This window comes from Flavobacterium psychrophilum DSM 3660 = ATCC 49418 (assembly GCF_002217405.1).
Taxonomy (GTDB): Bacteria; Bacteroidota; Bacteroidia; order Flavobacteriales; family Flavobacteriaceae; genus Flavobacterium; species Flavobacterium psychrophilum.
In genome coordinates this window covers 1-57,671 of the sequence record NZ_MUHE01000039.1, presented here as the reverse complement: position 1 = coordinate 57,671, position 57,671 = coordinate 1, and the positions used below count along the sequence as shown (strand labels likewise).

Here is a 57,671-nt window from a genome sequence, read left to right as displayed (position 1 = left end):
ATCTTTTTTTGGAGTCTTTGTTGTCTATTAAGGGGTCGTTGAAGGCGTCTACGTGACCTGAAGCTTTCCAAGTGGTTGGATGCATTAGTATTGCGGCATCTATGCCTACAATATTTTCGTGCATTTGCACCATCGATTTCCACCAATATTCTCTTATGTTTTTCTTTAGTTCTGCACCATTTTGAGCATAGTCATATACTGCGCTCAAACCATCGTAAATTTCGCTCGACGGAAAAATAAATCCGTATTCTTTAGCATGTGAAATTACGTTCTTAAATAAATCTTCTTGTTTTGCCATAGTGCAAAAATAGGAAAAGGGAATGATAATTTTAGAAAAAAATCATCAAAAAAATAATAGATTATAGGATAAGAATTAGTTTTCTTTATTCTTTTCTGCTTTCAATTATTAGGGTTTTATTATTTTAGAGAAAAAACAGTGTTTCCTATTAGATTAATACCAGAAAAAATATTTATCTTGTAATCTCCTTTTTGCATATCGTCTTTGTTAGGGTCTACAAAAAGGCAAACATCTAGTTTGTCATTGTCGTAAAAAACATTGGTTTTTGCACTAAAGTTTAATAATTTATCTTCTGTTTTTGCAATTTCTCCGTTTTTGTTTACAATTTTGTTGTTAGGATTTAAAATTTGAATATATAAATCTTTATTTCCTTTTAGCGCCGCTTTGTTTTCTAATAAAGTGAAACAAACTTTTATTTGTTCAGTTTTACTTAAACGATTGGTTTCTATAATACTATTAGATGCAATTTGTATTGCTTTTGCACTAATATCTATTGCTTTTAGATTTTTAGAAATTGCTGCTGTATTTTCGTTGTTAGCGTGGTGTTTTTGTAATTCTTTATTTTTATTAATTAAGGCTATAAGCTGGTTTTCTAGGTGTTTTTTTTCTTCGGTTTGTGCTTTTAAATTGCTATTAAGTGAATCTATTTTGTTTATAAAATTGTTTTTCAGGGCTAATACTTGATTATCTAAATTTTTATTGTTTTTTAAATCACGTTTATTACTAACCGTTTCATTTTCTTTTTTAAGATTCTTGTATTGAATTAATTTTTTATTTTTTAATAATTCTGAATCATAAAGATTAAAGATTTCTCTCAAATCATTGCTGTATGTTTTTTTGTCTATTTGTATTGCTTCTTTTAGCTTTTTGTATTTGTTTTGGCTATCGTGATATTTTACAGCAAAAACCATAGCGATTGATATAAAAATAATAGAAGATAGTTTTATCATCGTAAGTGCTGTTCTTGATGTCATAATTTTGTTTATAATTTTAAAATTTTTTATAAAAATATATGTATTTTTATAGCACAGCAAATATAATCGACAAAATGCTTAAAAATCTGATAAAATTATTCTTTCCAGCTATTTGTTCTGGCTGTTCTGAAATTCTTTTGCAAAACGAACATACCATTTGCATTTTGTGCAGACATAAAATGCCATTTACTACAGATTTGTTAGTTGATGATAATCAGTCTTTTAAAAAATTTTATGGGCGTATTCCTATCGAACACGCATCTTCAATGTTGTATTATCACAAAAAAGGAATCGTTCAGCAGCTCATTCATAATCTGAAATACAAAAATCATCAAGAAGTAGGATTAATATTAGGGGAATGGTATGCGCATGATTTGAATAAAAGTGAAAAACTAAAAAATATAGACTATATTATACCCGTTCCTTTGCATAAAAAAAAGTTGAAAGAGCGCGGATATAATCAAGTAGCTACTTTTGGAAAGGCTATTGCAAAAGGGTTAGAGAAAGAATACGATGATACTGTTTTAGTTCGTTGTCAATATGCTGTGACACAGTCTAAAAAAAACTTAATTAATAGAAACGCTGTGTCTGAAAATAGTTTTGAGGCGCACTTTTCAGAGGGTCATCATAATAAGCATTTTTTGCTTATAGACGATGTGCTTACTACCGGAGCAACACTCGAGGCTTGTGGAAAAGCTATTTTTAAAATCCCTGGCGCAAAATTAAGTATTGTTACCATTGCAATGTCTCAGTCTTAGTTTTATTTCGAAAAGGTTAAACAAATTTAAAATTATTTCGTTTACACTAAATATAGTCGTTATTTTGTACGGATTAAATTAAGTTTCATGAGAAAATTTCGCACATTAATAATTGTTTTTTGCACTTTACTTTTTGCAGTAAGTTGTGCAAAAAGAGGTACAATAACTGGGGGAGACAAGGATATTACACCTCCCAAAATTATTTCTAGTTTTCCCGAGAATTTTGCTACAAATTTTAGCAAGAATACGATTAAAATTACTTTCGATGAATATATAAAAGTAAAAGATTTGCAAAAAAATCTCATCGTTTCTCCGCCAATGAAAACCCCAATAATTGTACTTCCACAAGGTAGTGCGAGTAAATATATTACTATAAAAATTGCCGATACATTGAAGCAGAATACTACATATAGCTTCAATTTTGGAAAAAGTATTGTCGATTATAATGAAGGAAATCCTTATCAGCAATTAAAATATGTTTTTTCTACAGGCCCTTTTCTCGATTCGCTTTCGATAGAAGGAATCGTCAAAGATTCTTACGAAAAAAATACCGATAAATCTGTAAATGTGATGCTTTATGAAGTTGACCAAAAATATAATGATTCGATTGTTTACAAAGAAACACCTCGTTATATTACCAATACAGGCGATAGTTTAAAATCCTTTAAATTAGAAAATATTAAAGCTGGAAAATACAAATTAATTGCCCTTAAAGAAACAGGCGAAAATTACAAATTCGACCCAAATAAAGATAAAATAGGGTTTTATAACCAAATAATTTCTGTTCCAGATAAATCAGTTTTCGAATTAGAACTTTTTAAAGAAGAATTAATATTTAAAGCTAAAAAACCATCGCAAGCATCAGGAAATAGAGTAATTGTGGGTTATCAAGGAAAGGTAAGAAATCTAAAAATTGAAGCAAAAAGAAACCAAAATGTTATAAAAACTAGGGTAACTAAATTTGAAGGTAAAGATTCTATTCAGGTTTGGTTTTTACCAATAAAAAATGATTCGATTCAATTAAATATCGAAAACGAAAAGTACAAAAAAGATTATATGGTTAAATTAAAAAACCAGCATCAGGATAGTTTAAAACTATCTCCAAAACAAACTGGGACAATTTCTTTTAGAGAAAACTTTGCTATTGCAACAAAAACACCTTTAGATAAGTTCGATTTAACAAAAATGATTTTAACAAAAAAGGATTCTTCAAAAGTAGTTTTCAAAACAAAATATGATGAATTTAATCAGAATTTTGAAGTTCTTTTTACCAAAGAGCCTGAAGAGAAATACACTTTTTCTTTATTACCAAATGCTATTGAAGACTATTTAGGTCAGAAAAATGACAGCTTAACTTTCAGGTTTTCTACCAGCGCTCTTGCGGATTACGGAAACCTAAAAGTAAATTTAAAAAACCCAAAATCTTTTCCTCTTATTATAGAATTGACTGATAAAAACGGAAAAATTATCGCTTCAGAATATTCAGAAAAAAATCCAATAGTCGAATTTTTTCTCTTAGATCCTCAAAAATATTTGGTTCGTGTTGTATATGATCAAAACAAAAACAAACAACGGGATACCGGAAGCTATTCTGCCGGTAGCCAGCCAGAGGAGGTTGTTCATTACCCATCAGAGATAGATATTCGTGCCAATTGGGATGTGAATCAGGATTTCGATTTGAGTAAGTAAATTATAAAACTTCAAAACGTTATTGGCCGTTTGCGGGCGGACTAAATTTTAGCAACTTATAAGTATAAAAAAGACAGCCACGAATTATTATGAATTAAGGGAGTTCATAATAATTCGTTGTTTTAAAATGTAACGTATTAATACTAGGTAACATAATACGATACAATCATTTTTTTTCCGTTTTAATTATAGTTTTGTAATAAATTACATGTTTTAGCCTATAATTTAGCCTATTTTGTGTATTAAAGTTAAATTAATTATAAATCGAAATAATTATATATAATTTTATTAAAAGATAAAAACGGCGTGAATAATTCATGCAATTAAGACTTAATTACAATAAAAAAGCAATTTAAAGAAAATTATTTAAATTAACCATTTGTTAAAAAATATTGAAATCATGATTTTTATCCTTAAATTTGCATTTCTACCTTTTTTAAAAAGCGCATATAACGTTAATAATAAAACTTTTTACAATGAAAAAATTAATACTACCAGCTATTGCATTAGCCCTTTCTATATTGGGATGTAGTAGTGACGAGCAGAATGTTTATTCGAAACCTTTGCCAGATCAAAATTTAGCTACTCAAGCACCAGTTACTCAAACACCAGTTGATACCACAGTTTTGCCACAGCTTTCTGATGCTGAAATGGGAAGGCGTAGTTTGGCAAGTTTAAAACCAAACCCAGAAATTTTTTATAAGTCTGTAGATATTGAAGAGCTAACAACTAATAAAGCTAAATTTACAATCGATTTTCTTAAACAATTTATTACTATTCAATCTATGTCACCTAGTAGTTTGATAAATCATGTATTTAATGAGGAGGACTTACGATACGTAGTTATACATGATTTTAATTATGATAGAAGAAACAATAAAATTACTTTTAAAACAAGTTATAAAGGTATTATTAGTACTTTAGAATCTGTCATAACTTTCGATTCAAATGTATATTACAGACATCAAATAACTATTAATACAGATTACGTTTCTAAACATTATATGCGAGGTATTTATGAGGACATAGGTGGTGCTACAGATGAGTTGCTAATGTACGACCACAATAAGTATTCGATTGACTATGAAAGAGATTCTAGATTTAAGGATGATTATTCAGATTACTTGCGTTTTAGCTTTGAAGTAACTGATAATATACGTAATCAAGTAGTGGCAAGGTTGTCATCTGATGATATTCGAGGCTTCAAGAAATTAGACTTGATAGGTACAGAGATGAAAGTTTTTTGGACTCCATCATTGGTAGAGGTTGTTAGGGAAAAAATATTAACCCTAAGAAATCTTAATCCCAACGATTTAGATTTAACCGACAGGTTATCTGGTATATTTGAAAGTCAAAAATGGATGATGCGTACTCGTATTGAAGTTGATGATAGTCAATTAACTTGGCGAGACGATTATTTATCAGGAAGAGGTTTAAGACGTGATATTTATTTAAAATCGCCTAGGTTTGTTTTAGAATCTGCTATACGAAATGGGAATGATTTAAAGTTTAGAATAAGATTTATGCAGGCAAACGAGGTGATAATTACAGATGCTTATTTTGAATTTGTTCTTCAAAATGTCATGTAATTATTTTAAGGGAAGAGAAAACAGTTAAAGGTTAAAAAAAAAAAAATGAAAAAATATATTCTTATTGTAACATCTGTCTTTTTACTATTATCTTGTAAGAAAGACAACCAAAAGATTACGACAACAGAAGAGAAGACACCAAAAGAACAAGTTGGTGGTAAGAGCGAATTGCTTGAAGGCGAATTATCTATTGGTTTTGAAGTTTCCTCTTTTCGGCCATGTAATGAAAAGTTAGATTATTGGATAGATGACAGTACAAGCCGTATGGATTCTCTTTACACAAATATTGTTAGAGAAAATAATTTAGGAAAATATAAAGCTGTGTATTGCAAATTGAAGGTTTATAAATTGCCAAAGGCTACAGATGGATTTGCTTCTGATTATGATGGACTCATGAATGTTGATGAGATTATAGAAATGTCTGCGATTACTCCAAAAAATAAATGCAAATAATTAAACTAGCTTATGCTATCCTAAAAAGTGTGTAAGTTAAAAAATATAGGGGTTTAACTTTTTAATTAAAGTTAAACCCCTTTTTTATTTTGTAAATTTGCTGGTAAGAATTATTTAATTTTAGACCACATGGTGAGGTTTATAAGCAAAAGAGTATGAAAGATAAATCTTCATACTCTTTTATTTTGCGTGCTAATGGTAAGATTTAATCTGTTATTTTGTTGGCTTCTTTTTCAGCTTTTTCAATTTTTTTTTGTTGGTTTGTTGCTTTTTCTTTCATTTTTGCCAATTTTTCATTCCACTTTGTGATGTCTTGTGGCGATAATTTACCTTTTTTATTTTGCTTGTCTAATTTTTCAGTACTTTTTGCAATGTCATTATTTATAGCTGTAAGTTTGTCTTTTTCACTTGCAAGTTTGTCTTGAGCTTTGGCAATTTTTTTTCCTTCTTTTTCTACCTTTTCTCTTTCTTTTTCCATTTTTTTCTGGGCAGCTTCTAATTTTTGGGTGGCTTTATCAGCTTCTTTTCTTCTTTTTTCTTCTTTTTTTATTCTGTCTTCTGATTCTTTTTCGGCACGTTTTTTTTCTTTTTCTCTCTCTTTTTCTGCTTGTATTTCTTCTTTTTTAGCCTGAATGTTTATTAGAGAATCTTTTTGGTGAACTAATTTTATCTGTTCTTTAGTTAGCACTGTTGTTTCTTGAGCATTTGTTGTAACACCTAACAGAAGTGTTATTGCTGCAATGATAATTTTTGTTTTCATAATTTGTTTTTTTTGCTTTTTTGTCTAAATAGAAGTAATATCTTGTTATATTTACCTCATAAAAATACGATAATTTGATAATTTATGAGATTTTATTATAATTTTTTACTTTTTTTTACTACTGTTTTTATGTTTTGTGGTTGTAATAAGCAAAAATCAGACCAAGATAAAGATGTTGTAATTAAAAATAATCTTGCTAGTGCTGTTGTTCCTATAGATAGAAATTATTATTTACCTACTTCGACTACGCATGTAGTTGTGGAGCATTCGTTTTATACTTTGTCGTATAGTGAGAGGTACGAGCAAGCAGAATGGGTTGCTTATGAGCTGAAAAAAAATGAACTGAGCCATTCTAACCTAGAAAGACCTTATTTTATTGATGATCCTGAGGTGAAAACGGGATCTGCAAGTTGGAGAAATTACAAACGTTCTGGTTATGATAAGGGGCATTTGTGTCCTGCTGCCGATAGGAGGTTTTCTCGTAAGGCTTTTGATGAAACTTTTTATACGTCGAATATTTCGCCCCAACGTAATGATTTTAATGCTGGAATTTGGAATACTTTAGAGCAAAAAACCAGGTATTGGGCTGCAAAATATGATGGTGTTTATGTGGTAACGGGTGGTGTTTTGACTAATAATCTGGAGAGGATAGGAAAGGAAGGTGTTGCTGTTCCTAATTATTTTTATAAAATATTATTAGACAATTCTAGAGGGGAATATAAGGTAATTGCTTTTTTAGTGCCTCATGAAGCTTCGCAGAAATCTTTGGATTCGTTTGTTGTTTCGATTGATAAAATTGAAAAAATGACGGGTATAGATTTTTTTCCTAATCTTCCTGATGGGATTGAAAAAAGACTGGAAACGAGCCGTGATTTTAAGGGTTGGAGTTTTTAGCCCAGATAGTAACGGAAAGCCTTTTGAGAAGAAAGGCTTATTTTTCTTGATAAAAAACAACGACCAACGGAAGTTCGTTTTTTGTTTAGAAAAATTGCTTTTCTGATTAAAAGCTTGTAGTGTATAGCTGGAAATGGCTCTTTATGCTTACCACTCGTTTACTTTATTGGCATCCATTTTTATAAAAATGAATAGTAAAATGGTAAATCCCCAAAGGCTAGATCCTCCGTATGACATGAAGGGGAGGGGTACGCCAATGGTTGGAAAAATGCCTATTACCATGGATATGTTTACAAAAAAGTGAGTAAATAGTACCGATGCCACGCCGTAGCCATATACTCTGCTAAATTTTGTTTTTTGGTTTTCGGCCAGATAAAGTATGCGCAAGATGAGTCCTACGAATAGTAAAATTAATACAAAGGAGCCTGCAAATCCCCATTCTTCGCCTACGGTTGTAAAGATATAATCTGTGTGTTGTTCTGGCACAAAATTTCCTTTGGTTTGGGTTCCTTCTAAGAATCCTTTTCCGATCCAGCCGCCTGATCCTATGGCGATTTCTGACTGGTTGGTGTTGTAACCTATACCATTCATATCGACATCTTTGCCTAGTAAGATATTGAAACGGTCACGGTGGTGTTGTTTGAATACGTTTTCGAATACGTAATCGACAGAAAACACAAAGCCAGATATGAGTAAGAGTATTATTGCACTAGCTAGTATATTTCTGTTTATTCTTCTGGATCTTAGGTATTGTATTGCGATGCCTATGAACGCTATTAGGATTACATACTGGGGTTTTATTACAAGTGTCATGACAAATAATACAACGGCTATAAAGCCTGTCCATAGGTACCAGGAGGGTAGTCCTTCTCTGTTTAGTACAAATATAAACATGATAAATATTAGTGCGCTTCCTGGATCGGGTTGTGGTAATATTAATAATATGGGCAATCCCATAATTAGTAGGGCAATGATTTGGTGTTTGATGTTTTTTAGGTTTACTTGGCTGTCGCTTAGGTATTTTGCTAGTGCTAATGCTGTGGCTGCTTTTGCAAATTCTGAGGGTTGCAGGGTTAGTCCTCCTATGGCATACCAGCAGCGTTGGCCTGCAATGGTTTTCCCGAAGATGAATAATCCTGCCAGTAATACTAAGGAGGCTCCGAATATTACACTCGAAAATTTTTCGTAAAACTTAGAATCGACTGTTAGGATTACAATTACTAGGATAGCGGTAAATGCAATAAAGATTAATTGTTTTCCGTAATTTTGATTAAAATCGAAGTAGTATTCTGAATTGGTTGTCATATCGGCCGAATAAATATTCATCCAACCAATGCCAACAAGGGCTATGTATATAAGCACTGTTATCCAGTCGATATTACTTGAAACGCTCTGATTTTTCATTTACGTTGTAGGTTTGCTTTTCTTAATAGAATCTAGTTTTTTTGTATTTATTGTTCGTAAGATAGAGTCTTTTCTAATCTTAATTTTGTACATAGAGTCTAGGTATTTTCGTGTAAATCTGTTATATTCTCCTTGAAGACTGGTTTCTAAAACGCGCTTTTCTCTGTCTTTCATGGTGATTTCTTTTTTAATGTATTTTTCTAACATTAAAGTAGTAATGGGGCCAGCCACAGTCGAACCAAAACCCCCGTTTTCGACTAAAACTGCAATGGCTATTGTAGGGTTTACTTTGGGTGCAAATGCTACGAATACTGAGTGTGGTTTTAGCATTACTTTCTTTCCGTTTACTCGGGCAAAATTGTCGGCGGTTCCTGTTTTTCCGCAAATTTCTATTCCGTCTACTTTTAGAAAATAGGCAGTTCCTGTTTTAAATACTTCTGCCAAACCATTAATAACTGGTTTGAAATATTTTTTGTCGATACTCGTTACGTGTTTTGTTCTAAACTTTGGATCTATTTGTTGTCCTTTAATTTTTTTGATGATATGAGGTGTGTAATAATAACCTTGGTTTGCAACTGTTGCCATCATATTTGCCAATTGTATTGGCGTCATTAGGACTTCTCCTTGTCCTATCGAATTTGATATTACTGCAGTTCCTCTCCAACCACCATTGGGGTACATTTTTTTATAGGTTTCAGATGTTGGAATTTTTCCTTTTCGGCCTGTGGGTAAATCATAGCCCATAAACTGCCCCAAGCCAAAACTCTTTATGTTATGGCTCCAAAAATCTACGCCTGCTGTTGGTGTTGGAAATTTTGCGATGGTTCTCAAATAAGTATTTGCAAAATAGGTATTACAAGATTTTGCTATTCCCATGTGTAGTTTGCGAACACCACCACCACAGTGGCAACCCATAAATCTTCCTCGGCCATAGCTAAAGCCACGGTTGCATATAAAGCTACTCGATGTGTCTATTACCTTTGCTTGTAAGCCTGCTAATGCTGTTAATATTTTGAAGGGGGAACCAGGAGGGTATTCTGCTAGTAGGCTTCTATCGTATAGTGGTTTTGCTAATGAATCATTATAAAGTTTCGTGTAGTTTCGTGAGCGTTGTCTGCCTACTAAAATGGCAGGGTCATAGGACGGAGCAGTAACTAAACAAAGGATTTCTCCCGTACTAGGTTCGATGGCGATAATACCGCCTCGTTTGTTTTTCATTAGTGCTTCTCCGTATTTTTGAAGTTCCGCATCAATAGTTAGCGTGATGTCTTTTCCTTGTTTTGCAATGGTGTCGTATTTTCCTTCTTTGTAAGGGCCTATTTCTCTATTGAAACGGTCTCTTTGTATGTGTTTTACGCCTTTTGTACCTCGAAGCTCTGCTTCATAGGTTTCTTCTACCCCTTGTTTTCCTAGCAAATCGCCACTTTTGTAATAGGGATTTTGTTTTACCATCGCTTCATTTGCTTGGGTAATAAACCCAAAAACATTGGCTCCTGCGGTTAGTTGATATTCTCTGAGGGAACGTTTCTGTATATAAAACCCTTCAAATTTTCTTTCTTTTTCTTGGAAAGCAGCATATTCTAATTTGTTTAGCTGTCCTAAAAATACTGAGGGTAGCATGGGGCTGTAAACGACTGCTTTTTGTATTTTTTTTATAAAATCGGTCTTGGTAATATTTAGAAGATTGCAAAACTCAATCGTGTCCATGCTTTTGGTTTCACGAGGTATTACCATGATGTCATACGATGGTTGGTTGGCAACCATGAGTGCTCCGTTTCTATCATAAATATAACCTCTTTCGGGATAGTCATATTTAATCTTAATCGAAATATTTTCGGATTTTAGTTTAAATGTGTCATCAATAATTTGCAAATAAAAGAGTCTTGCTGTGATAAGAATGCCAGCAATTATAACTATCCCTGGAAGTAATAGCTTTCTCATCGTTTGTTTGGCTTAAATAAATAGATAATTAGAATACTTATTATTAATGTAAAAACGGTTGTAACAATTGTTCTTAGTAACGCATCTAAAATAAAAGTAAATTTAAAATATTCTAGCACAAACAATATGAGGTGATGTGTAAGTATCGAAACTAATATAAATGTAAATCTTTCTGGGGAAAGTCTATCGTTAATCTTAATAGTTTGATACTCATAACTTAAACCGAATGAAAATTTAAAAAAGGTGGGTCTTACGTATGCTAAAATTAGGCATGATGCTGCGTGAATTCCTCCTGAATTGGCAAACATATCGACCGTTAAACCTAATAAAAAACTTGTTATTAATAATCCTGCTCTGTTAGAATTTACGGGATATAATAAGATAAATAATATATAAGGATACGGATTTATATAACCAAACAAATCGATATTATTGAAAATGACGATTTGCGCTGCAAGCAGGGAAATAAAACGAACGATATTTAGTATCAATGCATTATTCATTTGCTTTGATTGTTTCTTTTTCTAATTTATTTATTTCTGCACTTTCTTTATTTGAGATGATGTAAACATGATTTAAATTGGTCATATCATTAAACAATCTTACGTTTATTGTGTAGTAATTTGTTTCGGTATCTGTATAAATTTTGTCGATAATTCCTACTGGGATATTTTCAGGAAAAATGGTAGATCGTCCGCCTGTTACTACGGTATCTCCTTTTTTTACTGTGGCAAGTCTAGGAACATCTATTAGTTGTACATACCCTGCGTTTTTTGCATTCCAAACTAGCGAGCCAAAATGGTTCGACTTTTTTACTTTTGCATTTATCTGAGATTTTATATTCAAAACGCTTAATATTGTGGCATATTTTGGTGAAACTTTTTCGACTATTCCTACAATTCCTTGGCTGTTTACTACCCCCATATCTTCTTTAATTCCTTGAAGTGAACCACTATTTATGGTTAGATAATTTTCAGGGACATTATAAGAGTTGTTAATTATACGAGACTGAATTACATCGATCTTGTCGTATCCTTTTAAACTGTCTTTTTTTAGGATTGTTGTACTGTCTTTCTGGTTGAAAAGAATTTTGCGCAAAGTAGCATTTTCTTGTGCTAATTTGTTGTTTTGTTCTCTTAAGTTAAAGTAGGTATTTACTTCGCTTACTTTTTCAAATACAGTTCCTGTTAGGATGTTTGTCGAATTTACGATTGTACTTCTGTGGTAGGAATGAGATTGTATGGTAAGTGTTAATGAAGTTATCAAAAGCAGCAAAAACAGCATACGAGTGCTGTTTTTAAATACAAAATTAATTATTTGCTGCATTTATATTTTTATTTTAAAAGGATACTTCTGTATTTTGTAAGGTTTTTTAGTGCCATTCCTGTGCCACGAACTACTGCTCTTAGAGGGTCTTCGGCGATAAAAACGGGTAAATCTGTTTTTTGCGAGATGCGTTTGTCTAATCCGCGAAGCATCGAGCCTCCACCTGCAAGATAAATTCCTGTATTGTAAATATCGGCTGCTAATTCGGGTGGTGTTTGCGATAATGTTTCCATTACAGCATCTTCAATACGTTGTATAGATTTGTCTAATGCTTTGGCAATTTCTCGCGATGATACCTCGACTTGTTTAGGTTTTCCAGTTAATAAATCACGTCCTTGAACTGACATGTCTTCTGGTGGAGAATCTAAATCTTCGATGGCTGCTCCTATTTCAATTTTTATTTTTTCAGCAGTTGTTTCTCCTACAAATAAATTGTGTTGGGTACGCATATAATAAATAATATCGTTTGTAAAAACGTCTCCCGCAATTTTAACGGATTTATCACATACAATTCCGCCAAGAGCTATAACTGCAATTTCGGTAGTACCACCACCAATATCTACAATCATATTTCCTTTGGGTTGCATGATATCTACACCAATACCTATCGCTGCTGCCATTGGTTCATGTATTAAATAGACTTCTTTACCGTTTACACGTTCTGCAGATTCTTTTACCGCACGCATTTCTACTTCGGTAATTCCTGATGGGATACAAATAACCATGCGCAGAGCTGGTGTAAACAACTTTTTTTGCAAAGCTGGAATACTTCTAATAAGCATTTTTATCATTTGCTCCGAAGCATCAAAATCTGCAATAACTCCGTCCTTTAATGGTCGAATGGTTTTTATGTTTTCATGGGTTTTTCCTTGCATTAAGCTAGCTTCTTTTCCAACGGCAATTATCTTACCAGAAATCCGATCACGAGCCACTATCGATGGACTATCTATCACAACTTTATCGTTATGAATTATTAGCGTGTTTGCGGTGCCAAGATCTATCGCAATATCCTCGGTCATGAAATCAAAAAATCCCATATTTAGTCAGGGTTAAATTTATTTATATTAAATGCTCAACAAAAGTAATAAAATTAATGTTTAAAATGGCGAATTCCTGTAAATACCATTGCAACATTATTTTTGTCGCAATAATTTATGCTTAATTCGTCTTTTATAGATCCGCCTGGCTGTATCACTGCCGCTATTCCTGCGTTTTTTGCAATCTCTACGCAGTCTGGGAAAGGGAAGAAAGCGTCGCTTGCCATTACTGCGCCTTTCAAATCAAAATTAAAAGATACTGCTTTGTGAATGGCTTGGGTTAGTGCATCGACTCTCGAGGTTTGTCCTGTTCCTGAAGCGCACAATTGTTTGTTTTTTGCTAAAACAATTGTGTTCGATTTTGTGTGTTTACAAATTTTAGAGGCAAACAATAAATCTTCAATTTCTTCTTTAGAAGGTGCTGTTTTTGTTGCAGTTGTTAAATGTGCTTCAGCATCGGTAATTAAATCTTTATCTTGAACTAAGATTCCGTTTAAACAGCTTCTAACAGAAGTTGTTGGTAGGTTTAATTCTTTTTGAACTAATATTATTCTATTCTTTTTTTCTTGTAATAATTCGATGGCGTTTTGGTCATAACTTGGTGCTATTACTACTTCGCAGAATAATTTATTTATTTCTTCGGCTGTAGCCAAGTCTATATTTCCATTGGCAATTAGAACGCCTCCAAAGGCTGATGTTGGGTCTCCAGCTAGTGCATCAAGATAAGCTGTTTTCATTGTTTTTCTTGATGCAATTCCGCAAGCATTATTGTGTTTTAAAATAGCGAATGTTGGTTCGTCATTTTTAAATTCTCCCATCAAATTTACAGCAGCATCTACATCTAATAAATTGTTGTAAGATAATTCTTTACCGTGTAATTTTGTAAATATCTTATCGAAATCTCCAAAGAAGAATCCTTTTTGATGTGGGTTTTCTCCGTAACGCAAAACGTCAGCTTTGGTTTGGCTAATTTTTAGAACAACTTCTTCTTTATTTGTATTAAAATAATTAAAAATTGCTGAATCGTAATGTGAGGAAACATTAAAAGCTTTGGTGGCAAATTGCTTTCTTTGTTCTAATGTGGTTTGTGCGTTATGAGTTGAAATAATGTCTAAAAATAACGCATATTCATTTACCGAAGGGATAATTACGGTGTCTTTGAAGTTTTTTGCAGCAGCACGAATAAGTGAAATACCACCGATGTCTATTTTTTCGATAATATCTGCCTCAGAAGCGCTTGATGCAACTGTTTTTTCGAAGGGATACAAATCAACAATTACTACATCTATTTGAGGTATATTGTATTCTTGCATTTGTTGCACATCAGACTCGTTGTCCTGACGGTTTAAAATGCCGCCAAAAACTTTTGGGTGTAAAGTTTTTACTCTTCCGCCAAGGATTGATGGGTAAGAGGTTACATCTTCAACTGGAACTACAGGGATTCCTAGGTTTTTTATAAAATCTTCGGTTCCGCCAGTAGAATAAAAAATTACATTTTGTTCGTGTAATTTTCTTACAATTGGCTCTAGACCTTCTTTATCGAAAACAGAAATAAGTGCTGATTGTATTGTTTTTGTAGTATTCATTGTGTTGTTGTAGTTTATTTTGCAAAAGTAGTTTTTTTGTAATTAATTTTTAGCTAAGATTGTAACAAAAATTTAAAATTATACACATATTGTTAAATTGTTTCTGTGTTAGGTTTTTAGCTAAGAATTACTCAAATTTACATTACAAATATTCCTATGATTATATATATACGATTGCTTAAAGAGAGTTTCAGTTTTGCTGTAAACGCATTGCGGAATAATAAATTGCGTACTTTATTATCGTTGTTAGGGGTTACCGTTGGAATTTTTTCGATTATTGCTGTGCTTGCCGCGGTCGATTCGTTAGACAGAAAAATTAAAAAAGATATTGGAAGCCTAGACAATAGTACGGTTTTTTTATTTAAATATTGTTTTGGACCATCGGAAATCCCTGATTGGAAAATAGATCAGTTTCCTAATGTAACTTATGAGGAATATAAGTTATTGAAAAATAATTTGACTGATGTAGAAGCGGTTTGTTATCAGTTTTATGCGGGAAGGGAAAATATAAAATATGAGTCGAAAACAGTTAGTTCGATAGCCGTAATTCCTTGTACTTATGAGTTTTCTGATATTGAAAATTTAGATTTTTCTGAGGGGCGTTTTTTTAGTGAGCAAGAATCTAATTCTGGCGAAAATACTGTGGTAATAGGGGCAGATATTAGAAACTCTTTGTTTGATGGGGTTTCGCCAATAGGTAAAGAAATTCGATTGTATGGTCAGAAATTTAGAATCGTTGGTGTGCTAAAAAAAGTAGGCGATCGCATGGTGAGTTTTGGTTCAAATCCTGATACTACTATTTATCCTACGGTAAATAGAATTCGAAGTTTGTTTGGCGACAACAACAAATCGTTCACACCAATTGTTATTATAAAACCCGCTAAGAATATTGATACCGAAAGTTTGAAAGGTCAAATTGCGCAAAAAATTAGAAATTTTAGAGGAATTAAATCGGGTGAGATGAATAATTTTTTCATTAATTTTATTAAAGGCGCAACAGATATGATTGATGAAGTTATTGGTGTGATGAACCTTGCTGGTTGGATAATTGCAGGTTTCTCTTTGTTGGTTGGCGGTTTTGGTATTGCTAATATTATGTTTGTGTCTGTAAAAGAACGTACTAATTTAATAGGAATTCAGAAATCATTAGGGGCAAAAAATAAATTTATCTTGCTTCAGTTTTTGTTTGAGGCGATTATCTTATCTGTTTTTGGCGGTATAATTGGTCTGCTTTTTGTTTGGCTCATTTCGTTAATACTAACTTATGCGTTCGATTTCGAATTTATTCTCGGATTAGGAAATATACTTTTAGGAACTGGTTTGGCAGCGTTTATAGGATTAATCTCTGGGATATTGCCGGCAATATCAGCTTCAAAATTAGATCCTGTTGAAGCAATTAGAAGCGGAATGTAGGATAAAAAACCGCAGATTTACAGTTAAAATAATATGTAAATCTGCGGTAAAACGTTTGTTGTAAAAAGACTAATCTTGGTCTTGTTCTTCTTCTTTATCTATAGCGTCTTCATAATCTGGATACAAAAACTTGTTATAGGGAAATCTAGTAATGTGTATTTCTCGAACGGTTTCGTACACTTTTTTACGAAATTCTTCAAAATTTTCTTTATTAGTTGCCGATATAAATAAGGCGTTTTGTTCGCCTACTTTGTTCATCCAAGTGTTTTTCCATTCCTGAAGCGTATAATGTTTACTGGTTCTTTCGGTCATTAAATCATCGGCATCAATGGTAAGGTGTTTGTATGCGTCGATTTTATTAAAAATCATAATTGTAGGCTTGTCGGCACTTTTTATGTCTAATAAAATTTTGTTTACCGCATCAATATGATCTTCAAAATCTTGGTGAGAAATATCTACTACATGTAATAGTAAATCGGCTTCACGAACTTCGTCGAGTGTGCTTTTGAAAGAATCTACTAGTTGTGTTGGTAATTTTCTAATAAAACCTACGGTGTCAGAAAGTAAAAAAGGGAGGTTTTTAATGACTACTTTTCTGACTGTTGTGTCGAGGGTTGCAAATAGTTTGTTTTCGACAAAAACATCACTTTTTCCAACGGCATTCATTAAGGTTGATTTTCCTACATTAGTATATCCAACTAAAGCAACACGAACCATTGCGCCACGATTTCCTCTTTGAGTTGCTTGTTGTTTGTCTATGATTTTTATTTTTTCTTTAAGCAATGCAATTCTGTCACGAACAATTCGGCGGTCTGTTTCTATTTCCGTTTCTCCAGGGCCACGCATTCCGATACCCCCTTTTTGGCGTTCTAAGTGTGTCCACATTCCGGAAAGTCTTGGGAGTAAATAGATACATTGGGCTAATTCTACTTGGGTTCTTGCGTAAGAAGTTTCGGCTCTTTGGGCAAAAATATCTAAGATAAGATGTGTTCTGTCAAGGATTTTACAATCGATAATTTTGGAAATGTTTTTTTGTTGAGAAGGGGTTAATTCGTCATCAAAAACAATGGTTGAAATACCGTTTTCTAAAACATATAAATTAATTTCTTCAATTTTCCCTGTTCCTAAAAAGGTTTTGGGATTGGGACGTTCCATTTTCTGAGAAAAGCGTTTTACGACTTCTCCGCCAGCGGTAAAAGTTAAAAATTCTAACTCGTCTAGATATTCTTTTAGTTTTTCTTCACTTTGATTTTGAGTTACGATACCTACAATGATAGTTTTCTCAAAATTTATGGTTTCTTTTTCTAACATAATTTTAATAAAATACAAATCTACTCATTTTCAAATTAAAAAATTATTTATTCAATTAAAATTAGCGTTTGTCGTCTAAAAGGGGCATTCTGAATTCTTGCTTATTAAATTAATATTTTTTCTTATATTTGGCGATTCGATGAATTAATAAACCAAAAAATATTAATAACTATGAAAAAAAATATTATAGCATTTTTCATGATAATCTTTCCTCTTTTGAGTTTTGCTCAAATAACAGAAGGATTTGAAGGAGCTACATTTCCTCCTGCCACACCGGGCAACTGGGCCGTTTTAGATAATGGGGTAGGAACGGCAGTTAGTTGGACTGAAACAACTGACCCAACAAGAGTGCATTCTGGACTGAAAGCAGCAATTGTTGATCGTGAGAATATAGGCGCAGGAAACACATCGCAAGATTGGTTGGTTTCTCCTCGAATTACACTGACAATCAACTCGCAATTGCGTTTTTTTACCAGACAAACAAGTGTGCCAGATAATGGTACTACTTATGAGATTAGGGTTTCTACAGATGCGAGTCAAACTAACCAAGCTGCATATACTACGGTACAGACTTGGAACGATTTAACGCTTAATGCTTCGCCTCTTGTGTATGAGGAAAAGATAGTTAGTTTAGCGGCTTATCCAGCAGGAACACAATTATATGTTGCATTTGTTAGGGTAAATACACAGCCAACAGGAGCCACTTCGGGGGATAGATGGTTAATAGATGACGTTAAGGTTGCTGAGCGTTGTTTAGATCCTATGGGTTTAAATGTAACTAATTTAGCGTCAGTGTCTGCAACTTTAAATTGGATAAATCCAGGGAGTGCAACACAATGGGAAGTAGAAGTTGTTCCGGTAGCATCGGCACCAACAGGAGTTGGGGTAATTACAGGAGCGCCAACTTATTCTGCAGCTGGGCTTACGCCAGGAACTGATTATGTTTTTTATGTACGTTCGCTTTGTTCTGCGGGTGTTAAGAGCGCTTGGATCTCCTCTCTTTTTTCTACAAAACCTTTAGGCTCGATTTGTGTGTCGCCTATTATAATAGGCAGTTCGACATATAGTCATTCTAGTGATACTATTTTTTATGGTAATGATGTAGCTGTACCACAAGGCGCAGGATGTGCGGGTGGCACAACAAATTATCTTGCAGGCTTTGATGTATTTTATTCTTATACACCTGCAACGTCTGGAAATATAAGTGTAACAATGACACCAACAAATCCTAACTCTTCACTTTTTGTTTATAATGGTTGCGCAAACGTTGGTGTAACTTGTTTAGGAACAGGTGTTGCTAATTCGTCTAATGCGCCTAGGGTTATACCTAGTTTAGCGGTTGTTGCAGGGCAAACGTATATTTTTGTTATTTCTACAAATACTTCAACCCAATCTACACCATATACATTAGTTATTCAGCCTGTAACTTGTACTCCTCCAGCAGGATTGATTGCTACAAATATAGGAACTGCAACTGCAAACTTGACTTGGACTAATCCTACTGCTGCCACATCTTGGCAAGTAGCTGTACAGCCAGCAGGTGGTACAATTCCTACAGTGCCTGGTATTATAGCAAATACAAATATAAATTTTGGTGTTTCAGGATTAACATTAGGCACCGCTTATCAATATTGGGTACGATCGGATTGCGGAGCTGGGGTGTTTAGTCCGTGGGCGGGGCCTTATTTGTTCAATACTAATGTTTGTGAAGTTGTAGATCAGTGTACATATACATTTAGATTAGAATCAACAACCGCACAATGGTCTAATGCAAGAATGGAAGTTAGACAAAATGGTTATGTTGTAGCAACTTTAGGTCAGCAATTTACATCAGGAACTTTGTTAAACGTACCAGTTACATTATGCCAAAACTATCCTTTTCAATTAGTTTGGACTGTTGCGGGTACCGTGCCAACTAGAGTTAAAGTTTCTATAATTAATAATGCTCCTTTTTCACAAACAATATATACAAAAGCAGCTGGTATTGGGACTACAGGTCCTTTATATGCAACTACATTTAATTGTGGTCAGGCAGCTTGTTTAGCCCCAACAAACTTAACAACTACCGCTATTACTGCAACTACTGTAAATTTAGGTTGGACAGCAAACGGATCAACACTTTGGGATGTTTATTTAGTTCCTACTGGATCTCCTGCACCTACAGTATTATCAGTAGCTACATACGCAGGGGTAACAACAAATCCACTAGCGGTTACTGGACGTACACAAAATACTACTTATGATTTTTATGTAAGAGCAGTTTGTGGTGCAAGTAAAAGTAATTGGTCGATAGTTAAAAAATTTACAACATTGCCAACTTGTTTGGCGCCAAATACATTAACAGTAACGGCAATTACATCAGCTACTGTTACAGTAGGATGGAGAAATGTTGGGACTGCAACTTCATGGAATTGTATTGCCTTACCTTGCGGTTCTCCTGCACCAACGGCAGCATCTACTGGTTGGGTTACTGCTTCTACAAATCCTTTTGTTATGACAGGATTAAGTGCAGGAACGTGTTATGATTTCTACGTGAGAGGAGCTTGTTCTGCAAGTGATATAGGGCCATGGTCTGGAGTAAAAACAGCAACTACATCCCCTGGTTGTGGAGGAGGTTTCTTTGATACGGGAGGGGCTACTGCAGGTTATTCAGATAATGAAAATTCAATTATTACAATATGTCCAACTAATCCTAGTGATATTGTTACGGTGACTTTTACAGCATTTGATATTGAACCAAAAAGGGATGGTTTGTATGTTTTTGATGGGAATAGTATTACTGCGCCACAAATAGCTAGTACAAATCCTGCGGGAACTGGGGCTGCAATGTCACTTGCTGGGGCTTATTGGGGCACCACAAACCCAGGTCCATTTACATCATCAAGTACTGACGGTTGTTTAACTTTTAGATTTAGAAGTGATTCTGGTGGTCAAGGAGCGGGTTGGACTGCTAATGTTACTTGTGGGCCACCACCGTCATGTGTTAAACCAAAATTATTAACAGTTTCTAGTATAACACAAACCACAGCAATGTTAGGTTGGAATCAGCCATTAAACCCTAATGGTAGTCAAGCTACAACATGGCAAGTATTAGTCTTGCCTTGTGGATCTCCAGTACCAACAGCCGCATCTACTGGTTGGACTACCACCACTGGAAATCCATATATTACAACAGGATTACTTCCTGGCACTTGTTATGAGTTTTATGTAAGAGCAAGTTGTTCTGCTACAGAGGTTAGTCTTTGGAATGGCCCTAAAAGCTTTACCACATTACTTATAAATGATGAGTGTATAGGATCTATACTTGTGCCAGTAAATCAGAATACAAACTGTTTGCAAACAGTAGCAGGAACTGTTAACGCAGCTACTGCATCGCCCGAAGCCAATTCTTGTGGAGCAATAGCAGATAATGACGATGTTTGGTATCATTTTACTGCTACATCAACTACACACCACATCTCGCTATTGGGATTAAATTATGCCACAAATCCTTCAGGATTGGAATACACTTTATATACGGGTAGTTGTGGTGCGATGACACAATTTAGAGGGTGCGTGACAGATACTGGGGCAAATAATACCACGGGATTAACTATTGGGCAAACCTATTATGTAAGAGTATATTCGACAGCGACAACTTCTTCAACAATACAATTTGAGTTATGTATAGGAACAACTCAGATTACATGTCCTACCGCATTGCCATTATGTGCTATAGCACCAATCGTAATCCCTAATAATGTGGGGGTTCCTAAATTACCTAATCCTGTGAGTCCTTATTCAACCACTAATGCTAATGTAGGGTGTTTGGGAAGTGCGCCAGCACCAACTTTTTATTACTTAACAATTCCAACAAATGGTAACTATTCCTTTTTCTTAGAACAAGGTAGAACTAATGTATTTCCCTCTCCAGCTGGAACTGGTTTAGATGTAGATTTTGTAGCTTGGGGGCCTTATACTAGTACAGCAGCAGCATGTGCTTCTATAAGCACAGCTACCGCACCTGCCACAGGAAATTTTTGTAGTTATTCTTTTTCAAATACAGAAACATTTACTGTAAATGGCGCTATTGCGGGACAAGTGTATGTTCTTATGATCACAAACTTTTCTCAAAATAGAGGTTTTGTAAGAATCTCTCAGACAAGAGGTCCTATTCCATCATCTTGTTGCCCTTATACTAACTTTAGTTATCCAGGCGCATTTTTCTGTCAGAATAGTGCAAATATTTTGCCAACACTACAATCAGGAGGCACCTCAGGTACATTTAGTGCTACGCCAGCAGGTTTAGTAATTAATCCTGTAACTGGAGAAATAAATATTGGAGCAAGTGCTGTAGGTTCTTATACTGTTAAAAATGAAATTGTAGGGTCAGGTAGTTGTACAACATCAACATCAACATGGCTTATTAAGATAACTGCACCAGCAAATGCTACTATATCTTATAGCGCACCAGCATATTGTGCTAATGATACTGTTGTAAAAAACGTAACACAAACGGGTACAACTGGAGGGACTTATTATGCTGTTCCAGCAGGTTTGAGTATTAATACTGCTACAGGAGCAATTAATCCAAGTGCAAGTATGCCTGGAAATTATACTGTAAACTACGCTATTGCAACAGTTGCAGGTTGTCCTACATTTTTGGCTCCAACAGCGGTAACTATAACAAAATTACCTCTTGCAACGTTCAATTATGGTGTATTACCACATTGTCAAAATGCAGGAAGTGCCTCTCCAACATTTGCAGCAGGTGGCGTGGCAGGATTATTTACTTCAACAACGGGATTGGTAATTAATACTAATACTGGAGTTGTAGATTTAGTGGCAAGCACACCTGCAACTTATACAGTTACAAATACAATTACGGGTTCTGGAGGTTGCGGGACTGTTGTATATTCGAATACAATCACAATTGCAACATCCGCAATTGCAACATTTAACTATGCGAGTTCTCCGTACTGTCAGAACATGGGCACTGTGTCTCCAATATTTACTGGAGGTGGGGTTGCAGGAACATTTTCATCTACTGCGGGTCTTGTTATAAATGGAGTTACTGGTGCGGTAGATTTAGCGGCAAGTACACCTGCAACTTATATTGTAACAAACACTATTGCACCAGTAAATGGTTGTTCATTAGTTTCAGCATTTGCGACTATCATTATAAATCCAAATCCAAGAGCAACAATAGCTTCATCGGATGCAGATAATACAATTTGTAGTAATGATTCAGCAACCATAACTGTAACGCCAATAAATTATACAACAGGCGCTACTTATTCATGGACATTAAATGGAAATCCTATCGCAGGAACAACAAACACAATTCCGGCTACCGCAACAGGAACTTATGCTGTAACAATAACCCTTAATGGATGTACTAATATTACACCATTATCATTAGCCTTTACAGTTAATTCGCTTCCAAATTTTACATTAACGGGTACAAATATTGTTAAATGTATTAATGAAACTGCTGTGCTTTCGGTAGTTCCTACTAACTTCTCGTTAACAGATCCAACAATTACTTATTCTTGGACTTTAGGAGGCAATCCGTTAAGTAATACCACAAGTTCTATTAGCATATTAGCTTACGGAACTTATGCAGTAACGGTTAGAAATGCTGGTTGTACGACAACGCATCAAGTAAATGTTACTTTGGATACAGCAAGTATTCCAATTGGAACAAACGCACAGTGTGTGGGGCAAAATTATATTTTAACAGCCTCTCCAGTAAACGGATCATTTACACCAGGAATTGGTAATGTATCGTACGTTTGGAAAAACGCCTCAGGTACCGTAGTGGGAGCAAATACTAACACATTTAATGTTTCTGAATATATTAGAAACAACGCATCAATAACTTTACCAACTACATTTACAGTTGCAATTGTTACAATACCTGAAGGTTGTACAGATACCACTACATTTAATGTTTCGACATCAGTTTGTATAATACAAAAAGGTATTTCTCCAAATGGAGATGGTGATAACGATACCTTCGATTTGAGAGGGTTAGATGTAAAACAATTGGCCATATTTAATAGATACGGAACAAAAGTTTATAGTTTAGCTAATTACACAAACCAATGGGCAGGACAATCAGACAAAGGTCAGGAATTGCCAGACGGAACATATTACTATGTAATAGACCAGAATAATGGGGAAACTAAAACAGGTTGGATTTACATTAATAAATAATTAAGCAATATAACAGTAGATTGTTTAAAAAGGCAGTCTACTGTTTATTAAAATAAAAAACAGACTATAAAATGAAAAAATTATTTTTCACGTCAATTCTTGCTTTAGTAGCTTTTATTGATGCTCAAGCCCAACAAGATCCACATTATACACAATATATGTATAATATGAATATTATAAATCCGGCTTACGCAGGATCTAAAGAAAATCTATCTATAGGACTTTTATTCAGAAAGCAATGGGTTGAGATACAAGATGCACCAACAACATTTACAGCAACAGGACATTCGCCAGTAGGCAAAAATGTAGGAGCTGGACTTTCTGTGATTTCCGATAGGATTGGACCAGTTGATGAAACTAATGTTTACGGAGATTTTTCATATACACTAAATTTGGGTGGAGAGCACAAATTAGCAATGGGTATGAAAGCTGGAGTTTCGATGTTGAAAGTAGATAATGGCTTAATACGAGCATCCTTACCCGTTCCAACCGATGGCGCTTTTTCTATAAATACAGCTACGGCCAATCTAAATATTGGAGCAGGTTTATTTTATTATACAAATAAATATTATGTAGCATTTTCGGTACCTAACATGTTAAAATCGACACATTTAGATTATAATGGAAGACAGTACGGTTCAGAGATTCAGCATTATTTTTTTACAGGAGGTTATGTTTTCGACCTGAATCCAAATTTAAAATTCAAACCATTTTTCATGATAAAATCTGCTATAAATGCACCAACATCAATAGATGTATCTACGAATTTTATGTTTTTCAACAAATTTGAGATAGGAGCAACTTATAGACTACAAGATTCATTCGGAGCCATGGTAAATTATAAAATCTCGGACGGTATTCGTGCTGGTTTTGCTTACGATCATATTGTGTCAGATTTGAAAGTTGCTACCCCATCATCATACGAAGCAATTTTGTTATTTGATTTAAATTTCCCTAAGAAAATATCAACATCGCCACGTTATTTCTAATATAATCGAAAGAAAAAATGAAAAAAATATATATAGCTTTAAGTTTTATTCTAGTGCTAACAACTGGAAAAGCACAAAATAAAGATACAAAAATAGCAGATAAACTTTTTGACCGTTACCAGTACGTAGATGCGGTTAAAGAATATTTGAAACTAACCGATAAAGGCAAAGCAGATACTTATGTTTTTAAGCAACTAGGCGATTGTTATTACAATGTTTTTAATTCTATTGAAGCAGAGAAATGGTACACACAAGCTGTAACAAAACAGCAAGATGCCGAAACCTATTTTCGTTATGCTCAGATGCTAAAAGCCAATTCAAAATACAATGAAGCGGCACAGCAAATGAACAAATTTGCAAGTTTAGCACCAAACGACAAAAGAGCCCAAAGCATAAGTGGAGACAGTAATTACCTAGCAAAATTATTAGGGAAAGCAAAAATGTTTGATGTACGTTCATTAGAATTTAATTCTAAATATTCAGACTTTGGTGCCTACTTAAAAGACAATGTAATTTATTTTGCAAGTGCTCGAAATACTGCTCGAAAAAGTTACGAATGGAATGACCAACCATTTTTAGATATTTACAAAACAGATTTCAAAGACGGAAAAGTAAATAGTAAATCTGTTTTGGTAGAGGATTTAAATACAGCCTATCATGAAGGACCAGTTACTATTAGTGCAGATGGTAATACAATGTATTTTTCTCGTGAGAGTTTCTTCGATAAAAAATTCGTAAAGTCTCAAGACAAAAAAACAAAAATAGGCAAAATGTATATTTTTAAAGCAACGAAAGAAAATGAAAAGTGGACAAATATTAGCCCAGTTTCATTCAATTCTAAAGAATACAATACCAGTAGCCCTTCATTAAGTAAAGACGGAAAAACATTATATTTTACTTCAGATATGCCCGGAACATTAGGAAAAACCGACGTATTTAAAGTAGCCGTAAACGAAGATGGAACTTTTGGAACACCACAAAATTTAGGAGACAAAGTAAATACCGAAGGGAACGAATTATCAGCATTTATTGCAGACAATAACACCTTATATTTTGCATCTAATGGAAAAAAAGGATTGGGAGGACTAGATGTTTTTGCTTTCGATACAACTAAAAATACCGAAGCTGTAAATCTTGGAAAACCCGTAAATAGCGAAAAAGATGATTTCGGATTTACTTTTAATCAAGATCAGAAAACCGCATTTTTATCTAGTAATCGAGATGGCGGGCAAGGAGATGACGATATTTATCTTGCATTACCAGTTTGTAATTTAGATTTAATTACGACAGTACACGACAAAAAAACGGGCGCTATTTTAGCTAATGCAACCATTACCGTTGTTGACCAAAAACTAAACGTATTAGGAAATAGTATCTCAGACGAAATGGGTATAGTAAATTTTCATTTAGAATGTGATAAAACGTATTTTATTAATGTAGATAAAAATGGCTATATTGGAGAAGTAATTGAAGTCGAAAAATCTAGCGGAGGAGAAGTAGCAATAAATGCAGATTTAAATCCAAAGGCACCAATTATTACACAGACCGAAGTGATTCTTAGTGATATTAACTTCGATTTTAATAAAAGTAATATTACACAAGAAGGAGCAGCAGAGTTAGATAAATTAGTTGCAGTAATGACTAAATATCCAGAAATGGTAATTTTTGCTAAATCTCATACAGATTCACGCGGTGACGACAAGTACAATATGCTTTTGTCTGATCGTAGAGCAAAATCGACTGTGCAATATATAATTTCGAAAGGAATCGCAGTAAATAGAATTACTGGAGAAGGTTTTGGAAAATCTGAGCCAAAAGTACAATGTGATAAATGTACCGAAGCAGAACACCAAAAAAATAGACGTTCTGAATTTATGATTGTAAAAAAATAATTATTTTATTAGATATTAAAATTAGCCCACACCCAAAAGTTTGTATGAATCGCTTAATGCTATAATAAACAGCTTTTTTTAAATCTCATTATTTGGGTGTTAGCATAAGGGTAAGGTTTTACATTGCAAACAAAGTTTACAGGGTTCTTATAAAAATATAGTGAATAATCTTTTTTTGAGACAGAGAAAACCTCAAAAAAAATTTCTACCTCAATCCCTAACGAAAAATGTTGTAATTAAAGAATTAAGCCGCATTAATAAGTTTTAAAAAAAATGAGCTCGATATTGTATCGGGCTCATTCTTTTTAATAACATAGGCGTTTTAAGGTATTAGATATTTTACTAAGTCATCCAGATTTATCATTTCTCTGATAATAAGTGCTATTTGTTATACCGTTTTAATTTTAAAAACACTGTAATGTTTGCTGCATATATTGTCCTTGTTAGCAACGAGGAATCTCATAATTTTAATCGCTTCATAGGATTTCTAATGCTTCACAACTCAAATCGGGTGTTTTTTATTCCAGTAAATTAAAAAATTATTCTAGTTTCATGCTAAATAAAGGTATTATTTTTTTTTCAAAGATTTATAAGCAATTCCCAAACTAACTAACATTAAAAATCCACCTAAAACAAATGGTGCACCTGCAAATTGAAAAGGTGCTGATTTGTGTGTAAAAAAATAAAAAACACTCGACATCATTGGCGGACCAATAATAGATGATGCACTCATCATGCTTGTCATAGTGCCCTGAATTTCTCCTTGCTCTGTTGCGGGTACTTGCCCTGAAACAACAGATTGCAATGCGGGTCCTGATATTCCTCCCAAGCAGTACGGAACTAAAAATACAAACATCATCCAGCCTTCAGATGCAAATGCAAACAAAAACATTCCAATGCAGTACAATGTCATTCCTATAAAAATACTTTTGTTATTGCCCAACCTAGGATTTGTAAATCTAATTAAGCCACCCTGTACAATACCCACTAAAAGCCCTACAACTCCAAGAGAAATACCCACCATTTTTTCGTTCCAGCCAAATTTGTACATTGTATAATAACTCCAATTGCTCTGAACCGCATGCGATGCTACATATAAAATAAAGGTTGCAGTAATTAATCCAATTAGATTTGGGTGTTTTTTTAAATTAAGAACGGCTCCAATCGGATTGGCTCTTTTCCAACTAAAATCTCGTCTGTTTTCTTTGGCTAATGATTCTGGAAGAATAAAATATCCATATAAGAAGTTAACCATACACAAAATTGCTGCTGCATAAAATGGAATTCTGGCACCATATTGACCAAGAAATCCTCCAATTACTGGGCCAATAATAAAGCCCAATCCAAAGGCTGCTCCAATTAATCCGAAGTTTTTTGCTCTGTTTTCGGGCGTGCTAACATCGGCAATATATGCTGAGGCTGTTGTGATACTTGCCCCAGTAATTCCAGCAATTATTCTGCCTAGAAAAAGCCATGTTATTGTTGGCGAAAATGCTAAGAGCAAATAATCTAATGAAAAGCCAAATAAGGAAATTAGAATTATGGGTCTCCTGCCATATTTATCGCTCAAATTCCCTATTAATGGTGAAAATATAAACTGAGTTATTGCATAAGCAAAAATTAGCCAACCGCCATATTTTGCGGCTTCACTAATGTCGCCATGAATTAGCTCTTTGATCAGTTTAGGAATAACAGGTATGATAATTCCTAGTCCAATAATGTCGATTAACATGGTTATAAAAATAAAACCAATGGCTGGAGATTTTTTGTTTTGTTTCATATTGGTAAAAATACAAAAAAAATAAATCCCAAATTCTAATTTTAGAATTTGGGATTTTTATATAAATTTAAAGCCTATGTTTTAATTACAATTCGAATGCTTTCTTAGGATTGTTATCTAAAAGCAATTCTAATGGGTTTTCTAAAGCTTCTTTTACAGCTACTAAGAAACCAACTGACTCACGACCATCAATAATACGGTGATCATAAGAAAGTGCTACGTACATCATTGGGTGAATTTCTACTTGACCATTTACAGCAATAGGACGTTCGATAATGTTGTGCATTCCTAAAATTCCAGATTGTGGCGGATTGATAATTGGTGTAGATAACATACTTCCAAAAACACCACCATTGGTAATGGTAAATGTTCCACCCGTCATGTCATCAACAGTGATTTGTCCGTCACGAGCACGAATTGCCAAACGTTTAATTTCGGCTTCAACACCACGAAAAGTTAATAATTCTGCATTTCTAACTACAGGAACCATTAATCCTTTTGGTCCAGAAACTGCGATAGAAATATCTGCAAAATCGTAAGCTACTTTATAATCTCCGTCCATCATCGAGTTAACATCTGGAAAAAGTTGTAAAGCACGAGTTACGGCTTTGGTAAAGAAAGACATGTAACCTAAACCAACACCATTGTGTTTTGCTTTGAATGCGTCTTTGTATTGGTTACGAATGTTATTTATTGGTGTCATGTTTACTTCGTTGAACGTAGTTAACATAGCGGTTTCATTTTTAGCAGCGACTAATCTTTCGGCAACTTTACGGCGCAACATAGATAGTTTTGTGCGTTCCGAACCACGAGATCCACCAGTTGGCGTTCCCATAGAAGGCACTGCATTTACAGCATCTTCGGTAGTAATTCTTCCGCCTTTTCCTGTTCCTACAACATCTGATGGTTGTATGTTTTTTTCGTCTAATATCTTTCTTGCAGCAGGTGAAGGTGTTTGTGCAGCATAGGTTTTTTGAGCTACTGGAGCAACTTTTGGAGCTTCTACTTTTACTTCTGCCTTTGGGGCTTCGGCAACGGGAGCAGATCCAGATGGTTTTTCGCCATCAGTATCAATATGACAAACTACAGCGCCAACGGCAACGGCATCACCTTCTTCGGCTTTTAGTGTAATGATTCCACTTGCTTCTGCGGGTAATTCTAGTGTTGCTTTGTCTGAATCGACTTCGGCAATGGCTTGGTCTTTTTCTACATAATCGCCATCTTTTACTAACCAAGTTGCGATTTCAACTTCTTTGATTGATTCCCCTGGTGATGGGACTTTCATTTCTAAAATCATTGTATATTTATTTTAAATGATGAATTTTATATTTTAAATGTATCTTATTTTTTAGCCCTGATTGGAGTAAAAATTCTTTTCTTCTTTAAAAAAGGAAAGATTACTTCATTTTATTTTAATTGAAGTTCGGTGAACTTCGTTTGTAGCGTAAAGCAGGTTACTGGCTCCTAAAATTTATCTAAACAAATCTTTGTCGAAAACCATTCTAATTGCATCGGCGTGACGGCGTTTTGCTCTGGTATAACTTCCTGCTGCTGGTGCGGCGTATGCTTTTAACGATGCCAATCTCCATTTTATGAAATCGAAATTCATTAGCATAAAACTATAAGCTCCCATGTTTTTAGGTTCTTCTTGTGCCCAAACATAATCATCTGCATTTGGATAGCTTGCCACAATTGCTTTTAATTGTTCTACTGGTAACGGGAACATTTGTTCGATTCTTACCACTGCAACATCGTTTCTTTGTAGGTTTTCTCTTTCGGCAGTAATGTCGTAATAGAATTTTCCTGTACAGAAAACTAATGTTTTAACCTGGGTTTTATTTACTGAAATATCATCGATAGTTTCTTGAAACTCACCATTTGCGATTTCGTCTTGTGTAGAGACACATCTAGGATCACGAAGCAAACTTTTTGGGGTAAACACAATTAATGGTTTGCGGTATTTTGTAAGCATTTGTCTTCTTAGTAGGTGGAAGAAATTGGCGGGTGTTGTACAATCGGCAACAACCATATTATGGCGTGCACAAAGTTGTAAGTAGCGTTCCATTCTTCCTGAGGAGTGTTCTGCTCCTTGGCCTTCGTATCCGTGAGGCAACAACATTACGATACCGTTTTGGTTGTTCCATTTGTCTTCTCCGCACGAAATGTATTGGTCTATCATAATTTGGGCTCCATTACTGAAATCGCCAAATTGTGCTTCCCAAATGGTTAAAGCATTTGGGTTTGCTAGTGCATATCCGTAATCGAATCCTAAGACTCCGTATTCTGAAAGGTGTGAATTGAAAACATTGAAGTTTCCTTTTTTCCCTTTTATATCGTTTAATAAAACAACTTCTTCTTCGCTATCTTCTACTTTTACAACGGCGTGACGGTGTGAGAATGTTCCTCTTTCTACATCTTGTCCTGAGATACGAACATCGTAACCTTCTGTTAGTAGCGAACCATAGGCCAAGGTTTCGGCAGTTCCCCAGTCGATGGTGTTGTTGTCGTACATCGTTTTTCTGTCATTGACAATTTTAGAAATTTTATTGATAAATTTCTTGTCCGATGGCAATGTCGAAATGGTTTCTATGATAGAATCTAATTCTTTTTTATCAAATTTTGTATTTACTTTTTGAAGCATTACGTCATCTGAAACCTGCACAAATCCTTCCCATTCATTTTGCATAAATGGCGTGATTACTGTGAGTGATTTTTTACGTGATGCTTCTAGATTATCATCTAAATCTTGTTTGTATGATGTTTCTAATTCTTTTACAAAATTGCCATCGATGATGTTTTGTGCTAATAATTTTTCGGCATAAATATCACGTGGGTTTTTGTGTTTTGCAATGATTTTGTATAATAATGGTTGTGTAAAACGAGGTTCGTCGCCTTCGTTATGACCATATTTTCTGTATCCTAATAAATCTATAAATACGTCACGACCAAATTGCATTCTGAAATCTAGAGCAAAAAGCATGGCGTGTACAACAGCTTCGGCATCATCTGCATTTACGTGTAATACTGGTGATAGTGTTACTTTTGCAATATCGGTACAATAAGTTGATGAGCGTGCATCAAGATAATTAGTTGTAAAACCAACTTGATTGTTAATCACTATATGAATAGTTCCGCCAGTTTTGTAACCGTCTAGTTGTGCCATCTGGATAATTTCGTATAGGATTCCTTGTCCTGCAATTGCGGCATCACCGTGAACGGCGATAGGCAATACTTTCGAGAAATCGTTAGGAAAATATTTGTCTTGTTTGGCACGAGTAATTCCTTCAATAACAGCTCCAACAGTTTCTAGGTGTGAAGGGTTTGGGGCTAAATTGATATTGATGTTTTTTCCTGATCGTGTTTTCCTATCGGAGGTTAAACCCAAATGGTATTTTACATCACCATCGAAATATTCTTGGTCGTAATCTTTTCCGTCAAATTCCGAGAAGATATCTTGTGTTGATTTTTTAAAAATATTTGCTAAAACGTTTAAACGGCCACGGTGTGCCATTCCCATTACAAATTTTTCGACACCTTTATCAGCGGCGGCTTCTATAAGAGCGTCTAAACCAGCAATTATAGTTTCTCCTCCTTCTAATGAAAATCGTTTTTGACCTACATATTTAGTATGTAAAAAGTTTTCGAACGAAACAGCTTCATTTAGTTTTTCGAGGATAATTTTTTTCTGATTGTTATCAAAATTAGGCTGATTGTCGTTTGTGTTTATTTTGTTCTGAACCCATTGAATGATTTCAGGATTTCTCATATACATATATTCGATACCAATATGTTGGCAATATACGTTTTTGAGGTGAATAATTATTTCTTGTAAGGTTGATGGCTGGTGTCCAATTATTTTTGCTGCATCGAAGACAGTATTCAAATCGGAATCGGTAAGACCAAAATCTGACAGTTCTAATGTTGGCGTGTAATGTCTTCGCTCACGAACAGGGTTGGTTTGGGTAAATAAATGCCCACGAGTTCTATAACCATCTATTAGTTTCAATACATTAAATTCTTTTAGAATTTTATCTGAAACTTGACCGTTATCTACATTTGTTGTAGCGATATTCGCCATCTGATTTGCTGCGTTTTCTTCGCTATAAGTTGTCATTCCAAAATCGAAACCCTGAAAGAAACTCCTCCAAGAAGGCTCGATACTATCTGGATTTTCGAGATATTGGTCGTATAATTGTGCGAAAAATTCTGTGTGAGCTGCGTTTAAAAATGAAAACCTATCCATATTATTTGTTAAATGAACATTATATTAAATATGTTACAAAAATATAACATTTGTAACAAATACATTCTGTTTTTTCATACTTTTATGGTGAATAATTTAGACATTTATCTTATGATTTTAAAAAGGCTAAAAAAAGTTTCAAAAAAACAGTTGCTTTTAGTTGTATTTTCGGTTAGTTTGAGTGGTTTTTCGCAGGATTTTAATAATGTTAGAAGCAAAAGTGAATTTTGGAAAAAAGTGCAAATAGGTGGTGGTTTGGGTCTTAATGTAGGTGGTGGTTTTACTAATATTGCAATTGCTCCGAGTGCTATTTATAATATAAATGATTATTTTTCTTTGGGTGTTGGTCTGCAAGGGAGTTATGTTTCTGTAAAAAGCAATTATGATTCGTTTATTTATGGTGGTAGTTTGATAGGTTTGATTCATCCAATAGAACAAATTCAGCTTTCGGTCGAGTTAGAAGAGCTTAGGGTAAATACTACTTTCGAGTCTTCTTTTCGGGTTTCTTCGAGAGATTTCTGGAATACGGGACTGTTTCTAGGCGCAGGCTACAGAGCAAATAATGTAACTATTGGTGCTCGTTATAATGTTTTGTATCATGCAAGCGACAATGTGTACAACGATGCTTTTATGCCGTTTATTAGGTTTTATTTTTAGTATTTATTTCTAAACCAAACCTTCATCCATTCTCGTTTTAGGATTAGAAATGCTACTTGGGCAGACAATTCTGAAATATCTGAACCGTCTAATTTTTTTATTTGGTCTTCGGGAACATCAATAATATAAAGTAAATTGAGATATTCGGCAAATTTGTATTGTATTAATCGATATATTTTTTCGTGTAACTGAATTTTAAGTTCCTCGGGCAAAGTACTCATTGGAAGATCTATTGCTTCGTTGGCTAAATTGAAATCTTTATTAATTTGTTCGATCAATTTTAGATATAAATTCTCGCTTGTTGCTTCAAAAAGTAATAAATCTGTCGATATGGGAGTTATAAAATTCATTTTTTTAAATTCAATTACAAAATCGATTATAATGTCAAGAATAAATGCAGTTTAATTTTTGCCATTCTTATACGTTTCTACTCATTAGGTTCTCGCCAAAAGTTCGTAGTATTGTTTTTTTGTTATTAGAAATATTCATTTTTTCTAGTGTTTCAAAAGCTTTGAAAGTATAGTCTTGAATTGCTTTTTGTGTTGCTTCTGAAGCTTTTGTTTTGTTAAAAATTTCTTTTACAGAAATAATTTTATCCGAACTGTCATTGGGTTGAATAGAGAATAAATGTAGTAATTGTTCTTTTTCTTGGGGTTGAGAAAACTCTATTGCTTTGAGGTATAGGTATGTTTTTTTGTTTTCGATAATGTCGCCACCTACTTGTTTTCCGAAGGTTTCTGGATTTCCAAAAGCATCGAGATAATCATCTTGCAATTGGAAGGCAATACCTAGATTTAGTCCGAAATCATAAATCAAATTGGCATTTTCAGTAGAAGTTTGAGCAACAATTGCTCCCATTTTCATGGCGGCACCAACTAAAACAGCTGTTTTATATTCGATCATTTTTAGATATTCGGCGATAATCACATCGTCTCGCGTTTCGAAATCTACATCATATTGTTGTCCTTCACAAACTTCGAGAGCAGTTTTGCTAAATAATTTTGCTAAATCTCTAAATATTTTGGGTTCGTATTCTTCAAAATGCTGGTAGGCTAAAATTAGCATGGCATCTCCAGACAAAATGCCGGTATTAATATTCCATTTTTCGTGAACCGTTTCGTTACCACGGCGCAATGGTGCATCGTCCATGATATCGTCGTGTACTAAAGAAAAATTATGAAAAATCTCTATAGCTGTGGCTGCTGCCAATGATTTTTTGCAATCTACATCAAAAACTTCGGTTGCCATTAATGTTAGTATCGGGCGCATTCGTTTTCCGCCAAGAGACAAAATATAATCAATTGGATTGTAAAGATTTTTAGGTTCTTTTGTTAAATGCAATTCCGAAAAATAATCTGAAATGAGTTCTTGATAGTGAGAAATTGTGTGCATTTTTTTGAAAAGTTTAAAAAAATTATGTGCTCAGACTGTTTGGTCTTAAAAACGCATAAATTTATACTAAAGCAAAAGTATATTTTTTTATTATTCCAACCTAAACTTCTAAACTTTTTCTAAACGGCTAAGTGGCTTATGTTAAATTTAAAAAAATACTCAGGAAACTATTTTGGTGTTTAAAGTTTCCTTCTTATGTTTGCATCGAAATTAAATATGAAATGAAAGATAAAATCATCAAAAAAGCAACAGATATGTTCTTAAAGATAGGATTTAAGAGCGTAACTATGGATGATATTGCTTGCGAAATGTGTATTTCTAAAAAAACAATTTATAAGTATTTTAGTAACAAAGAAACGCTTATTGAAGAAGGCACAGAGGTAATTCATCAAAACATTCATGCGCTTATTAATCAGGTTGTTGCAAAAGACTATAATGCAATTGAAGAAAATTTTGAGATGCGAAAAATGTTTAAAGAGATGTTTCAGTCTTTCGATCATTCGCCAGCTTATCAGCTAAAAAAACATTACCCCGAAATTTATGAAAAAATGATGGTGAATGAAATGGAAGATTGTAACGAGTTGTTTACACAAAATATTTATAAAGGAATTAGCCAAAATTTATACCGAAAAAATATAGATGTTCAGGCGTATGTAAAATTTTATTATACCTTAATTTTTTCAATAAATGAAACAACGCAGCAAGAAAGTGAAGCATTAAAACTAGAATTAGACGCTTTAGAATACCATACCAGAGCACTTGCAACAGTAGAAGGAATTAAAGAGCTAGAAAAACAATTGTCAAACCTAATATAACCATCTATCTATGAAAAATAAATTAATATTAACATTGTTTTTGTTTGCATCAATTTTGCAAGCTCAAGAAAAAAAGCAAAGCTATTCTTTTACTTTGCAACAAGCAATAGCACATGCAACTCAAAACAACTATTCTGCAATAAATGCCAGTAGAGATATAGAGGTGGCAAAAGAAAAAAAATGGGAAACAACTACAATAGGTTTGCCACAAATAAACGGAACTGTTAGTTACTTAAATAATTTGCAATATACAAAGCAAGGGGTTACAGGCGGTGGTGCCTTTGGTGGTGCTCCAGGTTCGGTTTCTACTATTGCTTTTGGCACAAAACATAGTGCAAATGCTGGGGTAACATTAAGCCAGTTAATTTTTGATGGTTCTTATTTAGTAGGATTACAATCGGCAAAGGTATATTTAAAAATATCCGAAAATGCCAAGCTAAAAACCAATCAAGAAGTTAAAGAAATCGTTATTAATTCTTACGGGAACGTACTTCTTGCTGACGAAAGCATTTCGATCTTCGAAAAGAACAAAGTTATTCTCGAAAAAACACTATCAGATACCAAACAAATTTTTAAAAATGGCCTGATCGAAGAAGAAAATGTAGAACAATTGCAAATAACGTTAGCTTCTGTAAACAGTGCTTTGGCAAATGTAAAGCGCCAGAAAACAATTGCTCTAAATATGTTGAAACTTATTTTAGGGATTAATTTGGATAACGAATTAATATTGACCGAAAAATTAGAGGATTTAACACAAAAAAATGTAGATTTATTATTGCTTCAAGAAGAATTTAAAGCAACAAATAATATCGATTACCAAATAGGAGAAAACCTGCAAGAAAGCAAAAGATTATTGCTAAAGTATGAGAAAAGCAAAGAACTTCCGTCCTTAGGAGCAGCATTAAATTATGGTTATAATGCTTTCGAAAACAAATTTGACTTCTTCTCGAAAGATCAGAAATGGAATAATTTTGCCAATCTTGGCGTTAGTTTACACGTGCCAATATTTAGCAGCTTAGGCACTAGTGCAAAAAAGCAACAAGCCAAAATTGCACTAGAACAAGCAACAACCAAACTTACAGAAACCGAGCAAAAGCTAAAACTTCAGTTCGAGAAAGCCAGAAGCGATTACGAATTTACTATCGAAGAATTAGCAACAAATAAAAACAATTTGAAACTTGCCGAAAGAATCGAGACCAAACAACAAATTAAATTTAAAGAAGGATTGTCAACCAGTTTTAATCTAAGCGAAGCCCAACGACAATTATATACTGCCCAACAAACCTATCTGCAATCGATGGTCGATGTGATAAACAAAAGAGCCTCTTTAGAGAAAATTATAAACAAGAAATAAATCAAACAACTATATAAAATGAAAAAGATAATCTTAATATTTACAGCATCAATCCTATTGTTTTCATGTGGGCAAAAAGAAGAAGCAGTAACAACCGATGCTTTAATCGAAACAAAAAATGTTGCCAATATTAAAGCAAAAAGAGACTTACTACAAGCCGAAATATCTAAAATAGATGCCGCATTAGCCACTTTAGAAGTTAAAACTACTCAAGAAGCATTAGTATCTGTACTAACAGTAAAAGACACCGTTTTTAATCATTATCTTGAAGTACAAGGAAATGTAAACACGAAAGAAAATATTTTGATACAGCCAGAAATGCCAGGAACATTAGTTTCGCTAAACGTTATTGCAGGTCAGAGAGTAGCAAAAGGACAAATTTTAGGAAGAACAGATGATGGCGGTATGGGCCAGCAATTGGCTTCGGTAGAAAACCAATACGCATTGGCAAGAACAACTTTCGAGCGTCAAAAAAATCTTTGGGATCAAAAAATTGGTTCAGAAATTCAGTTTTTGCAAGCACAAACACAAATGATTGGATTACAAAAAGCGGTTTTACAAATGAAAGCACAATTGTCTAAAACATTAATAAAAGCACCATTTACAGGAGTTATAGATGCCGTTTTTGTAGAACGAGGACAAGTCGTTTCAATAACTCAACAAGGATTAATGCGAATTGTAAACTTATCTAACATGTATGTTTCTACAGAAGTTCCAGAAACATATATAGGAAAACTAAAAGTAGGTTCGCTAGTAAATGTTTCTTTAACAAGTTTAGGAAAAACATACCAAGGAAAAGTGCGTCAGGTAGGAAACAACATAAATCCCGCAAACAGAAGTTTCGGGATAGAAGTTTGGGTGCCTAATCCAGGAAATTTATTGCGTCCTAACCAAGTTGCAAAACTTCAAATTATCGATTATACTAAGAAAAATGCAATTGTGGTTCCAACAAACACGATACAAGCAAACGGCGACGGAACAAAATTTGTTTACATCGCAAATAACGTGAACGGAAAAACTGGAATTGCTAAAAAAGTAGTGGTAACAACCGGACAATCATCAGAAAATGTTACCGAGATTTTATCAGGTATAAAAGCAACCGATATAATTATTACCGAAGGAATTAACACGATTCAAGAAGGAACGAAACTTAATTTTTAAAGGAAGTTTAGAAGGTTTAAATAAAAAAACATGGAACATAAAAACCACGAATTTAGCATTTCAAGTTGGGCTGTCGACAATCGCGTTACAGTATATATCCTAACCTTACTTATTGTCGTAACAGGCGTTATGGCATATATTACAATGCCACGAGAGGATTTTCCCGAAATTATCGAAAACAAAATTTACATCTCATCAATTTTTCCAGGAAACTCTGCCGAAGATGTCGAGAAATTAATTGTAAAACCACTCGAAAAAGAAATTAAAAACATAACTGGTGTCGAGAAAATTACCTCAAGTTCTTTTCAAGATTACGGAATGATTGTTGTCGAATTTTCTGATAACGTTTCGGTAGCACAAGCCAAAACTAAAGTTAAAGATAAAGTTGATGTGATAAAAGCCGATACCGATTGGCCAAATCTAGACAATGGAAGCAAAGTAGAACCTAATGTTTTCGAATTAAATATTTCGGAAGAAGTACCTATTTTAAATATTAACCTGCAAGGAAATTATACCACACAACAGCTAAAAAAATATGGAGAATTGCTTCAAGATGACATCGAAGAAATCCCAGAAGTAAAAAAAGTAGATATTTTAGGTGTAGATGACAAAGAAGTAGAAATTGCTGTCGATATTTTCAAAATGACAGCAGCACAAGTATCTTTTGATGAAATTCAGAATGCGGTTAAATACGAAAACATGACGCTTTCCGGAGGAAATTTAATTTCTCAAGGTTCTCGAAACAATATCAGAATTGTTGGAGAAATAAAAAACCCTAAGGAACTCGAAAATATCATTGTAAAACACAACGGCGGAACAGTTTACCTAAAAGACATTGCTGTTGTTAGTTTTAAAGAAAAAGAAAAAACAACTTACGCTCGAGAAAAAGGAACCGAAGTTGTCATGCTCAACGTAAAAAAACGATCTAACCAAAACATGATTTCCGCAATAGATCAAGTAAAAGAAAAATTAGAAAAAGCAAAAGTATCTTATTTGCCAAAAGATTTAAAACTAGAACTTTCTAACGACCAATCTTCTCGAGTAGAACACCAAGTTGACGAACTTTCTAACCACATTATCTTCGGAATTGTACTGGTTATGATTGTCCTAATGTTTACCATGGGATTGCGAAACTCATTATTTGTTGGCGCAGCAATTCCGTTATCTATGATGATGGCATTTACCATACTTTCGGCATTCGGATTAACACTAAATACGATGGTGCTTTTCGGATTAGTCATGGGATTAGGAATGCTGGTCGATGACGGGATTGTCGTGGTCGATAACGTATTTGCCAACATGAAAAAAGGAATGCCACGAATTGAAGCTTCTAAAATAGGAATTGGAGAAATCGCTTGGCCAGTAATCTCATCAACAGCAACAACACTGATGGCCTTTTTGCCATTTGCATTATGGCCAGGAACTATGGGAAAATTTATGAAATATTTTCCAATCACATTAACAGTAACCTTGTCAGCTTCATTATTCGTGGCAATGGTTGTAAATGCTGCTATGACAGGTGGTTCTATGGATATTGAAGATAAAAACGTGTCTAAAAAATCGGCAAAAACCTATTCGATAGTATTTACAATTATAGCGGTTATTTTTGTGCTACTAGGAAACATCTACGATTCTAAAATTGCCAAAGCCATAGGGCATTTGGCTATAATTTCATTAGGATTAATGTGGTTGTACAAAATAAAATTGTACCAATGGACACAAGATTTTCAACATAGCTTTTTTCCAAGAATGGAAGAAAAATATAAAGATTTCTTAGCTAAAATTCTTACAGGAAAAAGAGCTTGGATTGCATTAGGAACTATTATAGGAATGTTATTTTTCTCCTTTATATTATTAGGAATTTTTCCAAGAAAAGTATTGTTTTTCCCGGATAACATTCCAAATCAGGTGATTACTTATATCGAATATCCGCAAGGAACAGATATAGGGAAAACAAACAAAGCCACTTTATTTGTCGAGAAACAAGTTATTTCAATTCTAAGCAAATACGTTGATCCAAAAACCAACAAAAATTACCTTGCAGAATCTATCATTTCTCAAGTAGGTAAAGGAGCAGGGAATCCAAATGTCGATGCTGGATCGGCTTCAGAAACACCATACAAAGGAAAAGTAACAGTTAATTTTTCAGAATTCAAATTCAGAAAAGGCATTAACACTGCCGATATTCTTGAAGAAATTAGAGGTAAGGTAAAAGCCATTGCAGGGGCAAAAGTTACGGTCGAAAAAGACGCAGCAGGACCACCAGCAGGGTATCCAATTAGTATTCAGTTAACAGGAACAGATTATGATGTTATGCTTAAAGAAGCAGACAAAATGATCACTTTTATTAACGCTAAAAACATTCCTGGAATAGAACGTCTAAATGTCGATGTCAACAAGCAAAGTCCAGAGCTAGAAGTAAAAGTTGACAGAGTTAGCGCAGGAAGCCTAGGTGTTTCTACAGGACAATTGGGTTTCAATTTGCGTCGTTCGGTATATGGTCAAGAAATTTCTACATACAAAGAAGGAGATGACGATTATAACATCACAATGCGTATGCAAGACGATCAGCGCAAGAACGAAAGTATATTGTTTAACCAATCGCTAACGTTCCGCAATCAGGGCAACGGACAAATGATGCAAGTGCCTATATCTGCAATTTCTAAAACAGAGAAAACAACCACTTACAATCAGATAAAACGTAAAAATCAAAAACGAATCATGACGATTTACTCTAACGTCCTGACAGGTTATAATGGTGATGCTATTACAAAAAATATCGGAGCTGATCTAAAAGATTATCAATTACCAAAAACAGTAACTTATTCGTTTTCTGGTGTGCAAGAAGAACAAGGAAAAAACGCAAGTTTCTTAATGTATGCACTTTTCTTAGCATTGGCAGGAATTACAATTATTATTGTATTACAGTTTAATTCAGTTTCTAAAACAATGGTCATTTTATTTACAGTGATACTAAGTTTTAGTGGCGTTTTTTACGGATATGTAATTGCCAATATGGATTTTGTAATCCTAATGACCATGATGGGAATTATTTCGCTAGCAGGAATTGTGGTAAAAAACGGAATTGTATTAATGGACTTTTTTGTGCTTTTATTAGACAAAAAAATGATAGATAAGCAAGTAAAAAGCCATGATGATTTAACTCTAGAAGAAATAAAAGAAGTCATTATCGAAAGTGGAAAATCACGTTTGCGTCCCGTATTACTAACGGCTCTAACCGCAATTTTAGGGCTAATTCCGTTAGCAATTGGTTTAAATTTCGATTTCTTTTCTTTAATTACCGATTTAAATCCCCATATTTTTATGGGTGGCGATAACGTTATTTTCTGGGGACCACTAGCTTGGACTATTATTTTCGGATTAAGTTATGCCACAGTTTTAACACTGGTTATGGTTCCAGTAATGTTTTATTTAGTAAAGAGAACTAAATATTGGTTGCGTGACAAACGAAATGCTACCCAAGTTACAATATAAAGTAGCGAAAGTATTATTTAGAAGACAAGAAAAAACCATAAATATTGAAAACGCCTTAACTATTTAGTTAAGGCGTTTTGCTTTTGGTTTGGTTTTTTGGTTTTATAGTGGAGAATATCGGATTCGAACCGACCACCTCTTGCCTGCCAGGCAAGCGCTCTAGCCAAATGAGCTAATCCCCCAATATTTTTTTCAAATATATTGTTTTTATCTAATAATTTATACTTTTGTGTAAAAAAAATAATAATGCAAGATATTACTATCAAAATCACAGACCGAGAAGGTGTCTCGCACGAGGTACAAGCTCCAACAGATATGAGTATGAATATCATGGAATTAGTTCGCATGTACGAACTAGTTCCCGAAGGTACAATAGGTATTTGTGGCGGTATGGCAATGTGTGCCTCTTGCCAATGTTATGTTTTAAATGATGTTGTATTGCCAGAAATAGGAGACGATGAAGGCGCCATGCTCTCTGAAGCATTTAACGTAAAAGAAAATAGTCGTTTGGGATGCCAAATTCAAATAACAACAGAAATAGACGGATTAGAAATCGAGTTGGCTCCAGAAAGCTAGATTTTCTCTTTAAAATCTATTTTTACTTTATTTGTGGTAAATATTCCTTCAATAAAGTTGCGGTCTTTTTTTATTCTTAAATATTCTTCTTCACACAATTTTTCTTTAAAGGATGTTTTCTTCAAGTCTAAAACCAATTCGAATTCGTACTTGTCTTTTTCGTCCAGATAATATTCTAGATCATCTTCTTTAAAATAGCGCTCCCTGTTCCAAGAGGTCTTTATCACAAAGGATTTTGTTTCTTTTGGGTTTAACGTAATTTTAGATTCGAGTAAATGGTGGTTTTCAAGAATCCATTTCTCAACGGTACTTTTCCCGCCATTTTTTGTATAATTTTCTACAATCAGTTTGTTTTTTGCTTCAAATTCTGCTATCACTTTTTTAATTACTTCTTTGGCTTGGGGTGTTGTATAATCTTTAAAACCGAGGAGTTTAGTTTCCCAATCGATGCCGTTTTTTTCAAAAAAGGGTCCGTCGAGCGAAATAAAAACATCGTTTATATATATTTTATAAACAGGAAACAAAGTCATCGAAGCTGCTGCATTTGCAATCAGAGTGTTGGGGGTTAGAAAAAATGAAACCGAATTATTTGTTAGGTTTTCTATCTCATAATGTATGGTAAATTCTCGATTTTTAGGGTTAGAATCGCTGGCGGTTATAGCCATTATTTTGGCTTCAATACTTTTGTCTTGTGCAAATATTGAAGCCGAAATAAGTAATAAATATATAAATTTCATTGAAAATTATTTCTTAAAAAAATTATTTTCTTTATTCACATCGGCCATGAGTCCGCTTGGGTCAATGGCAATGTTTTTTATTGGGGATTTTGTATTAACATTAAATTCGAATGTAGGATATGCCCAATCCCAACCTTCTAGAACAGTTCTTTTTATAGCTAGATTTTGATTTTCTTTTGTCCAGCGCATTAAGGTTTGGGGGATATAAAAACTTTCTTGATTTCCGTCTTCATAAGTAACTAAAACATCAAGAGGCATTGGCATTCTACCAATTCTTTCGAGTGTTATTTTTGTGTTTTCTCCATGATTTTCTACCAATTTGATTCCGTAATCAATAGTATTTGTAGTTTTCGTCCAGTCGTTTAAGTACCAATCTAGGTTTGCTCCAGATACTTTTTCGGCCGTATGTTTAATATCGTTTGGTGTGGGATGTGTAAACTTATAATCGGCAAAATAACGTTTCAAGGTTTTCATGAAGTTTTCTTTACCAATAACATACTCTAGCTGAGATAAGAAAATATTACCTTTGCTATATGCCTGAATGCTATACGGACGATTTTCGTCGTAACGATCAGCATGTGTAGTTTGTGGTTGCTCTTTACCAGATTTTACTAATGATATATAACCAGTATAAGAATCGGCATGAGGATTTTCTGCTTTTTTATCGGCAATTTCGTTTAGGCCATAATTTTCTAACCAAGTGGTAAAACCTTCGTCCATCCAACTGTTTTTACTTTCGTTAGATGCCAATATGTGCTGGAACCAAGAATGTGCCATTTCGTGGGCTGTAACGCCTAATAAACCATCAAAAGTTCCTTCGCCTAGGATTAAAGTACACATTGCATATTCCATTCCGCCATCGCCTCCTTGTATTACAGAATATTGTTTATAAGGATATTTGCCAACAGTTTTGTTGTAAATTTCCATGAGTTGCGCTGTTTTAGGTTGTAAATTCTTCCAGTTATCAATAATTTTTGGATTATTTTTGTATAAAAAGTGTAGCGTCGTTCCAAAATTTGTTACTAATTTGTCATGAATGTAATTCTTGTCGGCAGCCCAAGTAAAGTCATGCACATTTGGTGCAACAAAATGCCAAGTCAACGTTTTTTGTTTCTCAGGAAGAGTAACAACAATTCCGGAATCTTGGTAATTATATCCTATTTTATTTGGGTTTTGTAAATAACCAGAACCACCTAAAATATAGTTTTTATCGATGGTGATACTTACATCAAAATTTCCCCAAACACCATGAAATTCTCTTGCAATATAAGGGTCTGCTTGCCAGCCTTCATAATCATATTCGGCCATTTTAGGATACCATTGCGACATAGAAAGTTCGACACCTTCTTTGTTATTTCGTCCCGAACGGCGAATTTGCACGGGTACTTGCCCATCAAAATCTAGCGAAAAAGTTGTCGAAGTGTGGGGTAATAATGGTTTTGCTAAATCTACTTCGAGAATTGTGCTCACAACTTTATTTTTGAGTTCGATTCCGTCTTGTTTTAAGTTTGAAATTTTTAGAAATCCTATTTCATTCGCTTTTAAAGCAGAAATTCTACTTTCTTTTACTTCTTTATCACCTATTTTTACTTTGGTTACCATTCTTCCGTCAGGATCTTTTATGGCTTTTAGTCGAGCATCCATACAGCTATTAGGCTGAAAAGCGTTGTTGAACAAATGATAGTACACGCGATGTAAAGTATCGGGAGAGTTATTGGTGTAAACTAAGGTTTGTTTGCCTTTGTATTGATAGTTTTTTACATTCATCTCGACCTCCATTTTATAATCGACTTTTTGTTGCCAATAACCTGGGTTTGGATTATTTTGAGCTATAAGAGAGCCAAAACTAAATAAAGTAAGTAAGTGTATTTTTTTCATTTGATAGGATTAAAAAAACACAGATTCTGCAGCGTGATAAGATATCCTGCAGAAGCTGTGTCTTACATTTAAAATAGATAATTATTTTTTTGCGGTCATTTTTTCGGCTAAAACTAAAGCGTTGTATGCGTTTACAATTTTTCCTGTTTTAGAAATAGACGCTAAAGTAGTTTGAGTTCCTTCTGCCCCAGCTAAATTGAAAGAATTGGTTAGTAAGGTTCCAGAGTCCATAATAATATGTTTTACTTGCGAAGCGGTAAGACTTGGATAGTAAGCACGAACTAAAGCGGCAACTCCAGCAACATTAGGCGATGCCATAGATGTTCCGTCTAAAAAACTATAAGTATTTTTTGGTGTTGTGGCATAAATCTTTACTCCAGGGGCAAAAATATCAACATTTATTTTCCCGTAGTTAGAGAAATTTGCCATTTGCGATGCGCCATACTCATAGTTTAGTGCGCCAATTGTTAATACATTATCAGCATATTCTGGGTTTGCGCCATCGGTATCATTTGGAAAATTAGGAGCCGTGTCTATATCTTCGGAGCTATTTCCTGCTGCGTGTACAAATAAAACATCTTTAGATTCTGCATATTTTATGGCATCGTAAACCCATTCTTTATTCGGAGAATAGCTTTTTCCGAAACTTCCGTTAATTATTTTTGCACCATTATCTACAGCATAACGAATGGCTAATGCAATATCTTTGTCGTATTCATCTCCGTTAGGCACTGCACGAACAGACATTATTCTTACTACCTCTGATGCAATACCGTCTCCACCTTTATTATTATTACGAACCTGAGCAATAATTCCTGCTACGTGTGTACCATGTTTTGCGCCTTCTTTTTTAGGGCCATAAACAATATTGTTTCCGTAATGTTTATTGGTCATATCGTAGGGATTGTCTCCTACGACTTTACGTCCGTCAAATTCGGTGTTTAAATTATAGTTTAATTGATCGTAAACATAATCTTGATATTCTTGTATTTGAGAATCGAATTCAGCTTTTGTAGTCCCCGATAATATTTGGGTAAACATTCCTTTGTATTGCACCATTGTTGGATCTGTGGTTTGCATTGCTTTTACATCTGCTAATGTAAAATTAGGCTTTTTAAGATATTCTCTTACGGCTTTGTCTGCGCCCAAAAGCATGTCTATTTGTTGTTTTTGAGGGGCAAGTTCTGTTTTGCTTTTTTCAAGTTCTGCAGAAGCGTCTTTAAACTGCTGCGAGCCATCGTTCCCTTTTTTTACGATACGGGTCATTTCTAATTGTTCATTATTAGTATCGCCTAAAAAATTCCAACCATGCACATCATCTATAAAACCATTATTATCATCATCTTTCTTGTTTCCTGCTATTTCTTTTGGGTTAGTCCAGATTTTACCTTTCAAATCTTCATGATCTATATCTACTCCTGAGTCAACAATTCCTACAATAACGGGGGTCATTTTTTTACCTTTTAGGAAACCATACGCTTTGTCTATGCTCATTCCGGGAACGGTGTCTTTTACTAAATCTAAATGGCTCCAGCGTTTCATGTTGGCTTCAGAAATAGGGGTTGTTTTTAGAGGCATTTTATCGATATTTGCAACATTTGTGCTCATTATCGTTTTAGCGCCACCACAACTAGCCATTGTAAAAGCAATTATTCCAGATATAAAAATGGGTTTTAAAATCTTCATGATATTATAGTTTAGTTCTATTTTTTGCATAAAAGTCTTGATTTTTGCATCAAATTTAGTTTTTTTAACATTATGTTAATATTTCTGAACACGAAAAAGTCTCTTTTAGTCGAATTCCTTTTTCGGTTTTTTCGACGGTAATTATTTCATTATGTGCATCGTGTTCTAGAAATAAATAATAATTATTTTCTGCTGCCGAAGTTAAAAATTTTAATTTTTCTGGCATTGTTAAAAGAGGTCTTGTGTCGTAACCCATGACATACGGTAAGGGCAAATGTCCTGCCGTTGGAATTAAATCGGCACAAAAAGCAATTGTTTTGTCTTGGTATTTAATATGTGGAATCATCATTTTCTCGGTATGGCCATCTACATAAAAAATATCAAAATTTAATTCTGAAGCCATTTCAAAATCAGAATTTGCTTTGGTAATAAAATTAAGCTGACCGCTTTCTTGCATTGGCAAAATATTTTCGGATAGGAAAGAGGCTTTTTCTCTAGCGTTAGGTTTTGTTGCCCATTGCCAGTGGTTTTCGTTTGTCCAGAATTTTGCGTTTTTAAAAGCGACTTCGTAACCTGTTTTTTCTTTATTCCAGATAACGCTTCCGCCGCAATGGTCAAAATGCAGGTGGGTCATAAAAACATCGGTGATATCATCACGAGAGAACCCGTATTTTGCCAGCGATTTGTCTATTGAATGGTTTCCCCAAAGCGAATAATAGCCAAAAAACTTTTCTGTTTGTTTGTTTCCCATTCCGGTATCAATTAAGATTAATCGGTTTCTGTCTTCTATTAAAAGGCAACGGGCAGCAATGTCTATTAAATTATTTTCGTTGGCAGGATTGGTTTTGTTCCAAATGGTTTTAGGAACTACGCCAAACATCGCACCACCATCGAGTTTAAAATTGCCTGTTTCTATAGGATAAAGTCTCATTTTATTTTTAATTTAAGATTGCAATTTAAGCAAAATCATTTGTTTTAAAGCGTATCAAATAGACTTTTTCTATTTCGTTATTAGTTATAAATATGTTGGTAAAACTTGTAAAAAGTATTTTATGACTTATCTTTGTGGTTAGTTTAGACAAAATCAAAACAATTAATGAAATAAGCATTAGAAAAAAACGTTAATTTGAAGTTGTTTTTCTATGTAAATTGCATAACACCAATAAAAAAAACAAATAATAACGAGGTTATGATAAAAGTATCTGAATCTGCCAGTAAAAAAATTGTCGATATGATGAAAGATGATGGTTTTGATGCTACCCAAGATTACGTTCGTGTGGGCGTAAAAAGTGGTGGTTGTTCAGGATTGTCATACGATTTAACATTTGATAAAGAGATAGGCGAAAACGACAAAGTTTTTGAAGATAATAATATAAAAATTGCTGTCGAAAAAAAGAGTTTTCTTTATTTAGCAGGAACAATTTTAGAATTTTCTGGAGGATTAAACGGGAAAGGATTCGTTTTTAACAATCCAAATGCAAGTAGAACTTGCGGATGCGGAGAGAGTTTTTCTCTTTAGTCGAATGTCGAAAGTCATCAAGTCGGAAGACCTGCGTTGACTTTCAAACCTTAGACTTTCAAACTTTAAGACTTAAAAAAAAATGTCAAAATACACAGAAGACGATTTAAAAATCGAACTCGAAACAAAAGAATATGAGTACGGATTTTACACTGATATCGAATCGGAAACTTTCCCTATTGGCTTAAATGAAGATATTGTACGTGCTATTTCTTTGAAAAAAGAAGAACCACAATGGATGACCGATTGGCGTATCGAAGCCTTTCGTGCTTGGCAAGACATGGTAGAACCAGAATGGGCAAATGTACATTATGCAAAACCAGATTTTCAAGCTATTTCATACTATTCGGCACCAAAAGCGGTAGATCCCAACAAAACATTAGATGATGTAGATCCAGATCTTTTAGAAATGTACAAAAAACTGGGTATTTCTATCGATGAACAAAAAATGATGAACAATGTGGCTATGGATATTGTAGTCGATTCTGTTTCGGTAGCCACGACTTTCAAAAAAACATTGTCTGAAAAAGGAATTATTTTTTGTCCAATATCCGAAGCGATTCGTGAATTTCCAGAATTAGTTCAAAAATATTTAGGAACAGTTGTACCGCAAAAAGATAATTTTTATGCGGCATTAAATTCGGCAGTTTTCTCTGACGGAAGCTTCTGTTATATCCCAAAAGGCGTTCGTTGCCCGATGGAATTATCTACTTATTTTCGTATCAATCAAGCAGGAACAGGACAATTTGAAAGAACACTTCTTATTGCCGATGAAGGTAGTTATGTTTCCTATCTAGAAGGTTGCACTGCGCCAAGTCGTGACGAAAACCAATTACACGCTGCAGTTGTCGAGCTAATTGCTCTAGACGATGCCGAGATAAAATATTCGACCGTGCAAAACTGGTTTCCAGGAAACAAAGAAGGAAAAGGCGGGGTGTATAATTTTGTAACTAAAAGAGGGTTGTGTGAGAAAAACGCAAAAATTTCTTGGACACAAGTAGAAACAGGATCGGCTGTAACCTGGAAATATCCTTCATGTATCTTAAAAGGAGATAATTCGATTGGAGAATTTTACTCAATCGCCGTGACTAATAATTTCCAACAAGCAGATACTGGTACCAAGATGATTCACATTGGTAAAAACACCAAATCGACCATTATTTCTAAAGGAATTTCGGCAGGAAAATCACAAAATAGTTACCGTGGTTTGGTAAGAATTAGTGCAGGTGCTGATAATGCTCGTAATTTTTCACAATGTGACTCGTTACTTATGGGGAATAATTGCGGTGCGCACACATTTCCGTACATAGAAAGCAAAAACACATCGGCAAAAATAGAACACGAAGCAACAACAAGTAAAATAGGAGAAGACCAAGTTTTTTATTGTAACCAAAGAGGAATTCCAACCGAAAAAGCCATCGCACTAATTGTAAACGGTTTTAGCAAGGAAGTTTTAAATAAATTACCCATGGAATTTGCGGTTGAAGCTCAAAAACTATTAGAAATTTCGTTAGAAGGTTCGGTGGGATAATCAATCATAAATCAGAATAAAAAACACATTCAACAAATGTTATCAATAAAAAATTTACACGCTTCAATCGAAGACAAAGAAATATTAAAAGGAATAAACCTTGAGGTAAAAGCAGGAGAAGTTCATGCAATTATGGGACCAAACGGTGCTGGAAAAAGCACGCTTTCTTCTATCATTGCAGGAAACGAAAACTATACCGTAACCCAGGGCGAAATATTATTAGAAGGAGAAGATATTTCTGAATTAGCCCCAGAGGAAAGAGCACACAAAGGAGTATTTTTATCGTTTCAATATCCTGTAGAAATTCCAGGAGTTTCGGTAACAAATTTCATGAAAACAGCTATAAACGAATCTCGTAAAGCTCGTGGACAAGAAGATATGCCTGCAAACGAAATGCTAAAATTTATTCGTGAAAAATCAGAATTATTAGAAATAGACCGTAAGTTTTTGTCTCGTTCCCTTAATGAAGGCTTTTCTGGTGGAGAGAAAAAACGCAACGAAATTTTTCAAATGGCAATGCTCGAACCAAAACTTGCCATTCTTGACGAAACAGATTCTGGTCTTGATATTGATGCTTTACGTATCGTTGCAAATGGTGTAAACAAACTAAAAAGCAAAGACAACGCAGTAATTGTAATTACACATTACCAACGTTTGCTAGACTATATAGTTCCAGATTTTGTACACGTTCTTCATGATGGTAAAATAGTAAAATCTGGAGGAAAAGAATTAGCCTTAGAATTAGAGGAAAAAGGATACGATTGGTTAAAACAAGAAGTTAACTAATATGGAATTGAAAGAAAAATTATTATCGTCATTTATGGCTTTTGAAGAAAAGATAGATTTTCATCAAGAGCTTCACGATGTGCGTAGTCAAGCTATAAAAAATTTCGAAAGTAAAGGATTCCCAACTAAAAAGGAAGAAGCTTGGAAATATACCTCGCTAAACACAATCTTAAAAAATGATTTTAGCGTATTTCCTAAAAAAGAAAATACTATTGAATTTAAAGAAGTAAAAAAATATTTTATTCACGAAATAGACACTTTTAAAGTTGTTTTTATCGACGGAATATTTAGCTCCTTTTTATCGTCAACCTCACACGATGGTTTAGATGTTTGTTTAATGTCATCGGCACTAAACAAACCAAAATACAAAATACAAATCGATGAGTATTTTAACAAAATAGCGAGCAAAGAGGAAAGCCTAACCTCATTAAACACAGCTTTTGCAAGCGAAGGTGCTTACATAAATATTCCGAAAAGTAAAGTGGTTGAAAAACCTATTGAAATTATTTATTTTTCGACAGGAGCAGAAGCAGCCCTTATGGTACAGCCTAGAAACTTAGTAATTGTTGGCGAAAACGCACATGTGCAAATTATGGAGCGCCACCAAAGCTTAAACGACAACCCCGTTTTAACCAATTCAGTGACCGAAATTTTTGCTCAAAAACGTGCTGTTGTCGATTATTATAAAGTACAAAATGATGTGCAAACAGCCAATTTAATAGACAATACTTATATAGCACAAAAGCAAGAAAGCCATGTTTCGGTTCATACTTTTTCTTTTGGAGGAAATATTACAAGGAACAACCTGAATTTTTACCATCAGGGAGAAAGAATCTATTCTACGTTAAAAGGGGTTACCATTATTGGCAACAAGCAACACGTAGATCATTACACTTTAGTACAACATGCTACGCCAAACTGCGAAAGTCATCAGAACTACAAAACAATTCTTGACGGAGCGTCAACAGGCGTTTTTAACGGAAAAATTTTTGTAGAAAAAGAAGCTCAAAAAACCGATGCTTTTCAAAAAAACAACAATATTTTGTTAAGCGAAAAAGCCACAATAAATGCAAAACCACAACTAGAAATTTTTGCCGATGATGTAAAATGCTCTCATGGTTGCACAATAGGACAACTAGACGAAAACGCCATGTTTTATATGCAACAACGTGGAATTCCTAAAAAAGAAGCAAAAGCATTACTAATGTATGCTTTTACGAGCGAAGTAACAGGAAGTATTAAAATACCAGAACTTAGAAGTAAAATCGCCAGAATTATTGCCGATAAACTAGGCGTAAAAATGGGATTTGATTTGTAGTTTTTAAACACAAAGTACGCAAAGGGTACAAGGTTTTTACTAAACTTTGTGCCCTTTGTGGTTTTTGCTTTGTGTTCTTTGTGGTTATAATTAATTGTTTCTCTAAATAAAGTTTAATTAATCGTGATTAAATAAATCGATGTTCACATATTCCTAAACATGTCTAAACATCCTAGATGTCTATCTGCTTTACTCAATAGCTGAATGACTTCTATATTATTCAACACCCAATTTTTATTAATAAGGCTGGGTTGAAAACTTTTATAATACCCTTGATTTATATAATGACCAGAAACAAATAATTCTATCTAAATTGTTTTAAAAACTTAAACAAAGACAATGTTATTTAAGAAAAACACATAAAAACTTAAATAGTAATTTTTTTATTTTTTTCATATTCTACTTCTTTACACTACCCAAAATGCCTTTCAATAATTCATTAAAATCAAAAACACCATTTTCTTTTAGTCCCATTCTCACAATAACAATGTCTTGCGACGGAATAATAAACACATTTTGTCCTTGAAAACCATTGGCAGAATATAAATCTTTAGGGGCATCTGGATATTTTTTGTTGCTATTTAGCCAAAATTGTGCGCCATAAATCCCGTTGGAGTCATTTGTTGGCGTGGCTACATATTTAGCCCAACTTTCGTCGAAAATTTGTTCCCCATTCCAGTTTCCTTTATGCAAATAAAGCAATCCAAATTTAGACCAATCGCGAGCCGTTGCCCATCCGTATGAAGAGCCTATATAATTTCCGGCCATATCGGTTTCTACCACCATCGAGTTCATTCCTATTTTATCAATTAATGCCGAATACCAAAAATCTAGATATTCTTGGTGCGTTTTAAACTGTTTTCTTAAAATTCCAGACAATAAATTTGTTGTTCCAGAAGAGTAATTCCAATGCGTATTGGGTTTAAATTTTGCGGGTTTTAGGATTTGAGATCTTGTCATATCTTCTTCATGAAAAAGCATTTTTGTTGCATCAGATATTTTGGCATAATCTTCCTCCCATTCTAACCCAGAATTCATGTGTAATAAATCGTTTGTGGTAATGTTTTTTCTTTCGTCATTTTGCCATTCTGCAATAGGAGCAGGTTTATTAATATCTAATTTTCCTTGTTTTTGAAGAATACCAAAATAAGTTGCTGTAATACTTTTTGTCATAGACCAGCCTAATATTTTAGAACTTTTTGTAAAACCTGTATCGTATTTTTCGGCAATAATTTTATCTTTATAAATAACTAATAAAGCACGAGTTCGTTTGTTTTTTTGTCCTTTTTTATCGAAAGCAATTTCAACAGCGAGCTCTAATTTTTTATAATCAATATTTTTAAAAACCACTTTTTGTGCTTCGTTGTTTCCGTAAGGAAAAGGTAAATTATTGTTTTGCTTTGTTCTTTTTGGCACTTCATAAGGTTTAGATTCATCAAAACCATCATTTATTAAAGTAGCTCCTAAGCCCTCTCTATATATAGCCTTTCGGGTTTTTAATCCATACACTGAAGCTGAAGCTGATTTAGAATTTTCGTTAATTTTATTTTTTGCCAAATCAATTAAGTCAATATCATTGTCGCCTTTTTCAATTATTTCAAGGCTTCGGTTGTCTATAAAATGTCCTGAAGCAACACTTTTGGCAGAAAAACCAGAGATCAAATCCAGTTTAGGATAAGTTGTAACACCAAAATATACTAAAAACAAGAGAATGACAAAGCCAAGTATTTTGAATATTTTTTTCATTTTTAATTTTTTTTTAATGCAATTTAACGAAATAAAGTTTCAATTGTTAAAAAGTTAGCCACAAAGATAAAAAGCGTTTTTTTAAATCTTTTAGGTCTTTTTTGGTTTAAAAAACAAGAAACACAATTATTAACAAACGTTTGATAAAAATCCGTTTCTATTTGACTACTTTTGTGTTTAGATTTTTTATAAATAAGATGTTAGAGATAAATAAAATAAGAGCCGATTTCCCCATTCTTACTCAAAAAGTAAACGGAAAACCATTGGTTTATTTCGATAATGGCGCCACTTCACAAAAACCAAAAGTAGTAATAGATGCCATTGCAGCATATTACCAGGAAATAAATGCCAATATTCATCGTGGCGTGCATACGTTAAGCCAATTAGCGACTAATGCTTACGAGGAATCACGTATTAAAATTCAAAACCATATTAATGCAAAATTTGCCCACGAAGTACTTTTTACATCAGGTACAACTTTTGGGATAAATCTTGTTGCTCACGGATTTGCAGCTGTATTAAAACCAAATGATGAGGTTATGGTTTCGGCACTCGAACACCACAGTAATATTGTACCGTGGCAAATGTTGTGCCAAAAAACTGGCGCAAAACTGGTTGTAATTCCTATGAATGAAAATGGCGAATTAATCCTATCCGAGTACGACCGATTGCTCTCTAATAAAACCAAAATAGTTGCTGTAAACCATATTTCTAATGCCCTAGGAACCATCAATCCTATCAAATACATGATTAACAAAGCACATGAAGTAGGTGCTGCAATTCTAATAGATGGCGCACAAGCCGTACCGCATATTAAACCAAATATGCAAGAACTAGATTGCGATTTTTATGTTTTTTCTGGACACAAAATGTGTGGGCCAACAGGAACAGGAATTTTGTACGGAAAAGAAGCTTGGCTTAACAAATTGCCTCCCTATTTAGGAGGTGGCGAAATGATAAAAGAAGTAACTTTCGAAAAAACAACTTATGCAGATTTGCCACACAAATTCGAAGCAGGAACACCTAATATTGCAGGCGGAATTGTATTAGGAACTGCTGTAGATTATATGAATTCGATAGGTTTCGAAAACATACAAGAACAAGAAAAAGAGTTGTTAGCCTACGGAACAAAAAAATTATTAGCAATAGAAGGCCTAAAAATCTTCGGGACAAGTAAAGAAAAAACATCGGTAATATCATTCAACATCGACGGTATTCACCCTTACGACATAGGTACAATTATAGACAAGCTAGGTATAGCAGTGCGTACAGGTCACCATTGTGCGCAACCTATTATGAATTATTTTAATATTCCAGGAACAATAAGAGCAAGTTTTTCATTTTATAATACTAAAGAAGAAATTGATATATTTGTAGAAGCTGTCAGAAAAGCAAAAACAATGTTATCTTAAAAATTATTTGAAGTTATTCCTGCTATCCGTTGCAATTTTTTATCTATAATCAGAAAAATAAAACAATTTTGCCAGCAACGAAATTCGCTAAACTTTGATGGAAACACAAATTATGTGAGGCAGTCAGGGCTAAAAAACCGTAAAAAAACAAACATTATGAAAACAATAGCACTAGTATTTTTAAGTTTATTGCTCACAAAATCATGCCAGCCCAAAAAAGAGTCGGGCCTTAGCCAACAGACCAAGGAAACCATCGATAACAATGCAACCCCCGAAGTTGAAAAACCCGAAAAGACAAACAACAAAGTTCAAGCAGGAACAAAAGCCGAATATGAAGCATTTTCTAGAGGTTTTTTTAGCAAAATTACCTTCGAAAACAACCAGCTTACAATTGCCTCAGATAGAAATAATCCAGAAAAAGTAACCATTATAGTACTTACTAAAAATGACATATCAGATCTATCAAACTTAATTAAAGCCGTAAATTTAGATCAGTTGCCTAGCCTAAAGTCACCATCGGAAGCCAGAATGTATGACGGTGCTGCCCACGCAAATTTAACCATTACATCTGGCGGAACAGTATATACAGGAGCTGGTTTCGATGCGGGGAAACCACCAGTGGAAATCGAAAAATTAGTTTCAAAATTAGTTTCTTATTCAGAAAAAAAATAATGACAATAAAAGAAATACAAGAAGAAATTGTAGCCGAGTTTTCTATGTTCGATGACTGGATGCAGCGTTACGAATACATCATCGACTTAGGGAAAAACCTTCCGTTAATTAGCGAAGAATTTAAAACAGAAGAAAATATAATTAAAGGTTGCCAGTCGAAAGTATGGTTGCAAGGAGAACAACATGATGACAAAATTGTTTTCACCGCCGATAGTGATGCTATTTTAACCAAAGGAATAATTGCTATTTTAATTAGAACTTTTTCTAACCAAAAAGCAGTAGCAATCCTTGAAGCTGATATGAGTTTTATAGATGAAATTGGATTAAAAGAGCATTTATCGCCCACTCGAGCCAACGGCTTGGTATCGATGATAAAACAAATAAAAATGTACGCTTTGGCTTTTCAATCTAAAAATTAGTCGTTTTTATTATTTTAAAAAAGGTTATCACGAATTACACAAATTAACAAGCGTTTTTTTAAGATTCCTAAATTTAGGAATTCGTGTTAGAAATAATAAATTTGGATTAGTTGTGAACAGTCCTAAAAATAACAGCCATTACTTATATGGTTCAAAATACAAAATAATATGGAAGAATTTAACGATACAATCAATTTAGGAGAAGCAGCGGTAAAGGTTTTAAAAACAATTTATGACCCAGAAATCCCTGTAGATATTTACGAGCTAGGACTTATTTATGATGTTTTTGTAAACGAAGCATTAGATGTAAAAATATTAATGACACTAACCTCTCCAAACTGTCCCGTTGCCGAAACCTTGCCAAGAGAAGTAGAAGAGAAAATTAAAAAAATAGACACTGTAAAATCTTGCGAAGTAGAAATTACCTTCGATCCGCCATGGACAAAAGATTTGATGAGTGAAGAAGCAAAATTAGAATTAGGAATGCTATAAAATGCAAGACGAAATAATAAACAAAGTAGCAAATTCTGTACTCGAAGTCTTCGATTTAGAGGATTATTATGCAAAAGAAATTCGAACACAAATAGATATTTCACACTGGCTTTATGAGGGTCTTTTATTAAAAGAAAAAGACTTTCGTGAGGTGCTAAAAAAGCATGATTGGTCACAATATGAAAATCATTATGTGGTAATTCATTGTTCTACCGAAGCTATTATTCCCGCTTGGGCAAGTATTCTAGTTACCATTCATGTTTCGCCATTTGCTAAAAAAGTGGTATCTGGGAGTTTGCAGGATTTAGAAACCGCTTTGTATCAAGAAATATTGCCAACGATCGATTATTCTAAGTACCAAGACAAGCCAGTAATTATAAAAGGTTGTTCTAAAAAACCCGTTCCCGAAAGCGCCTATATTCTAGCCGTACAAAAACTTCAACCATTTGCAAAAAGCATTATGTATGGCGAAGCCTGTTCTGCAGTTCCTTTGTTTAAAAGGAAATAATTGTAATATTGTAGATATTTTTTTAATTTTGTAAGAAATTTAAATATAATTACAAATGAAAAAAACAATCTTAGTATTGGCTGTTTTGCTTTTAGGTATAAATGCAAATGCACAATTAAGCGAAAAAGAACTACTAGAAAAAAACGCATTATTAGCCAATAAAGCTGACGATACTACAAATGCAGGTTGGAAACGTGGCGGAAACATTGTGTTTTTGTTTAATCAATCAGCATTTAATAACGATTGGTTAGGTGGTGGTACAGCAAATACAGCTGGAAACTTAGGACTTAATTACGATTTTAATTACAAAGCAGAAAAAATTGTTTGGGATAATAAAATTATTGCCGCTTATGGTTTAACTCAAACAAAAGGTCAGAAGACAACTAAATCTGATGACAGATTAGAATTTACATCACTTTTAGGACGAAAAGCGGGTCAAGGATACTGGTATTATTCATGGTATTTGAACGCAAAAACACAAATGGATTCTGGTTTCGATAAAGCAAAAGGAATAAAAATTTCTCATTTTTTCTCACCAGCCTATTTGCAATCAGGTCCAGGTATGTTATGGAAAAAAAGCAACAACCTTAAAGTAAATATTGCTCCAGCAACCTCAAGATTAATATTTGTTGACGGTCAGTTTACACAATCAGGTGCTGCTTTTGGTGTAGCGCAAGGTAAAACTTCTCGATTTGAATTTGGAGCCGCTCTAAACGGGTATTACAAATTAAACTTGATGGAAAACATTTCGGTAGAAAACATCTTAAATTTATACTCTAATTATCTAGACAGACCAAAAAATGTAGATATCGACTATCAAATGAATTTAGTAATGAAAGTAAACAAATATATTTCTACAAACCTAGCTTTCCAAGCGTTATATGATGACAATGCTAGAGGTGCTTTTCAAATTAGAGAAGTATTTGGTTTAGGAGTAAACTATGGTTTTTAGATTAAAATAGTATTTATAAAAAGAAAATCC

At 34.0% G+C, this 57,671-nt stretch carries 45 protein-coding genes and 1 tRNA gene (1 of these 46 running past the window's edge); 25 read left to right on the top strand and 21 right to left on the bottom strand.

The window, feature by feature from the left end; genetic code table 11:
- A protein-coding gene (locus B0A57_RS10260) for a glycine--tRNA ligase (protein ID WP_011964517.1) crosses the window boundary here: on the bottom strand, positions 1–298 show its start. The gene continues 1,244 nt to the left of window position 1, outside the view; 298 of the gene's 1,542 nt are visible here — the first part of the coding sequence; its start codon is at positions 296–298; the stop codon falls past the left edge of the window.
- A gap of 119 nt (positions 299–417) precedes the next feature.
- Positions 418–1,272: a hypothetical protein gene (locus B0A57_RS10255; protein ID WP_034099570.1), complete on the bottom strand. Its 855-nt coding sequence runs from the start codon at positions 1,270–1,272 to the stop codon at positions 418–420.
- A 74-nt stretch (positions 1,273–1,346) separates the two neighbouring features.
- Here B0A57_RS10255 and B0A57_RS10250 point away from each other — a divergent pair, with 74 nt between their 5' ends.
- The 4 genes from B0A57_RS10250 to B0A57_RS10235 all read left to right on the top strand — a co-directional run bounded on the left by B0A57_RS10250 (position 1,347) and on the right by B0A57_RS10235 (position 5,761).
- Positions 1,347–2,030, top strand: coding sequence for a ComF family protein (locus B0A57_RS10250; RefSeq protein WP_011964515.1), 684 nt, complete (start codon positions 1,347–1,349; stop codon positions 2,028–2,030).
- 87 nt (positions 2,031–2,117) lie between these two features.
- The gene (locus tag B0A57_RS10245; RefSeq protein WP_034099568.1) at positions 2,118–3,719 is read left to right on the top strand and encodes an Ig-like domain-containing domain; all 1,602 of its coding nucleotides are present in this window, start codon (positions 2,118–2,120) and stop codon (positions 3,717–3,719) included.
- 476 nt (positions 3,720–4,195) lie between these two features.
- The gene (locus tag B0A57_RS10240; protein ID WP_034099566.1) at positions 4,196–5,308 is read left to right on the top strand and encodes a hypothetical protein; all 1,113 of its coding nucleotides are present in this window, start codon (positions 4,196–4,198) and stop codon (positions 5,306–5,308) included.
- Between the two features lie 45 nt (positions 5,309–5,353).
- On the top strand, positions 5,354–5,761 hold the full coding sequence (locus tag B0A57_RS10235; protein ID WP_034099564.1) for a hypothetical protein: 408 nt from the start codon (positions 5,354–5,356) through the stop codon (positions 5,759–5,761).
- A 205-nt stretch (positions 5,762–5,966) separates the two neighbouring features.
- On the opposite strand, the gene B0A57_RS10230 is transcribed toward B0A57_RS10235, so the two are convergent.
- Complete coding sequence (locus tag B0A57_RS10230) at positions 5,967–6,521, bottom strand: hypothetical protein (protein WP_011964511.1); 555 nt, start codon at positions 6,519–6,521, stop codon at positions 5,967–5,969.
- An 84-nt stretch (positions 6,522–6,605) separates the two neighbouring features.
- Here B0A57_RS10230 and B0A57_RS10225 point away from each other — a divergent pair, with 84 nt between their 5' ends.
- Entirely contained in the window at positions 6,606–7,415 is an 810-nt protein-coding gene (locus tag B0A57_RS10225) for a DNA/RNA non-specific endonuclease (RefSeq protein WP_034099562.1), read from the top strand.
- Positions 7,416–7,562: 147 nt separating this feature from the next.
- On the opposite strand, the gene rodA is transcribed toward B0A57_RS10225, so the two are convergent.
- The 6 genes from rodA to purH are packed head-to-tail and all read right to left on the bottom strand — an operon-like array spanning position 7,563 to position 14,709.
- Positions 7,563–8,819 (bottom strand): rod shape-determining protein RodA, encoded by a 1,257-nt coding sequence (gene rodA, locus B0A57_RS10220; RefSeq protein WP_011964509.1) that lies wholly within the window; start codon positions 8,817–8,819, stop codon positions 7,563–7,565.
- Positions 8,820–10,760 (bottom strand): penicillin-binding protein 2, encoded by a 1,941-nt coding sequence (gene mrdA, locus B0A57_RS10215; RefSeq protein WP_011964508.1) that lies wholly within the window; start codon positions 10,758–10,760, stop codon positions 8,820–8,822.
- Complete coding sequence (locus B0A57_RS10210) at positions 10,757–11,263, bottom strand: rod shape-determining protein MreD (RefSeq protein ID WP_034099560.1); 507 nt, start codon at positions 11,261–11,263, stop codon at positions 10,757–10,759. Before B0A57_RS10210 ends, mrdA begins: the two co-directional genes overlap by 4 nt.
- Complete coding sequence (gene mreC, locus B0A57_RS10205) at positions 11,256–12,086, bottom strand: rod shape-determining protein MreC (protein WP_034099559.1); 831 nt, start codon at positions 12,084–12,086, stop codon at positions 11,256–11,258. The genes B0A57_RS10210 and mreC overlap by 8 nt, the downstream gene beginning before the upstream one ends.
- Positions 12,087–12,094: 8 nt before the next feature.
- On the bottom strand, positions 12,095–13,123 hold the full coding sequence (locus tag B0A57_RS10200; RefSeq protein WP_011964505.1) for a rod shape-determining protein: 1,029 nt from the start codon (positions 13,121–13,123) through the stop codon (positions 12,095–12,097).
- A 53-nt stretch (positions 13,124–13,176) separates the two neighbouring features.
- Entirely contained in the window at positions 13,177–14,709 is a 1,533-nt protein-coding gene (purH, locus tag B0A57_RS10195; protein WP_011964504.1) for a bifunctional phosphoribosylaminoimidazolecarboxamide formyltransferase/IMP cyclohydrolase, read from the bottom strand.
- Positions 14,710–14,865: 156 nt separating this feature from the next.
- Between purH and B0A57_RS10190 the strand changes: the two genes are divergently transcribed.
- Complete coding sequence (locus B0A57_RS10190; RefSeq protein ID WP_034099556.1) at positions 14,866–16,122, top strand: ABC transporter permease; 1,257 nt, start codon at positions 14,866–14,868, stop codon at positions 16,120–16,122.
- Between the two features lie 69 nt (positions 16,123–16,191).
- Here the strand turns inward: B0A57_RS10190 and hflX are convergent, their stop codons facing one another.
- On the bottom strand, positions 16,192–17,433 hold the full coding sequence (hflX, locus tag B0A57_RS10185) for a GTPase HflX (RefSeq protein WP_034099554.1): 1,242 nt from the start codon (positions 17,431–17,433) through the stop codon (positions 16,192–16,194).
- A gap of 171 nt (positions 17,434–17,604) precedes the next feature.
- Between hflX and B0A57_RS10180 the strand changes: the two genes are divergently transcribed.
- The 3 genes from B0A57_RS10180 to B0A57_RS10170 all read left to right on the top strand — a co-directional run bounded on the left by B0A57_RS10180 (position 17,605) and on the right by B0A57_RS10170 (position 26,512).
- The gene (locus B0A57_RS10180; protein WP_034099552.1) at positions 17,605–23,631 is read left to right on the top strand and encodes a fibronectin type III domain-containing protein; all 6,027 of its coding nucleotides are present in this window, start codon (positions 17,605–17,607) and stop codon (positions 23,629–23,631) included.
- A gap of 71 nt (positions 23,632–23,702) precedes the next feature.
- Positions 23,703–24,620 carry a PorP/SprF family type IX secretion system membrane protein gene (locus B0A57_RS10175; RefSeq protein WP_011964500.1) on the top strand — a complete coding sequence of 306 codons (918 nt, stop codon included), beginning with the start codon at positions 23,703–23,705 and terminating at the stop codon, positions 24,618–24,620.
- A gap of 17 nt (positions 24,621–24,637) precedes the next feature.
- Complete coding sequence (locus B0A57_RS10170; RefSeq protein WP_011964499.1) at positions 24,638–26,512, top strand: OmpA family protein; 1,875 nt, start codon at positions 24,638–24,640, stop codon at positions 26,510–26,512.
- A 568-nt stretch (positions 26,513–27,080) separates the two neighbouring features.
- Here the strand turns inward: B0A57_RS10170 and B0A57_RS10165 are convergent.
- From B0A57_RS10165 to B0A57_RS10155, 3 genes are all read right to left on the bottom strand, one after another.
- Complete coding sequence (locus tag B0A57_RS10165; protein ID WP_034099549.1) at positions 27,081–28,292, bottom strand: TCR/Tet family MFS transporter; 1,212 nt, start codon at positions 28,290–28,292, stop codon at positions 27,081–27,083.
- Positions 28,293–28,377: 85 nt separating this feature from the next.
- Positions 28,378–29,589 carry a 2-oxoglutarate dehydrogenase complex dihydrolipoyllysine-residue succinyltransferase gene (odhB, locus tag B0A57_RS10160; protein ID WP_011964497.1) on the bottom strand — a complete coding sequence of 404 codons (1,212 nt, stop codon included), beginning with the start codon at positions 29,587–29,589 and terminating at the stop codon, positions 28,378–28,380.
- A 174-nt stretch (positions 29,590–29,763) separates the two neighbouring features.
- Complete coding sequence (locus B0A57_RS10155) at positions 29,764–32,535, bottom strand: 2-oxoglutarate dehydrogenase E1 component (protein ID WP_011964496.1); 2,772 nt, start codon at positions 32,533–32,535, stop codon at positions 29,764–29,766.
- A 111-nt stretch (positions 32,536–32,646) separates the two neighbouring features.
- Here B0A57_RS10155 and B0A57_RS10150 point away from each other — a divergent pair, with 111 nt between their 5' ends.
- Positions 32,647–33,192 (top strand): hypothetical protein, encoded by a 546-nt coding sequence (locus tag B0A57_RS10150; protein WP_034099586.1) that lies wholly within the window; start codon positions 32,647–32,649, stop codon positions 33,190–33,192.
- Here the strand turns inward: B0A57_RS10150 and B0A57_RS10145 are convergent.
- Together B0A57_RS10145 and B0A57_RS10140 are read right to left on the bottom strand one after the other, a co-directional pair.
- Positions 33,189–33,542, bottom strand: coding sequence for a hypothetical protein (locus tag B0A57_RS10145; protein WP_034099547.1), 354 nt, complete (start codon positions 33,540–33,542; stop codon positions 33,189–33,191). The two genes, B0A57_RS10150 and B0A57_RS10145, sit on opposite strands and share 4 nt — an antisense overlap.
- Positions 33,543–33,609: 67 nt before the next feature.
- Positions 33,610–34,584, bottom strand: coding sequence for a polyprenyl synthetase family protein (locus B0A57_RS10140; RefSeq protein ID WP_011964493.1), 975 nt, complete (start codon positions 34,582–34,584; stop codon positions 33,610–33,612).
- A 221-nt stretch (positions 34,585–34,805) separates the two neighbouring features.
- On the opposite strand from B0A57_RS10140, the gene B0A57_RS10135 reads away from it, so the two are divergent.
- The 4 genes from B0A57_RS10135 to B0A57_RS10120 are packed head-to-tail and all read left to right on the top strand — an operon-like array spanning position 34,806 to position 41,409.
- A complete protein-coding gene (locus B0A57_RS10135) occupies positions 34,806–35,399 on the top strand; it encodes a TetR/AcrR family transcriptional regulator (RefSeq protein ID WP_011964492.1) in 594 nt (197 codons plus the stop codon).
- Positions 35,400–35,409: 10 nt separating this feature from the next.
- The gene (locus B0A57_RS10130; protein ID WP_011964491.1) at positions 35,410–36,753 is read left to right on the top strand and encodes a TolC family protein; all 1,344 of its coding nucleotides are present in this window, start codon (positions 35,410–35,412) and stop codon (positions 36,751–36,753) included.
- Positions 36,754–36,771: 18 nt separating this feature from the next.
- The gene (locus tag B0A57_RS10125; protein WP_034099545.1) at positions 36,772–37,914 is read left to right on the top strand and encodes an efflux RND transporter periplasmic adaptor subunit; all 1,143 of its coding nucleotides are present in this window, start codon (positions 36,772–36,774) and stop codon (positions 37,912–37,914) included.
- Positions 37,915–37,944: 30 nt separating this feature from the next.
- Positions 37,945–41,409 carry an efflux RND transporter permease subunit gene (locus B0A57_RS10120; RefSeq protein WP_034099543.1) on the top strand — a complete coding sequence of 1,155 codons (3,465 nt, stop codon included), beginning with the start codon at positions 37,945–37,947 and terminating at the stop codon, positions 41,407–41,409.
- A 108-nt stretch (positions 41,410–41,517) separates the two neighbouring features.
- Here the strand turns inward: B0A57_RS10120 and B0A57_RS10115 are convergent.
- A tRNA-Ala gene (locus B0A57_RS10115) sits at positions 41,518–41,591 on the bottom strand.
- A 64-nt stretch (positions 41,592–41,655) separates the two neighbouring features.
- On the opposite strand from B0A57_RS10115, the gene B0A57_RS10110 reads away from it, so the two are divergent.
- Complete coding sequence (locus tag B0A57_RS10110; protein WP_011964488.1) at positions 41,656–41,985, top strand: 2Fe-2S iron-sulfur cluster-binding family protein; 330 nt, start codon at positions 41,656–41,658, stop codon at positions 41,983–41,985.
- Here the strand turns inward: B0A57_RS10110 and B0A57_RS10105 are convergent.
- From B0A57_RS10105 to B0A57_RS10090, 4 genes are all read right to left on the bottom strand, one after another.
- Positions 41,982–42,722 (bottom strand): hypothetical protein, encoded by a 741-nt coding sequence (locus B0A57_RS10105; RefSeq protein WP_034099541.1) that lies wholly within the window; start codon positions 42,720–42,722, stop codon positions 41,982–41,984. The two genes, B0A57_RS10110 and B0A57_RS10105, sit on opposite strands and share 4 nt — an antisense overlap.
- Before the next feature lie 6 nt (positions 42,723–42,728).
- Complete coding sequence (locus B0A57_RS10100; protein ID WP_011964486.1) at positions 42,729–44,600, bottom strand: M1 family metallopeptidase; 1,872 nt, start codon at positions 44,598–44,600, stop codon at positions 42,729–42,731.
- An 81-nt stretch (positions 44,601–44,681) separates the two neighbouring features.
- Positions 44,682–46,286, bottom strand: a complete 1,605-nt coding sequence (locus B0A57_RS10095) for a S8 family peptidase (protein WP_034099584.1) — start codon at positions 46,284–46,286, stop codon at positions 44,682–44,684.
- 70 nt (positions 46,287–46,356) lie between these two features.
- The gene (locus B0A57_RS10090) at positions 46,357–47,217 is read right to left on the bottom strand and encodes an MBL fold metallo-hydrolase (protein ID WP_011964484.1); all 861 of its coding nucleotides are present in this window, start codon (positions 47,215–47,217) and stop codon (positions 46,357–46,359) included.
- A gap of 258 nt (positions 47,218–47,475) precedes the next feature.
- Here B0A57_RS10090 and B0A57_RS10085 point away from each other — a divergent pair, with 258 nt between their 5' ends.
- The 4 genes from B0A57_RS10085 (at position 47,476) to sufD (ending at position 51,440) form a co-directional block, all read left to right on the top strand.
- Positions 47,476–47,805, top strand: coding sequence for a HesB/IscA family protein (locus B0A57_RS10085; protein WP_011964483.1), 330 nt, complete (start codon positions 47,476–47,478; stop codon positions 47,803–47,805).
- A gap of 82 nt (positions 47,806–47,887) precedes the next feature.
- Positions 47,888–49,336 carry a Fe-S cluster assembly protein SufB gene (gene sufB / locus B0A57_RS10080; protein WP_011964482.1) on the top strand — a complete coding sequence of 483 codons (1,449 nt, stop codon included), beginning with the start codon at positions 47,888–47,890 and terminating at the stop codon, positions 49,334–49,336.
- 36 nt (positions 49,337–49,372) lie between these two features.
- Positions 49,373–50,122: a Fe-S cluster assembly ATPase SufC gene (gene sufC / locus B0A57_RS10075; RefSeq protein ID WP_011964481.1), complete on the top strand. Its 750-nt coding sequence runs from the start codon at positions 49,373–49,375 to the stop codon at positions 50,120–50,122.
- 1 nt (position 50,123) lies between these two features.
- A complete protein-coding gene (sufD, locus tag B0A57_RS10070; protein WP_034099539.1) occupies positions 50,124–51,440 on the top strand; it encodes a Fe-S cluster assembly protein SufD in 1,317 nt (438 codons plus the stop codon).
- A 399-nt stretch (positions 51,441–51,839) separates the two neighbouring features.
- On the opposite strand, the gene B0A57_RS10065 is transcribed toward sufD, so the two are convergent.
- Positions 51,840–53,186, bottom strand: coding sequence for a serine hydrolase domain-containing protein (locus tag B0A57_RS10065; protein WP_034099537.1), 1,347 nt, complete (start codon positions 53,184–53,186; stop codon positions 51,840–51,842).
- Between the two features lie 197 nt (positions 53,187–53,383).
- On the opposite strand from B0A57_RS10065, the gene B0A57_RS10060 reads away from it, so the two are divergent.
- From B0A57_RS10060 to B0A57_RS10035, 6 genes are all read left to right on the top strand, one after another.
- Positions 53,384–54,598 (top strand): aminotransferase class V-fold PLP-dependent enzyme, encoded by a 1,215-nt coding sequence (locus B0A57_RS10060; RefSeq protein WP_011964478.1) that lies wholly within the window; start codon positions 53,384–53,386, stop codon positions 54,596–54,598.
- Between the two features lie 156 nt (positions 54,599–54,754).
- Complete coding sequence (locus B0A57_RS10055) at positions 54,755–55,270, top strand: hypothetical protein (RefSeq protein ID WP_052200130.1); 516 nt, start codon at positions 54,755–54,757, stop codon at positions 55,268–55,270.
- Complete coding sequence (locus tag B0A57_RS10050) at positions 55,270–55,689, top strand: SufE family protein (protein WP_011964476.1); 420 nt, start codon at positions 55,270–55,272, stop codon at positions 55,687–55,689. The genes B0A57_RS10055 and B0A57_RS10050 overlap by 1 nt, the downstream gene beginning before the upstream one ends.
- A gap of 168 nt (positions 55,690–55,857) precedes the next feature.
- Entirely contained in the window at positions 55,858–56,181 is a 324-nt protein-coding gene (locus B0A57_RS10045; RefSeq protein ID WP_011964475.1) for an SUF system Fe-S cluster assembly protein, read from the top strand.
- 1 nt (position 56,182) lies between these two features.
- Positions 56,183–56,689: a DUF2480 family protein gene (locus tag B0A57_RS10040; RefSeq protein ID WP_034099535.1), complete on the top strand. Its 507-nt coding sequence runs from the start codon at positions 56,183–56,185 to the stop codon at positions 56,687–56,689.
- A gap of 55 nt (positions 56,690–56,744) precedes the next feature.
- Positions 56,745–57,641, top strand: a complete 897-nt coding sequence (locus B0A57_RS10035; RefSeq protein ID WP_011964473.1) for a DUF3078 domain-containing protein — start codon at positions 56,745–56,747, stop codon at positions 57,639–57,641.
- The last annotated feature ends 30 nt before the right edge of the window (positions 57,642–57,671 follow it).

Coding starts and splice junctions, on each gene's coding strand:
- B0A57_RS10255 (WP_034099570.1), bottom strand. CDS start 1,272: ATGACATCAAGAACAGCACTTACGATGATAAAACTATCTTCTATTATT.
- B0A57_RS10250 (WP_011964515.1), top strand. CDS start 1,347: ATGCTTAAAAATCTGATAAAATTATTCTTTCCAGCTATTTGTTCTGGC.
- B0A57_RS10245 (WP_034099568.1), top strand. CDS start 2,118: ATGAGAAAATTTCGCACATTAATAATTGTTTTTTGCACTTTACTTTTT.
- B0A57_RS10240 (WP_034099566.1), top strand. CDS start 4,196: ATGAAAAAATTAATACTACCAGCTATTGCATTAGCCCTTTCTATATTG.
- B0A57_RS10235 (WP_034099564.1), top strand. CDS start 5,354: ATGAAAAAATATATTCTTATTGTAACATCTGTCTTTTTACTATTATCT.
- B0A57_RS10230 (WP_011964511.1), bottom strand. CDS start 6,521: ATGAAAACAAAAATTATCATTGCAGCAATAACACTTCTGTTAGGTGTT.
- B0A57_RS10225 (WP_034099562.1), top strand. CDS start 6,606: ATGAGATTTTATTATAATTTTTTACTTTTTTTTACTACTGTTTTTATG.
- rodA (WP_011964509.1), bottom strand. CDS start 8,819: ATGAAAAATCAGAGCGTTTCAAGTAATATCGACTGGATAACAGTGCTT.
- mrdA (WP_011964508.1), bottom strand. CDS start 10,760: ATGAGAAAGCTATTACTTCCAGGGATAGTTATAATTGCTGGCATTCTT.
- B0A57_RS10210 (WP_034099560.1), bottom strand. CDS start 11,263: ATGAATAATGCATTGATACTAAATATCGTTCGTTTTATTTCCCTGCTT.
- mreC (WP_034099559.1), bottom strand. CDS start 12,086: ATGCAGCAAATAATTAATTTTGTATTTAAAAACAGCACTCGTATGCTG.
- B0A57_RS10200 (WP_011964505.1), bottom strand. CDS start 13,123: ATGGGATTTTTTGATTTCATGACCGAGGATATTGCGATAGATCTTGGC.
- purH (WP_011964504.1), bottom strand. CDS start 14,709: ATGAATACTACAAAAACAATACAATCAGCACTTATTTCTGTTTTCGAT.
- B0A57_RS10190 (WP_034099556.1), top strand. CDS start 14,866: ATGATTATATATATACGATTGCTTAAAGAGAGTTTCAGTTTTGCTGTA.
- hflX (WP_034099554.1), bottom strand. CDS start 17,433: ATGTTAGAAAAAGAAACCATAAATTTTGAGAAAACTATCATTGTAGGT.
- B0A57_RS10180 (WP_034099552.1), top strand. CDS start 17,605: ATGAAAAAAAATATTATAGCATTTTTCATGATAATCTTTCCTCTTTTG.
- B0A57_RS10175 (WP_011964500.1), top strand. CDS start 23,703: ATGAAAAAATTATTTTTCACGTCAATTCTTGCTTTAGTAGCTTTTATT.
- B0A57_RS10170 (WP_011964499.1), top strand. CDS start 24,638: ATGAAAAAAATATATATAGCTTTAAGTTTTATTCTAGTGCTAACAACT.
- B0A57_RS10165 (WP_034099549.1), bottom strand. CDS start 28,292: ATGAAACAAAACAAAAAATCTCCAGCCATTGGTTTTATTTTTATAACC.
- odhB (WP_011964497.1), bottom strand. CDS start 29,589: ATGATTTTAGAAATGAAAGTCCCATCACCAGGGGAATCAATCAAAGAA.
- B0A57_RS10155 (WP_011964496.1), bottom strand. CDS start 32,535: ATGGATAGGTTTTCATTTTTAAACGCAGCTCACACAGAATTTTTCGCA.
- B0A57_RS10150 (WP_034099586.1), top strand. CDS start 32,647: ATGATTTTAAAAAGGCTAAAAAAAGTTTCAAAAAAACAGTTGCTTTTA.
- B0A57_RS10145 (WP_034099547.1), bottom strand. CDS start 33,542: ATGAATTTTATAACTCCCATATCGACAGATTTATTACTTTTTGAAGCA.
- B0A57_RS10140 (WP_011964493.1), bottom strand. CDS start 34,584: ATGCACACAATTTCTCACTATCAAGAACTCATTTCAGATTATTTTTCG.
- B0A57_RS10135 (WP_011964492.1), top strand. CDS start 34,806: ATGAAAGATAAAATCATCAAAAAAGCAACAGATATGTTCTTAAAGATA.
- B0A57_RS10130 (WP_011964491.1), top strand. CDS start 35,410: ATGAAAAATAAATTAATATTAACATTGTTTTTGTTTGCATCAATTTTG.
- B0A57_RS10125 (WP_034099545.1), top strand. CDS start 36,772: ATGAAAAAGATAATCTTAATATTTACAGCATCAATCCTATTGTTTTCA.
- B0A57_RS10120 (WP_034099543.1), top strand. CDS start 37,945: ATGGAACATAAAAACCACGAATTTAGCATTTCAAGTTGGGCTGTCGAC.
- B0A57_RS10110 (WP_011964488.1), top strand. CDS start 41,656: ATGCAAGATATTACTATCAAAATCACAGACCGAGAAGGTGTCTCGCAC.
- B0A57_RS10105 (WP_034099541.1), bottom strand. CDS start 42,722: ATGAAATTTATATATTTATTACTTATTTCGGCTTCAATATTTGCACAA.
- B0A57_RS10100 (WP_011964486.1), bottom strand. CDS start 44,600: ATGAAAAAAATACACTTACTTACTTTATTTAGTTTTGGCTCTCTTATA.
- B0A57_RS10095 (WP_034099584.1), bottom strand. CDS start 46,286: ATGAAGATTTTAAAACCCATTTTTATATCTGGAATAATTGCTTTTACA.
- B0A57_RS10090 (WP_011964484.1), bottom strand. CDS start 47,217: ATGAGACTTTATCCTATAGAAACAGGCAATTTTAAACTCGATGGTGGT.
- B0A57_RS10085 (WP_011964483.1), top strand. CDS start 47,476: ATGATAAAAGTATCTGAATCTGCCAGTAAAAAAATTGTCGATATGATG.
- sufB (WP_011964482.1), top strand. CDS start 47,888: ATGTCAAAATACACAGAAGACGATTTAAAAATCGAACTCGAAACAAAA.
- sufC (WP_011964481.1), top strand. CDS start 49,373: ATGTTATCAATAAAAAATTTACACGCTTCAATCGAAGACAAAGAAATA.
- sufD (WP_034099539.1), top strand. CDS start 50,124: ATGGAATTGAAAGAAAAATTATTATCGTCATTTATGGCTTTTGAAGAA.
- B0A57_RS10065 (WP_034099537.1), bottom strand. CDS start 53,186: ATGAAAAAAATATTCAAAATACTTGGCTTTGTCATTCTCTTGTTTTTA.
- B0A57_RS10060 (WP_011964478.1), top strand. CDS start 53,384: ATGTTAGAGATAAATAAAATAAGAGCCGATTTCCCCATTCTTACTCAA.
- B0A57_RS10055 (WP_052200130.1), top strand. CDS start 54,755: ATGAAAACAATAGCACTAGTATTTTTAAGTTTATTGCTCACAAAATCA.
- B0A57_RS10050 (WP_011964476.1), top strand. CDS start 55,270: ATGACAATAAAAGAAATACAAGAAGAAATTGTAGCCGAGTTTTCTATG.
- B0A57_RS10045 (WP_011964475.1), top strand. CDS start 55,858: ATGGAAGAATTTAACGATACAATCAATTTAGGAGAAGCAGCGGTAAAG.
- B0A57_RS10040 (WP_034099535.1), top strand. CDS start 56,183: ATGCAAGACGAAATAATAAACAAAGTAGCAAATTCTGTACTCGAAGTC.
- B0A57_RS10035 (WP_011964473.1), top strand. CDS start 56,745: ATGAAAAAAACAATCTTAGTATTGGCTGTTTTGCTTTTAGGTATAAAT.